Here is a 55,723-nt window from a genome sequence, read left to right on the forward strand (position 1 = left end):
CTGGGCACTTTTTTCATTAGATTGATATCAGGTTACTTTCGAAATTCGGGTTTAAGTCTTGTATCGCCTGTTCTAAGTGATAGGCTTTGGTTGAAAGTAAGACTAAATCAAAAGGCTCCGCAAACTCTCCTGATACAATGCTTTTAATCTTTAGCTCCATATCGCCATGAAGGCTGCGGACAGATAAATGATCGGACTTCCTTCGGACAAGAAAGGTTACATCGGCTCCGGCTTCTTGCAGTCGACCTCCGAAGTATCCTCCCACGGCTCCTTTTCCAACGACTAATATTCGCATGTTTATCCTCCCATATTTTGTATTATTCTTATCATAACATAGCTCACAAAAAAACGCCCTGCCATAATGGCAAGGCGTCTGATATCTAGAATACTTTTTTCTGCTGCCGCTCTGCTTTTAAGATTTCGACGGCTTCACGGAATCGCTGGGAATGGACAATCTCTCGCTCGCGAAGAAAGCTTAGGCTGTCTTTAAGATCGACGTCATCCGTCAAATCAATGAGCCATTGGTAAGTTGCGCGAGCCTTTTCCTCGGCGGCAATATCTTCATACAAGTCGGCAATCGGATCGCCCTTCGCTTGTATGTAAGTAGCTGTCCAGGGAACACCCCCGGCATTATGATAAAAAAGGGCCTTGTCATGATTCGCATAGTGTTCCCCTAATCCGGCAGCCTTCAATTGTTCGGGGGTGGCGTCTTTCGTCAATTTATAGACCATCGTTGCGATCATTTCCAGATGAGCAAACTCCTCTGTACCAATATCGTTCAATAACCCAATGACTTTATCCGGTACAGTATAGCGTTGGTTCAAATAGCGCAAGGCAGCGGCTAATTCACCATCTGCACCGCCGTATTGCTCAATGAGAAACTTAGCCATCCGCGGGTCGCACTTACTGACACGGACTGGATACTGCAACTTCTTTTCATAGATCCACATGGCTTCACCCTCCTTTGCGACTTAAACTTGCCAAGGCCATGGCGCAGAATCCCATGTCCAAGGATACGTAGAGTAGCTGTTTCCGAAATGATAAAGAGGTCCAAACATCGATTGGAATTTTGCTTTTATGGCCATGCTTTTTTGTACGCATTCATTATACTGGTTAATGGCTTTGTGATCCTGGGGATGGGTATCCAGGTAGAGCGTAAGCTCTACTAGGACAAAATCGATCGCTTGCATTTCGTAAAGAAGCTCATAATATTGTTTTTTTTGGTCTTCGGTCAGCTTTCTTTCCTCACTCATGAAGGATCCTCCTCACGTAATCCCATGTCTTTGTAAGGGTTCGTATAAGGGGCATATAGGGCAGGCCAAAGCGTCCCGTGCCGAAGTGCCTCGAATGGATTGAATTGGGGAAGGTTATAGGGCTGGAATCCCATATACAATTGCGGTGGCGTTTCATACGTTTTGACCTTTAATGGGGGGCAGGGGTCTAAAGGACTGCTATAGGGAAACCACTTTTTCCGTGTAGAATACATGGGCAATCCTCCTCGTTCTTCATTAGTAATCATCTTATTTTTAGGGACAACTTGTTTAGAACAAGAATTAGCAACACAAAAAAACACAGGGTTCTCTCCTGTGTTTGAACGTTTATTTTTTACTATACTGCAACCCTCTTAGCTCCTGTATTTGCAGATTAATAAGCCGTAATCTATGATTAATTTCCAACATTTGGGAGTAAGTGGTAGAAGGAAGCTTTTGCTTTTCGATTAATTCATCCTTTAAGGTTTGCAAATGAAAAATATGGCTGATTAGAGACATCATTTGTCCACTCCTTTCTCTCCAAACATGGATTGAATTGTAAATGTAATATTTCTTCTCTACATTATATCCGAGAGGGGGTTAAATTCTATGAATTATGTTAGATAATCTAACGCGGAAAAGCGAAGAGTGTTTTATTATGAAAAAATATAAATAATTGTAGTATGATGGAAGAGAAAAAAACAAAATGGAGAGGTGACGAAATTGAATATCCTAAGAATTAAAATGGGGAAGCTGGAATATCAGTATGAATCACTTGCGGATGAGCATCTATTGCTTGGTGGGAGAGCGCTAACGTCACAAATCGTCCATGATGAAGTACCCGGAACATGTCATCCATTAGGACCGAACAATAAGCTCGTGATTTCCAATGGAGTGCTTACAGGCTCTTTAGCATCCAGTGCGGAAAGAAGCTCTATGGGCGGGAAAAGCCCTCTGACTGGCGGCATTAAGGAGAGTAATGCAGGGGGAACCGCCGGTCTACAGATGGGAAGATTAGGACTCAGAGCGATTATTTTTGAAGGGATACGAGATGACTTTCAAGTGGTTTACATCAACAAGGACGGTGTACGTTTTGATTCGGCAAAAGAGCTATTGGGCAAGCCGTTAAGCGAAGCTGCCTCTTACCTGTATGAGAAATATGGAAAGCATATCGGATTTTATATGATCGGTGTTTCGGGTGAAATGAAAATGCTTACAGCAGCGATTGCCAATGGGGACAAGGACAAGAATCCTACGCGCTTTTATGGTCGGGGAGGATTAGGGGCCGTAGCTGGTTCGAAGGGGATCAAGGCCGTCATATTTGATGATAGCGGGATTTCTAGAAATAAGCCAAAAGATCCGGAAAAGTTTAAGCAGGCCCTACGGACTTATACGGAATGGCTTCGAGAATCTCCTGCGACCAGCAAGGTGTTTCCTGAGTTGGGAACAGCTGGGATGGTAAGAACGACAAACAAGCTGGGTGCATTGCCAACCCGTAATTTCTCGACAGGCAGCTTTGAAGGTCATGAGAATATCAGTGGAGAGAAGATGAGGGAAACCATATTAGAGAGGGGTGGAGAAGGGACGCCGACGCATGCCTGTATGCCGGGATGCGCTATTCGATGCTCGAATATCTATGTAGACACTGAAGGGAAAATGGTGACTTCCCCTATCGAATATGAAAATATCGGGCTCTTGGGTTCTAACTTAGGGATTGCGGATATGGACGCTGTAGTTGAATTGAACCGTCTGTGCAATGAATACGCCGTAGATACGATTGAAACGGGAGCGGCACTTGGTGTAGCGATGGAAGCGGGGCTGCTTTCCTTTGGCGATCACGAAGGTGCAGCTCGTTTGTTGGAGGAAGTCGGCAAAGGAACTCCGCTTGGCCGGATCATTGGCGGAGGAGCAGAATTAGTCGGTAAAGTGTATGGGGTCCGAAAGGTTCCAGTTGTTAAAGGACAAGCTATGCCAGCTTATGACCCTAGAGCGATCAAGGGACTAGGGGTTACTTATGCTACATCCCCGCAAGGAGCCGACCATACTGCTGGACAGACCATACGAGCGCAGGTTAACCATGCTGAAGCTGAAGGACAGGTGAAGGCATCGAAAGGAGCCCAGGTCGTCAATACGATCTATGATGTGTTGGGGCTGTGTTATTTTGGGGCATCGGCTGTAGCCGGACGATATGAAGTCCTTGCAGATCTAGTGACTGGATATACAGGAGTGCCTACAACAGCAGAAGATATTGTGGAGTTGGCAAAGAATACGATTCGCAAAGAGCATGCTTTTAATCGTTCAGCCGGCTTTTCCAAGGCACACGATCGACTCCCAGAACATTTCTACCTGGATGAAAACCCGGCCAGCAAGACAAAATTTGATGTGCCCGATGAAGAACTGGATACGATAGGCGTGGAAGGATATTAATGAAGGTTAAAGTAGTTTCAAACATTATAGGCAAGACGGAGTTGACGGGGGAGTATGAATTAGCCGGTCCTCAGAGAATTTCCGCCTTCATGGAAACTCTTGGCGTGGCTTGGGATCATGAAGCTCTCGTTGTCGTTAATAATCATATTATCAATGAAGATTATCTAGTGCAGGATCAGGATGAAATCCATCTGCTTATTCCTATTTTTGGTGGATAGATGGTATAATGAAGACAATTTTGAATAGAAGAGTTGAGGAGGCTTTGAGATGAGCATCGCAGAAGAAAAAGGATACTTCGGGCAATTTGGAGGTAGCTTTATTCCGCCTGAATTGCAGGAAGTGATGGACTACTTGGCTGACCAATTCAATAAGTATAAGGATGACTCGGAATTTAATGAGGAGTTCAAATATTATCTTCGGGAATATGTGGGAAGAGAAAATCCTTTGACCTTTGCCAAGCATCTCACTGAGAAGCTTGGCGGAGCGAAGATCTATTTGAAACGCGAAGATTTAAATCATACCGGCTCTCACAAAATCAACAATGTGCTGGGGCAGATTCTGCTTGCCAAGCGCATGGGTGCCAAGCGGATTATTGCTGAAACAGGTGCGGGTCAGCACGGAGTGGCCACAGCGACCGTTTGTGCCATGTTTGGTATGGACTGCGTAATTTATATGGGCGCAGAAGATACTAGAAGACAAGCCTTGAACGTATTCCGGATGGAGCTATTGGGAGCGAAAGTGGTTGCTGTCGATAAGGGACAAGGGCGTCTTAAGGACGCTGTAGACGAGGCGCTCGGCGATCTCGTCCAGAACTACAAAAATACGTTTTACTTGTTAGGTTCTGCGGTAGGCCCTCATCCATTCCCTACCATGGTAAAGCACTTCCAGTCGATTATCAGTGAAGAATCCAAACGGCAGATTTTGGAGAAGGAAGGCCGCTTGCCGGATGCGGTTATTGCTAGCGTCGGCGGGGGAAGCAATGCCATTGGATCGTTTGCCCATTACATTGAAGAGCCAAGCGTCCGGTTGATTGGCGTTGAGCCCGATCAAGCTCCAACCTTGACAGAGGGGGTTCCTGCGGTTATCCATGGCTTCAAGTGCTTGGTGTTACTGGATGAACAAGGAAATCCTAAACCAACGTATTCTATTGCAGCAGGGTTGGATTATCCCGGTATCGGGCCAGAACACAGCCACCTGAAGGAATCGGGCCGGGCGGAATACTACACGGTAAGTAACGAAGAGGTCCTTGAAGCTTTCCAGGTTCTGTCTAAAACAGAGGGAATCATTCCTGCTTTGGAAAGTGCCCATGCGGTCGCTCATGCGCTTAAGCTGGCGCCTGCCATGTCCAAGGATCAAATTATCATCGTAAATATCTCCGGTCGCGGAGACAAGGATGTTGAACAAGTCTTTCATATGTTAAATAAATAAGGGGAGTAAAACAACATGGCTTATTTCGCAGCAATTCTTTATATGCAAGATGCAGAAAAAAATCAGGAGTTTCGTCCGCAACACTTAGAGTATCTTGAAGAACTAGAGAAGCAGGGGAAGGTCAACGCAAAAGGTCCTTTTGTCGATGGAGCTGGCGGCTTAGTCATTTACTCTGCCGATTCGTTAGAAGAAGCGAAAGAGCTGGCAGAAAACGATCCATACGTAGTAAAAGGAGCTCGCCGTCTAGAGCTTCATGAATGGAAAATGACGACAGCGTAAGACTAGAAAACTTGGATGACACCATGCTTTAGTCTGCGTCTACAAGTTTTCCTCGTGCTGTCCTAATAATATTACGCAGTTATAATTCTGACAGTATGGAAAAAAGGGGCTGACCCAAGGGCACGTAAAAGTGGCCCTTAGGGCTCAGCCCCTTTTTATTGTTATTGGATGGGTTAGCGGTTCATCGTACGGGTTCTTTGGGTTATCTCTTCATCATCAAAAATCCAGTCATCGCGGTCTCCGCCAAAGATTCTACGGTCGTTATCCGTGGCTTCCCGATCATTTACGAACGGAGAATCACCGGTCCGGTTCATGTAGAAGGTTCTGTTGCGCCCTCCATCATATACGTCATCCACATCGTGGTAATTGACGTCATAGACATTACGGTTGTCGAGATTCATTGCGCGTGGGTCATTGAGATTATTAGTCCCTGCCGTACCACATGCAGTCACCATGGCACTTAAAGCCATAACGGAAAACAAAGTAGCTATCTTTTTCATATAGCACCTCTTTCCCAGTATTGGTGGATTCCCATCCAAACCTATTGTTAGACTTTGCGTGGATTTTTATTTATGGAAAAAAAGAGAAACTATCGCTTCGCTTAACACGTCTAACTAAGTAGACTAGAAATGGAAGAGGGGAAATGATGGGAATTACTCTACGCGGTTTAGTGGCCATATTGATCTTCCTTTTTGGATTTCAGCTAGATGCTAAGGCAGAAACAGAAACCAAACTGAGGCTAGGAAATGATCTGCTGTTAGAAAAATACTCTCATTTGATTGACGGGAAAAGAGTCGGCCTAATTACCAATCAAACGGGTGTAAACAGTGAGGGCAAGCGAATGATAGATGTGTTGCATGAATATCCCTCCGCTGAACTTGCAGCGATTTATGCCCCGGAACATGGCGTGGATGGTAAAGCGAAAGCCGGAGAATATGTAGAATCCTATATTGACCCGACTTTATCCTTACCCGTGTTTAGCTTGTACGGCAAGACGCGCATGCCGACGGATGACATGCTGGAAGGCATCGATGTGCTGCTCTTCGATATCCAAGACATTGGTGCGCGCACCTACACGTATATATCAACTTTGAATTATTCAATGATCGCGGCACAAAAGAAGAGAGTTCCTCTTGTTGTGCTAGATCGTCCGAATCCCTTGGGCGGGGAAATTGTAGATGGTCCGGTATTGGAGGATCCTTACAAGTCCTTTGTGGGAATTGATACGCTGCCAATGGCACATGGAATGACGGTGGGTGAGCTAGCTCAATTTTTCAATCGCTCGATAGGAACTGAACTGATCGTAGTTCCGATGGAAGGTTATTCTCGTACTATGCTGTTCCAGGATACAGGCTTGCCATGGATTCCGACTTCTCCTAATATACCCGATCTAAAATCTGTAATGGGTTATATGGCTACCGGTCTCGGAGAAGGAACGGGGATTGTCCAGAGGGATAAATTCAGCTGGATCGGCGGTAAAGGGGTACCTTCCAATCGTTATGCGGAGCTGCTTAACAGTGCAGGTCTGCCTGGTGTTCATTTTATACCAGAGGATATGGGGGACCAGGGTGGCGTAAGAATAGAAGTTACCGACCCGTATACCTTTAATCCGGCCAAGTCGGGAATCTATGCTTTGGCTTATGCCCAACAATTAACCCGATTTGAGGTGCCAACGAGTGGAAAAACAACCGTCATGTTCGATAAAATAATGGGCACAAATAAGATCGGGCAATATCTTAAGCAAGGGCTGTCTCCTCAGCAGATTGAGGCCAGTTATGCGCAAGCCCTGATAGATTTTAAAGAGGAACGCGAAAAGTACTTAATCTACCCAAGCGAACCTTCTGCTCCACAAGTACAAAAAGTCATTCTGGACGGAGGCGTGGTCAGGGACAAAAAGTCCTATGTACCTATCCAAACCGTCTTGACTCAGCTGGGCTATACCGTAGAATATGATCCAGCCAGTCGAAAGATCAGCGCCATAAAACCAGACAAAAAGGTTGTTTTTGATGAAAGCTATAACCCTATGCCTGTATGGGTGAATGGTGTCCTCATTCCTGCGGATATCGATCCTTTTATGGAAAAGGGCATTGCTTATATGCCTGCCCGTTTCGTTCCATGGCTGGAAAAAAGCAAGCAGCAAACCGTTGGAAATGTGGTTCAGATTACGACGGCGGATTTAGAAATCCAGGTTAAATTGCCGCGGCCTCCAGCCCCTCAGCCCAAGCCTAAAGCCATTAAACCGACTGCAGGCAAAGTCGCTTATCTGACCTTTGATGATGGTCCCTCGGGCTTAACTGGTCAAGTATTGGATATCCTGAAAGAGCATCAAGTCAAGGCAACTTTCTTTGTTATCGGTAAAAACATAAAAGGGCACGAACAACAATTGAAGAGGATGAATGCAGAAGGGCATGTGGTGGCAGGGCATACGTTTTCCCATAACTATAATAAAATCTACCATAATGTCGAAGGATTCTTTCAAGACCTTAATGAGGGAAACAAGACGATTGAGCGTGTGATAGGAGTGAAGCCCGCGTTCTTCCGGTTTCCTGGAGGCAGCAATAATAGTGTAAGCAAAAATGCCCAAGATCCTAATCTGTATGGGAAAAATCAATGGGTCATGAATGATATTGTTAAAGAGTCCATGAAACGAGGGCTTACTTACTTCGATTGGAATGTCAGTCTTGGAGATGCCTCACCAACGGGCTATACCCCGGAAAGTGCCCTTCAACGAGTAAAGGAAGGAGCGAAAAATAAAAAAGAAGTTGTGGTGTTGAGCCATGATACTGCAACGAAATTGAACACCGTGAAGGCATTGCCTAGCATCATCCAGCTTTTGAAGGATGAGGGCTTTACTTTTCGCACGCTCGATACCGGAGTAGAAGGATTCACCTTTTTGAAATAGATGCATTATTTTTAGAGATAAGGGAAGTTTTTCCCTTATCTTTCTTTATACCTCAAACTAACCCCTTGTGAAGAACAGTTTCTTCATCCATTTTTTCTTCCCCTGATCGGCAAGCTCTAGTTCAGCTGCCTGTGCCTCATAGGCAAGGGGTACTTTTGTGACTTTGCTCGTCATCTCGTCAAGAGCCACTAGGTCATCCTTTGTTACCTCATGAAGAGAAGTCTTGCCCAATGCGCGAATGGCAATCTCGATTTCCTCAACATAAGCGTTAAAGAAATTCTCCAAATGAGTAGCTGCTAAGTTTTCATCAAATTCCTCTGTTAAGCTGCCTGGATAAAATAACTGGACCAGGGACCTGAGCTATATTGCATAATGAGATATTTGCTTAGTTCGCGGTCTTCAGGCAAGAGGAGACCTTCCCCAGTATTTGTGGCTGTTCCAACGGCTGCGGTAGCTTTGGCTGCAGTGATTTTTAATTTTTCGGATACTCCAATCCCATATCCCCAGGCACCTAACATAATTGGAATATCTAACGTAAGAGGCTTTTTTGCTGCTGGACCAATGGTAATCTTTAGCTCCACGGGGGCTTCCTCATTTGCAGGCAGTACGGATAATTGTGCTGGAGAAAAAATAAGTCCGTCAAAGTGAAGAAATTTTCTTGGGCTGCCAAAAGGTCTCTCGATAACTTTTCCCGATGCTGCACGTAAGCTGTTTTCGACCACAGCGGTTGGGGGAGTCCTCGTAATCGCGCTGACCATTTCCCAGATGTTTTCCGGATAGCGATCAGACATGATTCGCTTCACGAATAATCCCATGAATAGCTGAATGAGCGGTCTCATAAATAAGAGTCCTACAATTCCTGTGAAAATAATAGCAAGCAAGGCGCCAGAAAAAGAACCGACAATAAAGGAAAACCAGCCTCCTTTCATGAATTATTCCCTGCCTAGTCATTATCATCCTTATTCTTCCACCCCTTCCTTAAAATTATCCTGACTAAAATCGGGATACACTAGTCTTGGAATAAATGTAAATCATTAAAAATAGGGGATGGGACGAAGAAAAGGTGGCGACGGATCGTGTTTTCTATATTGTGAATCTGCCCAATCCTCTGCGAAAGTGGTATGATAGAAAAAAAACTTCCACAAGTAAGCAGAAAGGTGCAGAAGGCAATATGAATATAGTAGAGGGATTAAGAAAGTTCTTGGCAGATGAACAAGTAACGGCCAATCCTACGGCCTTAGAACTACACAGCAAAGATGAATCGCTCCATCATCCGCACTTGCCGGACGTTGTGGCCTATCCGAAAAATGCCCAGGAGGTCAGCCAGATCCTTCAATATGCCAACGAGCATCCGATTCCTGTTGTCCCATTTGGGGTGGGCTCGAGCCTAGAAGGTGCGGTTATCCCCTATGAAGGGGGCATCTCAATGGATTTTCAACTCATGAACAGCATTATAGAGGTGCGTCCCTATGATTTTCTCGTTCGGGTGCAGCCAGGGGTTACCCGCAACCAGTTAAACAAGGAGCTTAAAAAGCACGGCTTATTTTTCACTGTCGATCCGGGTGCAGATGCGACATTAGGCGGAATGGCTGCAACTAATGCCAGTGGAACGACCTCGGTACGCTATGGCGTTATGCGGGACCAGGTTCGAGACCTGGAGGTGGTATTAGCTGACGGCAGAATTATTCATACGGGGGGAATGTCTGCTAAGTCTTCTTCCGGCTATCATCTAAATGGCTTGTTTGTAGGATCCGAGGGAACTTTGGGAGTATTTACAGAGCTTACCCTAAAGGTCTACGGAATCCCTGAAGTCATAATGGCAGCAAGAGCTGCTTTTCCTAGTGTGAAAGAAGCTGTCGATGCGGCGGTTTCGATTCTCTCGGCAGGTATTCCAGTTGCCCGTATCGAGCTCGTCGATGCGCGATCAATCCGTCAGGCAAACAAGCATAGCGGAACTGACTATCCGGAAAAGCCAACCTTATTTCTGGAGTTCCATGGAAACGATGCGGGACTTAAGCAGGATGCTGAATTTGCGGAACAGCTTGCGATGGAGCAGCGTTGTGAAGAGTTTAAGTTTGAAACGGACTCTCTAAGGAGGGCTCAGCTATGGGAGGCTCGGCATAATCTGGCCTATGCTTACATTCATGGCAATCCGGGAAAAAAGATGATGCTGACAGATGTGTGCGTCCCCTTGTCTGAGCTGACGGACGCCGTTACGCATGCCGGACAGCTGATTGATGAATCAGGGCTGGATGGCTGCGTCGTAGGGCATATCGGCGATGGGAATTTCCATACCTTGGTCATCATCGATGAAGCAGATTCTCAAGAGGTCGAACGCGCGGAAAAGGTCAATGCAGGGATCGTGGAGTTTGCCTTAAAGCGAGGAGGAACATGTACAGGGGAGCATGGTGTGGGGATTGGCAAGCGGAAATACCAACGGCAGGAGCACGGTGAGGCTGTGGACGTCATGAAGCAAATGAAGCTGGTCTTGGATCCGAATAATATCTTAAACCCCGGTAAGGTGCTGCCGGAATGAACACTCTAGCGGATTGGATCATGGTCGGCCTGAGTACAGCAGGCAATGGGGGCATGCTGTGGATTGGAGCAGGATTCATCCTTCTATTGAACAAATCCTGGAGACCAGCAGGCTGGTATTTGCTTTTAGGAATTTTCATTGCGGGGATAGCGCAGGAATTGTTGAAGAACCTATTTCAGGTTCCTCGTCCTGTATATGCTGATCCTTCGGTATTGCTGGTTGAAATGCCAACATCCTATTCTTTTCCTTCCGGACACACCTTAGTTGCTTTTAGCTCTGCAGGCATCCTTTATGCGCTAATGCCGCGAGTCGGGATATTCGCCTTGCTCTTAGCTTGTCTGATCGCTATTTCGCGAGTTTATTTAGGGGTTCATTTTGTTAGCGACGTTCTGGGAGGAATCGTATTCGGTCTAGGCATAACCGGACTGGTGCTATGGTTTCAGAGGAGGCTTTCCCAATCGAAAGCGAAATCTCTAAATCATATGTCTTAAACTTATGTTAGAATAATAAGCTAAGAAACTGGATTTTACTTTAGAAAGGGTCGAAAGACATGTGGAGTTATATTATCCCTATTCTTACACTTATTTTGGGCTTAGTAGGGGGCTTTTTCGGAGGCATCTACTATTTAAAGCACCAAATGACCAATATGCAGATGGACGAGAAGCAACTTATGGCAATGGCAAAGTCAATGGGAATGAACTTGAACCAAAAGCAAATTTCTCAGGCGTCCCGTGCGATGAAGAGCATGCAAAAAAATAAGAACTTTAAAATGAAGTAGGAAAAACAAGAAAGTGATGCTGCCTAAATAAGGGGTGTCACTTTTTGTATTTCTTCACTAGGCAGGAGGAAGGGCTATGTTTAAAATATTTATAGAGTATAAAATTAGTGAAAAGGGTATCCACGAGTACCTGAAAACAATGAAGGCCGTCCGAGAGCGAATGATAAACGAGCAAAGTGTCGTGAACTATCAGCATTTTGAGGGGACGGACCAGCCTTTGCTATTTGTCGAAATGTTCGATGTGGAGACCTTAGAGGAATATGAACGGCTTAAACACCTGCGTTGCGAGAAGGATCCCATGATTGCAGACTGGGTGCAGGGAGGCAAGGATAAAATTCATATGTGGGCATTTAAGGAGCTGGAGTAGAATGCTAGAAGGATTTAACATCACAGATTTTCAACACAACCTTCTTTATTGGTTCGAACGGAACTTAAGAGACCTTCCTTGGCGACAGGATCGGGATCCCTATAAGATTTGGGTTTCCGAAATTATGCTGCAGCAAACAAGGGTGGATACGGTGATTCCCTACTTTCAACGATTTTTGGAACGATTTCCGACTTTAGAGGACTTAGCCGAGGCTCATGAAGATGAAGTATTAAAGCTATGGGAAGGATTGGGCTACTATTCAAGGGCGAGGAATCTGCATGCTGGAGTTAGGGAAGTAAGCGCCGCTTACGGAGGAGTTGTCCCTGATTCTCCGGAAGAGATCAGTAAAATTAAAGGGGTCGGCCCGTATACCGCAGGAGCTATATTAAGCATTGCCTATGGCAAGCCTGAACCCGCCGTCGATGGCAATGTGATGCGAGTATTATCAAGATTGCTTCTAATCGAGGAAGACATTCAAAAAGTAAAGACGCGAAAGCGATTCGAAATGATTATTCGATCTTTGATTGCAAAGGAAAATCCCTCTTATTTTAACCAAGCCTTAATGGAGCTAGGGGCCCTCATCTGTACCCCAAAATCCCCCAAGTGTGATCAATGCCCAGTGAAAATGCACTGCAAGGCCCAAGTGGAAGGTTTACAAAGCCACTTGCCAGTCAAAGGTAAGGCCAAGCCTCCAAAGCCAGTTCAATTGACTGTAGCTTTTATTATGAAAGAGGATTTGTTTTTTATCCGCAAGCGTCCCGAACAAGGCTTATTAGCGGGCTTATGGGAGCTGCCTAGCCAAGAAGGGACACAGGAATTCCTAGAATACCACTTGAGAAATGAGCATGGTTTGGACGTTTCTGAAGGGGCCTATTTATTTCATCATCAGCATACCTTTTCCCACTTGCAGTGGCAGATGGAGATTTATTCCTATCGTTTTGAGAGTGATAGGGAGGGACAACAGGGGCGCTGGATTGGATGGGATGAGTTGGATCAGTATACCTTTCCTGTGTCCTACCAAAAAATATTAAATCAAATCAAAGAGTTCTCCTAATCAGTCAAGATAGAAGCTGTATAAGCCGGGTATGGGGGAGGTATGAAAAAATGCACGATGGCATTATCGGATCCGTAATGAACTTCGTATCCGACAGCATTATTATTATGGACAATAAAGGTATTTTGTCCTTCATTAATCCAGCGGCAAGAAATTTGTTTGGTTACGCAGGGGAAGGGATTATCGGCGAACATGTTTCTTTGCTGATCCCGGAGCTGTTCGGAGATTCATCCATAAATTCGAAGGCAAGTATTAGTGAAGTGGGAAAAAAATCAGTGGGCAAAAGGAAAAATGGGTCATTATTTCCGTTAACCATTACCGTTGTTGAATCCTCCGAAGGCGGAGACAGTTCTTTTATAGGGATTGTACGGGAGATCACTAAGCATGAAATCAGTGAGGTATGGCAGAAAAAGATCTTAAACGATACGATCTTTGAAATTTATATTTTCTCTTCCTTTCCATCGCAATTCTTATATATGAATCAGACAGCGATAAGGCAATTAGGATATAGTATGGAGGAAATGGCTAAGGTTTCCCCGATTGGATTATGGCCTAAGTTTTCAGAGGAAGATTTTCAATTCATGCTAGATTCAATTCTCTCTGGAGAAAAAGAGTTTGTTCGATTTGATACCAACCACAAGAGGAAGACGGGTTCTTATTACCCCGTGGATGTGAGGATCCAGCTTATTTCCGAAAAAGGGGAGGCACCTGTATTCATAGCAGTGGCTCAGGACAGCAGTCCGCGCAAGGAGGCTGAAGCCATACAGAGAAAGGCGGAAAGGGCACTGCTGTATTCTAATGTTATGATTGATTAGCAGATTTGGGAACCCTGTTGCGAGAGTAGCAGGGTTCTTTCTCCCACAACCAATCTGTACATGTACAAGCCCAATTTTTTTACTTTTTCAATGAATAAAAATACATTTTTATGTATTGACCGTTAGGTGGCATTGTTATAAGCTAGTGGGTGTGAGAATGGTTGGAGACGGAGGGAATGAAATATGGCTGATTGGATGAAACGCCTCTTTTTTATTGTCATGGGGCTTTTTTTAACTTCGTTGGGAATTAAGGTGCTTTCCGTTAGCCATTTGACATTTGGGGGAACAGCGGGAATTGCGAGTATTATTACTTTTGTTACGGAAAGCTCATGGGGGCTTTGGTTCTTTATCGTAAACTTGCCCTTCTTTATTATTTCATATCGAAAGCTAGGCAAGTGGTTCACCATTTCAAGTTTGTTATCCATCACAGGTATTTCAATTATTCGTGATGTATTGGATGTAATGGCTTTTCCAGAAGTAAATAATATGATTCTAGGATCTGCGGTGGCAGGGCTGCTAATCGGAATAGGCGTGACTTTTGTTTTAAACAATGGTTCATCGCTTGGAGGAATTCATATTCTTGCTTTGTATCTGGATGATCGAGTGAAGATTAATAGGGGAATTACTATTTTGCTTTGTGATTTGGCTATTGTTTTGTGTGCGGCAGCTTTAGTAGGATGGATCAATGCGATGATCTCTACTATTTCAATCTTTATAGCTAGTACGATTATTGGGCGTTATAAAAAGTCTCCAATTAAAGAATTGGTAGAAGAAGAAAAAGAGATATACGCGGTATCGTCTGGAACATAAAAAAGTCTTTCCGAGAAATCGGAAAGACTTTTTTTCTTTTATAAAATTAAGCGCGAGCAGCAGCGTAACGCTTGCTAACTTCATCCCAGTTTACAACGTTCCAGAAAGCTCCGATGTAATCAGGACGCTTGTTTTGATACTTTAGGTAGTATGCATGCTCCCATACATCCAAGCCAAGGATCGGAGTCTTGCCTTCCATAAGAGGGCTGTCTTGGTTAGGAGTGCTTGTAACAGCTAGGCTGCCATTGTCAACCACTAGCCATGCCCAACCGGAACCAAAGCGTGTAGTAGCAGCTTTAGCAAACTCTTCCTTGAAGCTATCGAAGCTTCCGAACGCATTGTTGATAGCGTCAGCTAATTCTCCAGCAGGTGCTCCGCCGCCATTTGGGCTGAGGATTTGCCAGAATAGAGAGTGGTTAGCATGTCCGCCGCCATTATTGCGTACGGCTGTACGAATGTTTTCAGGAATAGCATCCATGTTAGAAATCAATTCTTCGATGCTCTTGCTGGAAAGATCATCATGCCCTTCCAATGCAGCGTTTACGTTATTAACGTAAGTAGCGTGATGACGTCCATGGTGAATGTTCATTGTTTGCTCGTCGATATGTGGTTCTAGGGCATTTGCAGCATAAGGCAATGCAGGTAATTCATACTTAGCCATGTTAATTTCCTCCTCCATATGTATGGTCTTCCAAATTTTATTATAGTTAATTTCACAGACTAAATCAACAAAAAAGTATCAAAAGGGAAACCCTCTAGCTTGGCGGTAAGCCGCGCAATCCCCCTCGCCGTTCGATTTCATTAATGATCGTATGATGAAAGCTAACGCCTTCGGTATTTAAAAATCCGCCCATTTGAGCCATAACATGATGGTGGAAGGCAAGCTCATTCAGTGTCCATTCATTGATAGGAACATCCTCTAGTTGACCCATATGACGTTCTTGGTACATAAAGTCCCTCCTTTCCATTGCATCCTATAATAGGATGGTAATATTAAAGGATTTTCATTCAGAACAAATTGAAATATAATGAAAGGAAATAGTTAGCACCTAGTACTAAAAAGAGGAGTTTGGACATGTCATTTGAAGGTAAAGTAGCCCTTATAACCGGGGGATCAAGAGGTATCGGCAAAGAAATCGCCCATATGCTTGCCGATCAAGGCTGCCATCTTGTTATTAATTATTTGCGTAATCGCACTGCAGCGGCAGAAACCGCACGGGAACTAGAAGCCAAAGGGGTTAAAGTATTACTCGTAAAGGGGAACGTCGGGGATACAGAAAAAATAAAAGACATGTTTAAAGAGATTGATGAGCATTTTGGACGTTTGGACTACTTTGTGAGCAATGCAGCTTCTGGTGTGCTTCGTCCAATCATGGAGCTTGAGGAATCTCATTGGGACTGGACGATGAACATAAATAGCCGTGCGCTGCTGTTCTGCGCACAAGAAGCCGCGAAGCTAATGGAGAGGAATGGCGGAGGAAAGATCGTTAGCTTATCGAGCTTGGGTTCTATTCGAGCATTGGAAAATTATACGGCAGTCGGCGTATCAAAGGCGGCTGTGGAAGCCTTGACACGGTATTTGGCGGTTGAGCTGGCCCCTAAAAACATCGCAGTGAATGCTGTTTCCGGCGGGGCTGTGGATACGGATGCCCTAAAGCATTTCCCTAATCGTGAAGCGATCCTGAAAGAAGCAAAGGAAAAAACGCCGGCGGGACGTGTGGTCGAGCCTAGGGATCTGGCGAATACCGTAATGTTCCTTCTTTCTGATCAATCCAGTATGATTTGTGGCCAGACCATTATTGTTGATGGCGGGATTTCCCTAATCATGTAGGGGATAGGTTGAAAAAGAAGCTGAACCCTTAAGGAATCAGCTTCTTCACATCCAATTACGGCTTAACCTTAACAATCATTTCAACTTCCACAGCCGCTCCCCCAGGAAGAGACGAGACCCCTACGGCAGAGCGGGCATGGCAGCCGCGCTCACCAAATACTTCAACGAGCAAATCGGATGCTCCATTAATAACGGATGGCAAGTCATGGAAATCCCCGTCCGTATTAACAAATCCTACAATTTTTACAATACCCTCAATCCGATCAAGATCCCCAAGGGCTGTGTTTATTGTATTCAAATGATTGATTACACATTGTCTTGCTGCCAGATAACCTTCTTCTTTGCTGAATTCCTGCCCGACTTTCCCTTTGTAAAGGAGCTTGCCATTATCTTTGGGCGTCACTCCGCTTATATATAAAAAGGGCGGGGCGTAAACATAAGGCACATAGTTGCCGGAAGGTTTAGGTGCATTTGTCAGGACAATGTTTAATTCAGCCAATTTTTTGTCAATACTGTATTTTGTTAGCGATTCCATTTTAGTTCCTCCTCAAGAATATGTTTTTAATTTATACTGCCAGGATTAATAACTGCGTTATATTATCTGGCCAGCACGAGGAAAACTTGTCTAGCGTTAATTTTCCGAGATAGAATGTTAGATTTTGCATGTTTTGTAAACTTTATAGAGTTGGAAAATTCACGCAGGATAAAATAATAAAAATTTATCTTTCACCTTTTTAAGTTAATCCCATATAATAATAGAAAACATAAGAATGGTGGTGGAGTTAAATTGGATAAGCCTACTAATGTCAAGGGTGTCTGCAACAGATTTATTGGAACGTTTCGTGAAGAAGACTGGGAAACCATTGCAGAATTGGGTAAGTCGGTTAAAAAACTCCAGGTAAAGAAAATAGAAACGAAAAAGAATAAAGGCTTAGTCATTACATCGAGACACGGTGTCCTGAACCTTTATGCCCAAAAGGAGGGTTCCGGCATGGTAACCGGAAGCCTCTTCCTAATTGGGGATTCTGTTTCTGATATCGTGAAGCAGCCGATTTGGAAGGTCTTCCATACTGCAGCCCACTCTTTTAAATCTAATGCAGTGATTAACTTTTACCCAGCAGTTGAGGAAGCTATTGAATACAAGCGCGGCTTGATCAGCCGTGAGCCAGGTAGGGTAGATCCGAAGCTGGAACAAAAGATGGATGATTTCTTGGTACAGCTCAGGACCGATTACCTGCTAGCCCAACTGTATGAAGCTTTACGCAGTAAAAATGAGAATCGAATTGGCTGGATTAAGCAAGAATTGAGCTATCTTAACAGCACCCAAGGTGCAAGCTAATTTTTTATAGCCCTATCATCAAATTAGTGGATAAGTTTTTGAGCACTTTCGCGATACTCATAGCTACAATGTACCCTGTCTTTGGATTATTTGGAGACGGGGTATTTTGTATTTGCAAACGGATCTCTCCAAATTTTCCAGAAGCAGAAATCTCATGCACATTACGGTTGATCGTAGGATCTACATATACCTTTACTTTGGTTTGATCTAAGCCTAAGCCAGCCAAACTAAGAGCCGCAGAAACATTCACACTTTCCGGGAAGCGTCGGGAGGATTCTCTCGCGTTTCCTTCGAACACACAAATCGGTTCGGTTAATTCAGCCAGGTTCACCTGTTCCTCAACGGCAGTTCCATACCAGGCCTTAGGAGGCTTGCTTGTTTTTAGTGTAATTTCATCCAAGGGTCCTACTGCCCCCGCAGCAATCCGATCTAAACCGCCAACAGCAGCTGAAGGAACGATTAATTTTTTTCCTGATTCTTCGGCAGCTTTTAGAGTAGCATCCATTAAGCTTTGATCGTTAAATGCCCCTACGCTTGAAACGATGAAATCACTGCCGCTCCGTAAAGCCTTTTCTGCATAGAGCTGAACAGCGTGATGGCCAGCTCCCTCTACAACAATGTCTAAATCTTTCTTGAAAAATTCCTCCGCTTGATCGCAGAACAGCGAGGCAGGCAAATCTGACTCAACACGGCTGCAATCCCTAACCAGGATAGCAACTAATTCTACATTTCCTGCTTTTTTTTCTAAGATATATTGAGCGGTATCTTTTCCGATTGTTCCATAGCCAATAAGTCCAACCCGAAGCATAGTGACCTCCTTGTATTTGGTATACCATATCAGTTTGGAAATTGTATCAACTTCAAGCGATTTCGTCAATAGCTCTATGTCATCAGTAACGCTAAGGTGATCATCAGGAGAAATACAACCGTATAGCCCAAATTCCAACTGACGATTCGAAAGGGGGTAACCTTAACGATGGAGGCCATAATTCCTGATGTTGCATTAAATGGACCCATCAAAAAGGTGGATACGGCCCCTCCCAATAAAGCTAAAGCTAACTGTTCTGCCGTAATTCCCAGGGCCACAGGGTCCAGCGATTCGGCCAAGAGTCCGATAGCCAAGGCTGGATGGAATCCTAGGAAAGCCAGCAGCAACGGAATAAGGGGCAAAATGATCAGAAAGGCATTTGACCCTATCAGATGGTCCAGGCTTGTAACCGCCTGATTGATTGATTCATCAGAACCTGTGATTTGTAATGCAGCTACAAAAAAACCGGCAGTCAGGAAGATCGCAAACTGATCGCCCATTTTAGGCAAGTGGGTTTTAAAGTGAATCTTTGCTTCTTTAAAATAAGCATTCCCTTGTTTTACCATTACAGACCAAAAAAAAGAAAATGGGATGGTCAGAACGATAACTGTGGTAATAAGGCCGATTGGAAACAGATATTCCATGGCGCCGATCAAGATAATAAATAGCAAAACAGCAAGACTCATCTGTTTTAATTTATATTTTGGAATAGAATCATCCGAACTAAACGAAGCGGCGGCAATTTCCTCGTTTACGGGATAAAATTCATCTGTTTTCGCATGTTCAAACTTCTTATGAGATAACTTGTATAATCCCCAATTTAAAAGCAGACCCACTATACTAAGCGTTAATAATACAGGAAGCATAGAAATCCAGCTTACATGGGTCAAATCAAAAACAACACCAACGATGGGAGCGATGGGGGTCCATAAAATCGGTATGGAAAAACCCTGGGTAATCCCCATAGATACGAAGCGATTCGCATTTTTGATTGGGAATTGCTCTACCGCTTTTTTCACGCTGTAGTACATCATCGGGAGTGTGGCAAGGTTCATAAAACAGCTGAGAAAGAAAGAATAGAAGGAAATGGTTCGGTATAGCTGTGATGGACTTTTTATCTTGCTTTCCAGGGTGTGCCGGATCGTTTCACTATAGCCCCCAATCCGAATGGGTACTGCAATAAGCGGAATAATAGCGAATAAGGCTAAAAGATTGAACATCCCTCCAAAGGAAGTGACATAGGTGGAAGGCGAAACCTTTCCCTGCCAAAGCACATAAAGGCCGATACCTAAAAATATAGCCGATAAAGTGCTGGCAATTTTCCCTGAACGCGGAAGCGAGATCATAATACTTATGATTGCAGCAATAGAAAGTAATGTGGAAAGCTGTTCGATGCCCAATACAGTCGATAATATAAAGACGCCGATAGATATCGAATAGATAATAGTCCGAATAAGACTAAGAGTATCTTTCCCGGTTTTAGGATCCATAGAAGCACCTCCTTTTAAGGAATATAGTATTTTGTATACCAAATTTCCTCTATAGTAGCATGGGATTGCAAGTTAGACAACATAAAGACAGAAGATTTATTCGCAGGTATCCAAATAAGTAGGGTTTACATTATCTTCTATTAATAATTTTCCAAAAAAAGATATGTGCATTTTCAACTTGTTTATGTTAGATTATATGGTATACAATATTCAATAAATCAAAAGGGGGGTGTAATAGTGAAATCTTATCGTTTAACTGAAATGACCTGGCCAGAGGTTCAAGAGGCGCTAAAAACAGTAAAGCTTGCCATCATTCCTGTTGGAGCTCATGAACAGCATGGACCTCATATGAATGAAAGCTGCGACGCTGTTCTGGCAACGGAGATTTCCAATCGCTTAGCAGAAAGGCTTTATCCGCATGTACTCGTAACACCGACGGTTAATATGGGGGTCTCGATCCACCACATTAATTTTCCTGGGACGATTACATTAAAGCCCGAGACATTAATCAGTATCCTCAGAGACATGGTTTGGTCTCTAAAAAAACACGGAATCGAGAAGTTCCTCTTCCTAAACTCACACGGCGGGAATCAATCCACATTAAGCGTGGCCTGTACAACCTTGACCCATGAATTAGAGGTTGGAATCTTCTACGCAAAATCTACTGCATCTGCGAAAAACGCATTAAAAGAACATGTGACGTCTACTCTTTTTGGACACAGCTGCGAACGTGAAGTTTCAGAAGCCCTTTACTTAGCTCCACAACTTGTCCGCAACGATAAGCTGGAAAAGGGAGATATAGTAGAAGGAAAATGGAGAAACCTGCGTCCGGGGAACCCATTGCAAGGTACTTATCAGTATGAGGAAATGACAGCTAATGGATGTATCGGAGACGCAACAAAAGCGAGCTATGAAATTGGACAAAAAGTAGTAGAAGAAGCTCTGGATGGCTTGGAAACATCGATCCGCAAAATGCTTGAACTATAAGAGTGTTAGTAATTACCACTAGCTACAAGTGTTATTAGAAAGTAGAATAAAGAAATGGAAAAGCGCTTTCATCCTTTTATTTTTTCATCTGTATTATCTGACGATTTGTAAGGTTGTTTATCTCTCGTATTTACTATAATTATGGAAGAAGGTGCTATGATGACATTAACATTGGCTCATTGGATGTATGCGCTTGTAACCTTGGTAGTCATTGGAACCATGCTTTTGAGGCGCGGGGTTGTACTACCCACGTTAGTAGGGACTTTATTGGTTGCATGGATCTATAAAGGAAGCTTCATTGGTGGCTTGCAAGCCATTTTCAATGCGAACTTAGTAGCAGCAAAAGAATTGTTCAGCATCTTTTTGATTATTACCTTCATGGTAGCCCTTCTTCATTCCTTAAAGGATCTAGGATCTGACAGAAGGATGATCGAACCTATTCAAAAAGTAATGGTAAATGGCCACATGGCGTTTTGGGTTCTTGTTGGAGTTACCTTTGTAATCTCTTTATTCTTCTGGCCAACTCCTGCAGTGCCGCTCATTGGTGCTTTGTTGATTCCCGCTGCGGTTCGCGCTGGATTGCCGGCGATGGGGGCAGCAGTTGCCATCTCTCTAGCAGGACAAGGTATGGCTCTTTCTTCTGACTACGTGATGCAAGTTGCTCCAATGCTTAGTGCAAAAGCAGCAGGTGTGGAAACAGCATTGGTAGCTAATAAGGCATGGATTCTTTCATTGATTACTGGTGCAACCGCAATAGGTATAGCTTATGTCAGCCTGATTAAGCAAATGAGAAAATCAAACGATGCTCATATTGAAAACGATTTAAAGTCTCTGGCAACCCATAGCTCCAATGAAGAAGTAGCGGCAGCCAGTGAGGTAATGAATGCAGAAGATCAATCTGTTCTTGATCGTTGGGGCAAGCTTTTTGCAGTATTAGTCCCGTTGAGTATGCTGGGTGTTATGATTGTCATGGTGTTATCCAAGAATGAAACTTCTGGTCTGGGAAGCTTTGAGGGTGGAGACGGTGCAGCCTTCATTGGTGGAGTAGCCGCTGTACTCCTAGTTTTGGCGTCGATGGCCTTTGGACGAGCCCATGCGCTTGATCGCATTGGGGATCACATTACAGATGGTTTTGTATTCGCATTCAAGGCAATGGGTCCCGTGGTTCCGATTGCAGGTTTCTTCTTCCTTGGAAGCGGTGACTTTTCCGGCAGCATTCTTTCTCTTGGAGAAGAAGCGGCTAAACCAGCATTCCTTTTTGACATCGTTAGTGCTGCACAGACACTAGTACCTCAAAGTGCATTTCTTACTGCATTTGGTATCATGATTATTGGTATAATCACAGGACTGGATGGTTCTGGATTCTCAGGTCTGCCACTGACTGGCGGTCTTTCAGGAGCATTAGCGCCAGGGGTAGGATTAGATCCTTCCACACTAGCGGCTATTGGACAGATGAGTTCTATTTGGACTGGTGGAGGAACCATTATTGCTTGGTCTTCTCTAGTGGCAGTAGCAGGTTTTGCGGGAGTTTCCGCCATCGATCTGGCTCGCAAGAACTTTTTGCCGGTTATTATCGGTTTGGTAGTGTCTACTATAATTGCACTATTGATATGGTAAAAAAGCTTTTAAACTTTCAAAAAATGTTATTGACAGCTTTGTGAACATCTTGTAGTATAAAGACAAGAGCTTCGGTATACCAAATACCAAAGCTCTTCTAAAAAGGGCTCGTTGGTATACCAAATGCCGTATACAAAAAGCCTTTGAAAGAGTTTTCCCCTCTTGGTCATACTATAAGAAGTGGCCAAGCTCCAAAAAATAAAACCCACATTCAAGGAGGAATTTACAATGGCAGAATTATTAAACCGCGAAGATTTCCGAGCAGAACTAGAAAAGGCAATTAAATCTCAACACTCTTCTGTATCTCCGTTTTCTGTAGCATGGGCAGAAGGTCGTTTGGATCGCAAGCACTTTGCTAGATGGGCTGAAAATCACTATGCATACGTTGGACCATTCGCTGACTACTTAGCTTACATCTATGCTAGCACTCCGGATGCTTACACAGATGCCAAAGACTTCACCCTTCAAAATATGTGGGAAGAAGAGCTTGGCGGAGACAGACATACTGACTTGTTGATCCGTTTTGCTGAAGCTTGTGGAACAACTGCTGAGCGCGTAGTTGATCAAAGCAACATCCTTCCTACTACCCTTGGTTTGCAAAGCTGGTGCTACGCAGTAGCAATGAGAGAAAACTTCGTAGTAGCTACAGCAGCTCTTGTAGTTGGATTGGAATCTCAAGTTCCTGCGATCTACCGTAAGCAACTTCCTCCTTTGAAGGAAAAGTACGGTTTCACTGATGAAGAAGTAGAATTCTTCGATCTTCACATCGTATCTGACGAAATCCATGGTGAGCGCGGATACCAAATCGTTCTTGACTATGCTAATACTCCAGAATTGCAGCAACAATGTTTAGAAATCGTTCGCACTGGTGCGAAAATGCGTTGGATGTACATGGAAGGTTTGTACAACTCCATGAAGGATGAAATCGACGCTGCGCTTAAGGCTTAATAAAGAAGGAATTATCCATACGGCAGTTCCTGGTTTGGGAACTGCCGTTCCAATAAGATAGATTGGAGCGGTGAGAAGACATGATCGAAACAACAGTGAAAACTTATAATAATCTCATTAATGGAGAGTGGGTTCCATCCCAATCTAATAAAACTTTTCAAAGTGTTAACCCTGCCAATACAAATGACGTTGTAGCGGAGTTTCAAGCTTCTACTGAAGAGGATGCAAGAAACGCTGTTCGTGCAGCGGAACAAGCCTTTGCTGATTGGGCAAAGCTAACTCCATCCAAGAGAGCGCAAATCCTTAATAAAGCAGCTGAGATTCTTGAAAGCAGAGCAGATCAGTATGCAGAGGAATTGACTCGCGAAGAGGGTAAAATTATTGGAGCTAGTCGCATGGAAATCATGAGATCAGCAGCTACATTTCGCTTCTATGCAGTTGAGGCAACAACATTTACAGGAGAAACGTACCCATCTGATGATCCAACTGCCCAAATCTATACGGTTCGTGAACCGTTAGGGGTTATTACGGTCATTACCCCTTGGAATTTCCCGATTTCAATTGCCGCTCGAAAAATCGCCCCCGCTTTAATGACGGGCAATACCGTTGTATTTAAGCCGTCATCTGATACTCCTCTCATCGGGCTGCGCCTGGTTGAGGCTTTGGCTGAAGCAGGTATTCCAAAAGGAGTTATCAACTTTGTAACAGGCTCTGCTTCACAAGTAGTTGGACCGCTATTGACTGATCCTGCGGTTAAAGCAGTAACGTTCACAGGGTCTACGGGTGCAGGTGAATCCATTCAAAAGGCTGTTGCCCTTACTACCCGCACACAAATGGAGCTCGGCGGTAAAAACCCATTAATCGTCATGGATGATGCCGATGTGGATAAGGCTGTTGAATTGACCATCAAGGGTGGATTTGAATTAACAGGTCAAGCTTGCACAGGAACAAGCCGTGTGATAGTTATGAGAAGCGTGCACGATCAATATGTAAGTAAATTGGTTGAGAAAACAAAAGAGCTAAAGATTGGCAACGGCATGGAGAAAGGTGTGGAAATTGGACCTTTAGCCAATGCAAAGCAAATGAAAAACGTACTTCACTATGTTGAAGTAGGTCAAAAAGAAGGAGCTACCCTTGTTTATGGCGGAGAACGTCTAACAGGCGGAGAATTTGATAATGGTTACTATGTAAGACCGGCTGTTTTCACTGGGGTAACTCCGAAGATGACCATTGCTCAAGAGGAAATTTTCGGACCTGTTGTAGCGGTCATTGCTGTAGATAGCTTTGAAGAAGCTCTGGCGATTGCCAATGATGTAGAATACGGATTGGCAGCAGCAATTGTTACCCAAAGTATTGCAACGGCACAGAAGTTTGCAGCCGGTATCCATTCCGGAACAGTGAAAGTGAATAGAACGACAACTGGTAACTTAATTAATGCACCATTCGGCGGATTAAAGAGATCCAGTACTTCTACTTTTAGAGAATCTGGTCGAGTTGGTTTAGAATTCTTTACCCAAACTAAAACTGTTTATTTTGGCTACTAATCCCTAGATCCTGGAGGCTACGAATATGAAAAAAGCGATTAAATTAGAACGTGCAGAAGCAAAAGTAATGATCGAAGCAGCAATTAAAAAGTCCGAAGAAATCGGCGTGTTAGAAACCGTTTGTATCGTAGATGACGGAGGATATGTCATTGCACTAGAAAGAATGGATGGAGCGCGCATTACAGGTCCTGAAATTGCAATTGCTAAAGCATTCACAGCTGCAGGACATAAGCGTTCTACACACTTGTTTAATACAGAACCAAACGGACCTGCGTTACCAGGAAACGAAGCGTTTGGAATCCAGCATATGCTTGGCGGGAAATTTGCTATCTTCGTTGGAGGCTTTCCTATTGTTGTAAATGGTGAAGTGGTTGGCGGAGTAGGCTTAAGCGGTGGAAACGGTGAACAAGATACAGCGGCAGGAGTCGCAGCACTTCAAGCTTTAAAAGAGCTATTAGCTAAAGATGGATATGAAGTAGTAGCTGAACCTAATTTAAAGTATTAATTATAAGGTGAAAGAAGGAGTCGGAAATGTCCTACAAAGAATTAATCTTTGGCTTTGGCCGCTCCGGATTGCTAGGGTATGGCGGAGGTCCTTCCGTCATCCCTCTCATTAGGCATGAGGCGGTAGTAAAGTATAAGTGGATGACAGATGAAGAGTTCGGGGATGTGCTTGCTCTGGCAAACGCACTTCCTGGCCCAATCGCTACAAAAATGGCAACCTATATAGGGTATCGGGTAAAAGGAAACCTAGGGGCTGCTGTAGCGGTATTATCTCATATTATCCCTACTGTCGTTGCAATGATCGCTTTATTGGGATCTCTTTATGCGATGGGACAGTCTAAGATTATCAGCGGAATGATTATGGCTGTTGGTCCGGTCATCGGTATGATGCTTGCAGTTATGACTTATCAGTTTCTTCAGAAGACTTGGAAAGGAATGGGCAAGGCAGGAAGTATAGCCGCCATTGCCGTATCCATTATAGCTCTGCAATTCATAGGAATACACCCTGCTATCATTATTGCTATTTTTATTATTTTTGCCTTCACTAAAACGTATTTCAAAACCAAAGCAAATTCGAGCCAACAAGGTCGCGTGATGAATCGGAGTGTTGAAAAATGATTTATTTGCAACTCTTTTGGGCGTTTTTTATCTCAAATATTTTAGGCTACGGAGGAGGCCCTCCATCAATTCCCCTCATTCAGGCAGAAGTGGTGGATCACTATAACTGGCTTACATTGAAAGAATTTGGAGATATATTAGCCATTGGTAATGCCTTGCCGGGACCGATTGCTACAAAGATGGCAGCGTTTGTCGGTTTCCAAGTGGCAGGAATTGCAGGGGCAGCGATAGCCCTGATTGCAACCGTGGTTCCATCAGCAATTGCCATGGTCATCTTGTTCAAGTTCGTTTCCCTGTTTAAAGATTCACCGTATGTAAAGGAAATGACCAAGTCAGTTCAACCGGTTGTTGCGGTTTTGCTAGGGGTTCTAGCTTATCAATTTATCATCCAAGCTTGGCATGACAGTGGAATGATTCATACGGCTATCCTGGCTATAGGAAGCTTCCTGGCCATGGAGGTTATAAAGATTCATCCATCATTCGTGATCGCGGGTTCTCTAGCTTACGGTGCCATTTTACTAAGTTAATAGACTACTAGATAAAGAAGGGGGGTGGGGAGATGCTTTCACAAAAAGATGATTGGGTCGTGGAAGAGCTGGTTCCTATCCGAGAAAAAGTTTATCAATATCTAAAGAGTGAAATCTTGAGAGGGGAACTCAAGACGGGGGAAAGACTTGTCGAACGGGAGTTAGCTGATAAATTGAAAATAAGTCGGACACCCATCCGCGAAGCATTGCTTCGTCTAGAATCTCAGGGTCTTGTCACAACTGTTCCGCGGAAGGGAGTTATTGTTTCCCAGATCTCCATTGAACAAGTTCTAGAAGTATTCTCCATCTTATCCTCATTGGAAGTTCTGGCTGTTCAACTAGCAACAGAGAGACTAGATGACGTTACCCTTCAAGAACTAGATCAATTAGTGAAAGAAACGGTTCAGTTAATAGAAGGAAATGATGAAGATGCTAAGATCTCTCAATTTCATATTCGCATTAATAACTTTTTATACAAAGCAGCGAAAAGTCCTCGATTGCATGAAATGCTAATCGATTTGGTTGAATATATTCGAGCCTTCGCTCATATTGGCTACGAAGTGCCCGGACGTATGAAAGAAGCCCTTATCGAGCATAAGGATATCTTACTTGCTATTAGAAATCGTGAAGCCGACAAAGCAATGGAATTAACTCGCAATCATATTGAGAACTCAAGAAAAGCTTATGTCTTAACTATAGAATCGATAAAGAAAAATAAATAAGGTTGTGCGAGTGGAGAGAACGATGCCTGAGCAGGCAATTGATACAATAAATAAAACTCACAAATATAAGGGAGGGGCCATTATGGCAAAGATCGAATTCCAAACATCCGGGAAAGTAGTACAGTTTGAAGATGGTGTAGAAACGAACCTATTGGCTAGTGCAATCCGCAATAATGCGGAGCTTCCTTACAAGTGTGGTGGAGGACTGTGCGGAACTTGCAAGATCCACGTAGAAGAAGGGGCAGAAAACCTGACCAAGGTTCGCAAGCATGAAGTGCAGCGTTTAGGTGAAGATCAGCTGGAACAAGGCTTCCGTTTGGCTTGCATGAGCTTTGCTAAAGGGGACGTTAAGGTAACTTGGGATGGCAGCAAGAAAGTAGCTGTAAATAGCAAGCTTAAGTCTTATTGGGAATCGAAATAAAAAAAAGGAAGATGGATCTGAGTAATCAGGGACATCTTCCTTTTTTTGTATTCACACATTTGACACAAAGTATTAATAAAAACTTAAGATAGATGAGTTATAATCAGGAACGTGTTGTATACCAAACACCATATAAATAAAAATGAGGGAATGAAATGGATTTACAGATAAAGAAAGATACTTTATTTATAGCTGCGACAGTGATTTTAACGTATATATTGCTTGGTCAACCGGAAATGCTCGCTTTATGGCTTCCGATGGGTCTGATGATTTTAGTCTCTTTTCATAAGACAAGAGCAATGATTACTTCTTGGATGGAATCACGTCGTGATAAAAGGAAATTCAAACCATTATCAGCAAAATTTTAGCTTTCTCTTCTATTGTATATAAAGTACAATCTTATTTAAGATATTTTTTGAAATGACTTGAAAATAGGAAAAAGAAGGTGATAACCATTGAATGGGTTGGGTGAAAACGGATGGAATGGGGAAATTAGTCCCATTCGCGATAAAGTATTTGAATATATAAAAAATGCGATCCTCGCAGGTGATTTCAAATCAGGTGATCGAATCGTCGAGAGAGAGCTAGCTGAAAAGCTCAACATTAGCCGCACTCCCATCCGAGAAGCATTATTCCGACTGGAATCCGTTGGCTTTGTCAAAACGATTCCGCGCAAGGGTGTAGTCGTTTCTAAGATGACGACTGAAGAAATTATTGAAGTGTTTACCATCCTTTCAACACTAGAAAGCTTGGCTGTTCGTTTGGCGGCTGAGAAACTTAACCCGGAGCATGAACAGAACCTGGCAAATCTGATTAACAGAATCGACCAAGCGCTTGCAGGAGATCTACAAGACAATGATTACTCCCAGTTTCATCTGGAGATGAGAGAAGTGATCCATCATGCGGCACAGAGCCCAAGACTTTATGAGATTCTCAAAAGCCAAAGCGAGTATATTCGAGCGTTCGCCCTTGTATCTCACGATACTGTAGAACGAAGAAGGCGTGCTTTTGAAGAGCATCGAGACATTGCCATGGCTATAAAAAACCGTGATGCGGCTGTAGCGGAAAGGCTGGCTCAACTGCACATTGAAAACTCCAAAGAATCTTATTTGGATTCACTAGAAAAGTTTATAGGCACTTCCAAAGGATCGTGAGAATAAAAATCACGATTCTTTTTTTTTTCGACAAAAGAACTTAAGGTTTGGACGGGCTCGAATCGTGTATAATGGTGATAATATCCGAAAATTCTAACAAGGAGGCTGCGGACATGCTTGATTTTGAGAACTGGTTATCGTGGCAGGCTGAGGTTACAGATGCTATTGATAGGGAACAAATGGAATTAAGAACTTATCAGGCCATGGAAAAAGTACTGCTTGTCCGCCGTGAAGAGGCTGTAAAGTTGGATAGGGAGCTAGAGCTGAGGGAAATAGAAAGTCAGCTATTACAGGTAAAGCTATTGCAAAGAATGAAAACGCTCTTAATTGAGAAGTGGGAAATGCAATTTCGCTTAACCGCTAAGTCTATATTTAATTAGCTTGTTCTAAGCCGAGGACCAAACCATATTCATATTTTTGAATTGTTGGCTAAGTCTATCGGCTAAAATTTCCAAAAGCTGCTTATATTTGTGCCCGAATAGGCAGACAATAGGTGATCAATAGTGTAAAATAAGAAAAGATCATACGGATAGGGAGGCCCACAGCTGTGAGGATCAGATCTTTTCGGTTAGGAGATTATGTAGCGATCACAACCATATGGAGAGAAACCGGCTTGGAGAAGAAAGAAGCCGAGTCTATGGATGACTTAGCCAAGCAGTTAGCTTGGGACAGCGAGCTTGTGTTAGTGGCTGAAGCGGAAGAGCGCGTAGTAGGAGTAATCGTTGGTACTTTGGATGGGACGCGAGGCTACTTTTACCGCTTAGCAGTCGATCCTAATTACCAAGGACATGGTGTGGGTAAGGAATTGGTAAAAGCATTAGAGAAGCGCCTTAAGCAAAGAGGAGCGACTCGTGTCATTATTATGGTCAATCAAAATAATAAGACTGTCATTCCGTTTTACCATAGTCTAGGATATGAGGTGCAGGAGTACATTACCTTGTCCAAGAGCCTTTCATCCGGCCAATAATCGCGAAAGGAGAGAACAATGGCTTCCCCAGGAACTTATATCAGAGTAGAAAGCTATAAACATGACAAGTCATTCCATCGAGCATGGGACAAGACCATGGTTCTTCACATTAGCGATTCGGTACTGATCGGGGCGAATGATAATGTAAGAGTGACCGAAGCTGACGGGAGGGAGTGGCGGACAAGAGAACCGGCCATTTGCACTTTTGGACGCGGACAGTGGTTTAACACGATTGCTATGATCCGTGATGACGGGATTTATTATTACTGTAATATTGGGTCACCTTTCACCTTCAAGCACGAGGTCTTATCCTACATTGATTACGATTTGGATGTGAAGGTATATCCGGATATGTCTTATGTGATTTTGGATAAGGAAGAATTCTCTGTTCATAGCAAGCTGATGCATTATCCGCCAGAGGTGATCTCTCAAGTTAACCGTGCCGCGGATGAAGTAGTGGCGTGGCTTCGGGAGAAAAGGGGAGCCTTTCATCCTGGGTTTGTAGAACGATGGTATGAACGTTTTTTAACTTTACAGAATAAGTGACCTCAAACTTGAGCTTGGCGTGAGCCAAGCTTTCTTTCTGGACCCTTCAAACGTAAAGATAGATGCATAGACAATGATTGGTGAAGGGAGGCAAGCTAGCGTGGACAGCATCAAACGTTATTTTAAGTTCGTAAAGCCCTATTGGAAGCTCATTATTGCAACAATACTTATTGGATTGATTAAATTTGGACTCCCCTTGGTGTTGCCTCTAATTATAATGTATGTGATCGACGATTTGCTTATGGCAGACTTGCCGGGAGAGGTGAAGCTTGAACGACTGTATTGGATAATGGGATTGGCGTTTATTGTATTTACGCTCGTTCGCTATCCGATTGAGTACTATCGGCAGTACTATGCCCAATTGTCTTCGAATCAGATCCTTTATGACATCCGGGATCATCTTTTTTCCCACCTTCAGCGGTTGTCACTCAGATATTATCAAAACACCAAAGTCGGAGAAGTAATTTCACGGGTTATCAATGATGTAGAACAAACGAAAAATTTTATTATGACCGGACTCATGAACCTATGGCTGGATTTGGCCACATTGCTTATTGCAATAGGGATCATGCTTAGCATGGACGTCGGATTAACTCTTGTTGCCATCGCTGTATTTCCTTTGTATGGCTTTTCTATCAAGTACTTTTATCAGAAACTAAGACAGTTAACCAAAACCCGCTCACAAGCCCTTGCAGAGCTCCAGGGACATCTTCACGAGAGGATACAAGGAATTGCTGTAGTCAAAGGGTTTGCGCTTGAAGCTGAGGAACAGAAGCAGTTTGAGCGGAGAAACCGGAAGTTCTTAGATAAAGCAGTCGATCACACGGTATGGAATGCCAAGACCTTTGCTGTAACCAATACAATTACCGATATAGCTCCTTTGCTCGTTATTACCTATGCAGGATATCAGGTTATCCACGGCAATCTGACCATTGGGGCAATGGCTGCTTTTTATGCGTATTTGGAGCGTTTGTATAGTCCGCTAAGACGGCTTGTCAATTCATCCACCACCCTTACGCAATCCATTGCTTCTATGGATCGGATGTTTGAGCTTTTTGATGAGACTTACGACATTCAAGATAAGGAAAATGCCGTTGAATTAAAGCAAGTGAGAGGGAGAGTCGTATTCGACCAGGTATCCTTCCGATACCGGGAAACAGGAGATGAGGTGCTCCACGATATCAATCTTGTTGTTGAAGAAGGGCAAACGGTGGCTCTAGTTGGGATGAGCGGGGGAGGAAAGTCTTCTCTGATCAGCCTGATTCCTCGCTTTTATGATGTCACAGGGGGAGCCGTATATATTGATGGCCATGATCTGCGGGATGTGACGATGAAGAGCTTGCGTGATCAGATCGGAATGGTTTTGCAGGATAATATTTTGTTTAGTGACTCTATAAAGGAAAACATTCTCATGGGTAAGCCAGAGGCTTCTGAAGAAGAAATGATTCAAGCGGCCAAAGCAGCCAATGCTCATGAATTCATTATGGAATTGCCCGATGGCTACGATACAGAAATCGGAGAGCGGGGAGTGAAGCTTTCCGGGGGACAGAAGCAGCGGATTGCCATTGCTAGGGTGTTTCTTAAAGATCCTAGAATCCTTATTCTTGATGAAGCTACCTCAGCCCTAGATTTAGAATCCGAGCAGCTTATCCAGCAATCTTTAGAGAGGCTGGCTAAGCATCGTACCACCTTCATTGTCGCTCATCGGCTGTCCACCATTACCCATGCGGATAAGATCGTACTCATTTCGGACGGACAGATACGAGAAATGGGGACACACCAGGAACTGATGAATGCCCAGGGAGCCTACCATAAGTTGTTTACGGTTCAGCATCTGGATGTCCCAGCCATAGAATAGAAAAAAGACCTTGAGCAGCATAGAAGATTAATGCTGAACACAAGGTCTTTTTCACTTCTGAACTTTATTGGGCGAACTCAGGATCGTTGTAAGGTTGGGCGATCCAGCCTGCTGGTTCAATAAACAATCTGACTGCGACGACTTGGCGATCTTCCATTAAGGTGAAAAAGTGCGGGACATTTTCCGGTACGGAGATCACATCTCCGGCTTCTAGTTCGACGTCAAAATAACCAGTGTCGCCTTGTCCTTTAATAATGAAGATTCCATGACCAGCTGTTATCGCACGAACTTCATCTTCCGTGTGAGTGTGGACTTGTTCAAACTTCTTCAGGAGCTCCTCAATGTTTGGCGTAGATTCGGTAAGGGCAACGACATCCCAGTTGACGTATCCTCGGCGCTCGGCTAAAGATTTGATATCTACTTCAAAGACTTGGAGAGTACGTTCTTTTTCTTCATCAGTTAGATTGCAGCGACCTGCAAGTTCAGCAGGCAATTTCTCCGTGTTCCAATGTTCGAAAAGAACGCCTTGTTCGTTTAGGAAGGCTCCCACTTTTTCGTTTCCTTCAATGCGTTCCCCGGTTTTTCTCAATACGACAGATGCCATGCTATTTCCTCCTCAAAATTTGGATTTATTTATTATACCAGAGCTTTGCTGGGGACCAATGATTTGACTTGCAGAAGCTGCAGGTGATATTCGAATAAAAATTCAAAGGCTTCGATATGGCGCTTGGCTTCAAACGCATTCCTGCCCCAGGCATATATACCATGGTTTCTGATCAGGACGCCCGGAATCTGAGGGTTGAGCACCTTCTCAATTTCCTTTGCGAGTCGAGGGATATCCGCATAATTTTCAACGATAGGAATTTGGATGACCGCTCCTTCTTCCCAAATGTTTAATCCCTTAATTAACTCTTGATTTCCAATTTCAAAGTAGCCTTGATCTCCATAGAGCTCAGAAACTACATTGTTTGGTACCGTATGAACATGGAAGACAGCCCCAGCTTCGGAGATATTCCGATAGATCACAGAATGTACCAAGGTTTCTGCAGAAGGCTTTAGGTTGGTTTGTTCAACAGGTTCGGCGTCAAGATTTACAAACAAGTAATCCTGTGGCGTCATCTTTGTTTTATCTTTTCCACTTGCGGTTACGGCAAAAACAACAGGGGAATCCTCCACTTTTATGGAAAGGTTGCCGCTTGTTCCCGGAAACCATCTGCGATCTGCAAAGTATTGTTTCACCTCATTGAGGCTGCAAATGGTTTCTTGCCTTTTTTCCGCATGAATCACGTAGTTCATTGTTTTTTGCTCCTTTCGATTATGTCGTAGACAGCGATTCGATCTCCAACTTTAGCTTCTTTAAAGTGTTTATGACATCATAGAAGGTTTCAAATGATGAATGGGGAAGATGAAGTTCTTCACATTTTTGTTTTAGAAAGGATCTGGCAATGGTATAATCAGCAATTTTCGCTCCCGCTAAATCGGTAATGCTGTCGCCGATGACCACTTTGTAATATTGGTCAGCCGGGAAAGAGCGGATGATCGTTGTTTTGCACATTCCACAGTCCACATCGCAATGCTCATCACAAGAGTTAGGCCAAGTAATTTGGATAGTCGGCTCATTGAACCGAGCACTGTTGCAATAAATCCGCTCCTTTAGTCCAAAGGGCTCTAGCATAGGGTGAACGAAGAAATCAATGCCGCCGCTCGTAATCAAGAGATGGATTCCTTGTTCTTCTGTAAAGGCAACAAATTCCTTGAAGCCTTCCCGAATCCGTGCCTGCTCCAGGACAAAACGAGTGATTTCTTCTTTTTGGCTGCTTGGAATCAGGGCAAAAAGCTCTCCTACGCCAGTGCGAATGGTTTTCTCCTGGGATAATATGGATTGCACAATTTCTTCCCAGCCTTGGGGGGCGAACTGCCTCATGATATCTACGATGTTATCTTTTTCGGTAATGGTCCCATCAAAGTCGCAAAATAATATGATGTTTTTACTCATTTAACAATTCCCCACTTTTCAATGGCTGCCAGCAAATGGGGGTTCTCCGTTTGATCTAGCGCATTTCCCTGCAAAGTTTCCTGAATGGCGGCAATGAAAGCTTGTCCCCCTCCTACAGGGCCAGCGGGATGTCCGTGAATCCCTCCACCAGCATTAACCATGTGGTCTAGGCCGAAGTCTTTATAGAGCAGTGGAACCATTCCAGGATGGATACCAGCAGAAGGTACAGGGAATGCAGGACGGATGCCTGGCAGTTCTTCTGCTAAATGCTGGGCAATGTCTAAAGCCTCTTGCTTAGGCAATGCTACCGAGCCATAGGGAGATGGGAAAAGGACGATATCCGCACCTGCGAGCCTCATTAGCTTTCCTAATAAAAGAGGAGCAGATATACCGTAATGAGATGATTGGTATAGGGCACCAGCCATAGCTGGGTGGGCCATAATGGGCACCTGAATATCCGGATCACGGCTCAGTTGGGTTAAGATATCCAATCCATAAGGCAAAACATTAAGCAGCAAGCAGTTCGCACCGTTATCCACGGCCCTTTTTGCCCGTTCGATCAGACCGGTAACAGGACCTGTTAGATTGGCTGCATAGAGCACTTGGCGGCCAGACGCTTCAATTACTTCCTTGCAGGCACGGATACGCTCCAGGAAAGGGGCATGTTCGTCGGCAAAGAAGATTTCATCATCTTTTACTAAGTCTACGCCACCCTCTACTTGAAGCCGGAATTGCTCCACTAATTCTTCTAGGGGAAGGCCGATGCATGATTTGAAAATGCTCATAAACAATGGGCGATCGCAGACATTAAGCCGTTCGCGTACACCTGCAATTCCAAACTTGGGTCCCGAAAATTCTTTTGTAAATTCTTCGGGGAAATCGATATCCAGCAATTTGATTTTGCCATCCATGGATAGCTTGCCGAATACGTTGGTTAAGAGGGAAGGGAGGTCATACGTGAAATTGACCACAGGATATTGGACTTTAATAACTCCTCTTTCAAGCCCTTCTTCAGTCTTTTCGAGAACAGTGGCTCCGGCAGAACGGCCTAGATGCTTTTGCAGTTTTTCCTGCTTTGCCGCCGGGAGGTCCGTCCAGCTTCCGACAGTCATGCCGACTGCGATGGCTTCTGCTTTTTTTTCTAGGCTTTTCGCCTCAGTGAGATAGGAGACCGTAATGTATGACAAAGGACAAAACTCCTTCCAAATAATATTAATCCGTTAGAGGGATTGGCTGACGTCAAGATAGTACTTCGACAACAAGTTTTCCTCGTGCTTTCCAAATGGTGTAGCGAAGCTATAAATTCTGACAGTATGAAAAAAAGTACCTCTTAGATAAGGGGTACTTGAAGAGCGAATCAAATACAACTTATCTCTCCGAATGATGAGTTCATTCTGCAGGAAGTAGCACCGTGTTTTTATTTTGCACAATTGGAGAAAAATAAAAATCGGTTGCCGGGCGTCATTGGGCCAGTCCCTCAGCCATCTCTCGATAAGATGAAATATCAAATTGTAAAAGTTTCATATAGAAGTGCAATACATACATTGAAATCTTAGCTTTTTTATAAAATAAAGTCAATAGAAGAAAAATTAGTGCATTGTAAAATCCTAATAGATTGACAATATTACAGAACTCTAGATAGTATATAGCTAGTTAAAATCCGCAATCTTTTTTTGTAACGTATTCTGAATGTTCTTATCCTCACCAAAAGGCTGGGGAATTTGGCAAGAATATAGGAAAATAGTCGTTTGGAGGGGTGGAGTATGGAGTATCGCGCATTTAGCGAACAGGAAGCAGTCGAATATGCTCGTCATTTACCAGGGATTTTCCCAGAAGGTGCACAGTTGGAGAGCCGAGAAATCGGAGACGGAAATTTGAACTTGGTTTTTCACATTCAAGATGAAATTTCAGGAAAAAGCATTATATTTAAACAAGCCTTACCGTATGCCAGAGTTGTCGGAGAATCCTGGCCGCTTACACTAGACCGTGCACGGATCGAGAGTGAAGCCCTCATTATCCAAGATCAAATATGTCCGGGCTTAGTCCCTAAAGTATATCACTACGATAAAGATCTAGCTCTCACGGTCATGGAAGATTTATCGAGCCATGTTATTATGCGAAAGGGGTTAATTGAAGGAAATCGTTATCCTGCTTTTGCTCAACATATTGGTTTGTTTCTAGCGAAGACGTTGTTCTACACTTCAGACCTGGCGTTGGACTTTAAGGAGAAAAAAGAAAAGGTAGCGCAGTTCATTAATCCGGAGCTTTGTAAAATTACAGAAGATCTAGTATTTACCGACCCTTATTATGATGCAGATACGAATAACTTCAATCCTTTAATCCGTGAAACGGTGGAAGGGATCTGGAAGAATGCGGAGCTTCGAAGAGAAATCGCCAAGCTTAAATATTCCTTCATGACAGACGCCCAAGCTCTTCTGCATGGGGATCTCCATACGGGGAGTATTATGGTCACAAAAGAGAGCACCAAGGTGATTGATCCGGAGTTTGCTTACTACGGGCCTATGGGCTTTGATATCGGTGCGGTCATAGCCAACCTGCTGCTCAATTATGCTGCTCAGGAAGGATTAAAGGCTTCTGAACAGGAGTGCCAATCGTTTCGGGAATACCTGCTTGAGACTGTAAAGGATGTATGGAACACGTTTGAAGGCGAATTCCGCAGATTATGGGATGTACATGTAAAAGACGTCATGTACTCCGCAGAAGGGTATCAAGATGACACAGCAAGTCGCCTTCTGAAGGATTCCATTGGATTTGCCGGCTGCAAAATGATGAGAAGGGTAATTGGATTAGCTGGAGTTGCCGACCTGAATTCTATTGAAAACGAAGAGACGCGGGCTAAAGCAGAAAGATTAGCTCTGGCGGTTGGACAAAGTTTAGTTTTGGAAAGACATTCGATTAGCAGTATCGAGGATCTATTGCGTTTGGTGAAGAATATAGAAGAGTAGGTGTCAATTATTGTGGAAAATCATGTCCATTCCATTCGCTGGGAAGAGGATCGAGTCCTGTTGCTGGACCAGACGAAGCTTCCCTTAGAAGTCGTTTTTGAGGACGTCCGTACTATTGAACAAATGTGGAATGCCATTCGCGCATTGAAGGTGAGAGGGGCACCCGCTATCGGAATTGCTGCCGCCTATGGGATGTATTTGGGGGCTAGGGAACTGCAGGCTGCGAACGCTTCTGAGTTTCTTAGCCAGCTGCGTGAGAAAAGAGATTACTTAGCAACTTCTCGCCCAACGGCAGTCAATTTATTCTGGGCAATAGACCGAATGATGAACAAGGCAGAAGCGTTGGGAGACGCAGAAGTTCCTGTGTTAAAACAAGAGCTTCTAGAGGAAGCCAAACGCATGCACGAAGAAGATGTGGAGATTTGCCGGAGTATTGGGGAACACGCGATTACTTTGATGCATGATGGGATAGGATTGCTTACACACTGCAACGCAGGAGGTATTGCCACAGCGAAGTATGGGACAGCTCTTGCACCGATGTTTCTTGCGAAGGAAAGGGGATGGGATATCAAGGTCTTTGCTGACGAAACCCGCCCAGTCTTGCAGGGGGCTCGTTTGACGGCGTGGGAGCTCCAGCAGGCAGGTATAGATGTTACCCTCATCTGCGATAATATGGCGGCCATGGTGATGTCTAAAGGATGGGTACAAGCTGTGATCGTGGGTACAGACCGAATTGCAGCGAACGGTGATGTAGCGAATAAGATAGGAACCTATGGCTTGGCTGTCTTGGCCAAGGCTCAAGGAATCCCGTTCTACGTTGCTTCTCCTCTGTCCACCATTGATTTGAACACCTTAACAGGAACAGAGATCCCGATAGAGGAACGTCCTGACGAAGAAATTACAGAGATCGGCGGTAGCCGAGTTGCACCGCATAATATCAAGGTGTTCAATCCTGCCTTTGATGTCACACCGAACGAGTATGTGACAGCAATTATTACAGAAAAGGGAATTGTGCGAGCTCCTTTTGACGTGAATTTAAAGAAATTGTTTGAATAGGGGAGAAGGTCAGCCAGGGATGTGGCTGGCCTTCTTTTTTAGCATGGAAAGATAGAGGAAGAAAGTTCTCTTATTTCAAGAAAAGATGGATAAAGGGTACTAATAAAAAAGGTCGGTACCTCTTGAGGTACCGACCTAATTGTATGATTACTCTGTCGCAACAGACTGATCTGCTTGCAATTTCACAGGAGCTAGCATCATAAAGTGCTGGTCTGCGTTATCACGTAAAGTTTCAATGCGTGCTGCGGTTTCATGTTGATCTGTAGCTTTTAATTCTTCAATATATTTGTTTAGTAGCTCAACGACGTCACTGTTTCCTTTTTCATCTAGAGGAAGTAGAGTAACTTTCGCTCCTTTTGCGATACGACGGTTGATGGCAGCTTCGTCTAGACCCATTTCAGGCTGAAGGTGTACGTAAACCACACCACCGGTCATACCTGCACAAATCCATGGACCTGGATCTCCCATAACAAGCGCTCTTCCGTTTGTCATGTATTCAAACGCGAATCCTTTCAAATTCGCACGGCCGCCAATGCCACCGAATTGATCATTAATCGGCTGAGTAAGCTCTCCACCGAAGACGATATCAGCTCCGGATAGACGGATACAAGCACGAGCATCAGCATTTCCTTGTACAATGAATGTTCCTTTTTGTGCACCGTAGGCAAAGCTCTTTCCTACAGATCCGTTGATAAATAGGCCATTCTTGTTACGAGCTTTCATTACGCTGATCTTACCGCCAAAGCTAGTTTTACCTACGCCGTCCTGTGCTCCACCTTGTACGCGGATGTTAACCCCTTGAGCGTTAAATGCACCCAAGCCGTTACCAGGTACACAGCCAGATTCAAAGTTCAAGTGAACTTCAGGAAGGGAAACATAGCTTCCATCCAAGTGAGATTTTACGCGCTCGCCAGAGTAGCGGCTTCCCAATACGCGCTGGTCTCCTAATACATTAGTGAATTGACGAACTAATGGTCTGTCTGTTGCTGTATAGACTGGCTCTGCACTTTGACCTTCAGCTCCTGCAGCAACAAGAACTTTCGCCAATTCTTCTTCGTTTTGTGCAGGAAGAGTAGAAGGTACCCAATCCACACGCTCAAGCATAGCTGATAAATCAATTTTCTCGATTTCACGAACTTGTTGAAGCAAGTCAGAGCGTCCAACCAAGTCTTGCGTTTGGGCAAAGCCAAGCTCAGCGGTAATTCGTCTCACTTCTTCACCAAATGAGGTGAACAGACGCTTTAGGTTTTCTACAGCTTCTTCATATACACGAGGAACGAAACGGCGCAATCCGTGCTCCTTAGCTTCCTCGACGGACTCGATTTGCGTTGCAATACCAACGTGACAGGTATCTAAATGACAGCCGCGGCAAGTCGTACATCCAACGGCAAGCATCGCTAATGTACCGAAGCCAGCGCGGTTTGCACCAAGCATCATCATTTTTACAACATCGGTAGCGCTCTTTAGACCACCGTCAGACCAAAGTTCAACGTTGTTTCGAAGACCAGCTTCAATCAATGCTTTATGTGCAGCTACAACACCAATCTCTGTAGGTAATCCTACGTGCTGTAGAGCATGAATCCGTGCAGCACCTGTACCACCGTCAAAACCAGAAAGCGTGATGATATCAGCACCGGCTTTTGCTACCCCAACGGCAATAGTACCGATATTTGGAACCACAGGAACTTTAACGATAACTTTAGCTTGATGATTCGCTGTTTTAAACTCATCAATGATTTGTGCTAAATCCTCAATGGAGTAAATATCATGGTTATTGGATGGCGAAATCAAGTCTGAACCAATGGTTGCGTTACGTGCAGCTGCTACCTTAGCTGTTACTTTTTTACCTGGTAAGTGTCCACCTTCACCAGGCTTCGCTCCTTGACCGATCTTCAGCTCAAGCAAGTTACTTGAATTCGCTAATTCTACGTTTACTCCGAAACGACCGGATGCAATTTGCTGACCGCGTGTTTTCGGATATTTTCCGATCATATCTTTAATCTCTCCGCCTTCACCATTCAAGCTGATCATGTTCAGTTGGTCAGCCGCTTCCGCATAAGCACGGAAAGCAATCTCATTCTGAGAACCGAAAGACATGGAAGAGATGACAAATGGCAAGCTGTGATCTCCAACCCCAATATTAACAGACGAAGGATCGATTTTGCCTTCTGCCTTATCAAAGTTTATATCAGCCACATGGCGAATGGATAGAGGAGTTTCTCTTTCGATCTCCACCAATTTGTCAGCGAACTCTTGATAGCTTAAAGTTCCAGCTGCTAATTGGCCAATCGATTTCCATACGCGCGGCCATAAATGGAACAATTTCGCAGGCTTTCCTTCCTCGGATTGGAAGTCTTCATAACGCTTCTTACTGTCTTGCTCCAAGTTCTCCCATGATGTTCCCGCTTGATCTGAACCACAGAAGTTCACGATGTGAAGAACCTCTGCCACAGAGTCGGTTAATCCGATGGAGGAGAAGATGCGGAAGTATCCGCGGGTTTCATGAATCCCGATTGTGGAAGTTACTTTTTCTAAACCTTTGCACAAGGCCTCGTAAAGGTTAATAACAGAGTCTGCTCCATCTTTACCGTATACGGTAGCAAACAACAAATATGGGTCAATGGCATCAGCACCGATTCCAAAGGCTACGGCAATGTCATGAAGGCTGCGAATGGCGGCCGAACGAATGATAATGCTAGCCTTTCTTCTTAAGCTAATTCCATCGCTGTTTTTGGCAGCCTTTAAAGCTTGATCTACCTTGGAAATAGCGAGAAGCGGGTCAATCCAGTACTTGCCGTCCGTGTGGGTTAAAGCGTCATCAAGCAAGATGATCTTAGCGCCGCCTTCAACAGCTTTTACTGCTTGATCAGCTAGGGCATCTAAAGCTTCTGTGATCTTTTGTCCTTCAGCAAAGTGAGTGGAAAGTGTGGCTAATCCACCATTTGCTCCAAAGTATTCAAGAATTTGCTCTAAGCTGGAAGAACCAATCTGCTTAGCAGCTTCTTGAAGGCCAGCACCTTCTAGAATGATCGGAGCCGGAATCTCAATTCCTGGCTGATCAAATTCGCGGTAAATACCAGGGCGTGCCCCAAGAACCACGCGTGTGGAGAAATGCTCCACTTCACGATCGCGGTCGATCGCCGGGTTGGTTACGACAGCTACACTTTCTTTAATGAAATCAGCTAAGTTCTGACGATCTTGCGCCAGTGCAGCCAAAGGTGCATCGTGTCCTAAGGATCGAATTGGCTCTGCTCCGTTGGTCGCCATTTGTTCAGCAAGCTGGATCTGTTCTCTTTCCCAACCGAAAGCCGAGTACATTTGGTTCGTAATTTCTTTTACGTCTACATAAGGAGCTTGTGCTTTTGCAAGCTTAGCAAAAGTGAGCTGCTCACCGAAACCAGAGAAGGCACCTTGAGCTTGAGCTCTTTCATAAACGATTTCTTGAAGCTGTCCGTGGAAAATTACTTCCACATGTGCATCTTTATGCAGTTTTAAGCCGACTTTTTCACCTGGAGCTAAGGACTTAGGCTCACTAACCATTTCGGTTACTGGTATCACACCTTGCTCGGAGGAGAAGAAGAGGGAAGTTGTATCTTCAACCATCCATACAGGACGTAAGCCAAGAGCATCTACGCTAAACACGCATTCGTCCTTATAGCGCGAAATGACCCCAGCAGGCCCTTGAGCAAAATGTCCCCATGCCTGACGGAAATACATATATAATTCTTGAAGCTCCGGACGCAGATGTTTAATCTCATTATGAATAGGAGGGAATACCATCTCTAACGCTTCAAACAAGCTTAGTCCAAAGCGATGGATCAAGGTTTCAATGGTTCTATTCATGTTTTGAGAGTCACTTCCGCCTTTAACTAAAGGAACTCCAAGCATGCTTGCTTCATCTTCAAGTTTGTTAATGGTGTTGATTTCCCCATTGTGGCCTAATAAAGAGAATGGCTGAACGCGGAAAAAGCTGGACTTCGTATTGGTAGAATAACGATTGTGACCTAGTGTTACGGATGAAGCGAACTCAGGCTTCATAATATCTTGATAGTAACGAGGGATAATACTTGCAGCCCCCATCACTTTATAAGCAGCGGTATGGTTGCTTAGGGAAGCGACATGAACATCGAAAAGCTCCTCGATCTCAATATGCAAGTCAAAAAGGTTGCTTTCCGTATTAACGCCTTCCTTTTCGGATAAGCTCGCAATTTGCCAGAAGATCGGCTCATCAGCACGGCCATTTTTCCCTAAAACTTCACTGTTAACTGCATTTTCTTGCTCAAGTAGAATGCTAACGCCATACTTCGCAAAAAGATTGCGAATTTCAGCCATAACTTCTTGAGGGTTGTGCCCTTTACGAGGGACAAAAATGTGTGCAACAGAGAATCTCTCATCAAAGGCAAGACTTGAGGAAAGGTTTGCTGCAGTTAGTTTCTGGGCCCACAGATTTCTAGGGATATCGGTGAGGATCCCACATCCGTCCCCTTCGCCATCAATAAAACCGGAACGATGTTCCATCTTGATCAGCGCATCAATAATGCGAAGAACATTATCACGGGTTGGTCTTCCGTCCTTTTCTACAATAGCAACAATACCGCAGCTATCATGCTCTTCTGCAAGGTGATTCTTAAATTTTCCAAAATTAGGAACTGTCTTCATAAACGCTGGTCAGCTGGGCTGACCTTCACCTCCTATCCCAGTATAAAACTTTTCTTTTTTTCTGTGTGTTCAAGCTCCAATAAACAATTCTTAAGCATTTTAGCTAAGAAACAAGCTTACATATCCAGCCCATAATAAAGAACGTTCTCATATCCTGTCGATTAGAAAGCAAACCGAGTGGTAATGTGTTCCATAAAAAAGGGGAATATTCAGTAAACAGACGCAAAAACAATTATTTATAGAATACCATGGTTTCCGATTGAACACAACAATTAATTGATTAAATATGCAATATGTAAGCGGTTAATGACTAAAGACTATTAATTTAGAATAATGAAGAAACTTAATATACCGCGAATGAACATGTGGTAATTGATCTAAAAGCGCGTTTGAAAAAGGTGGGAAATTTTTGCTGGGTTAAATTTCAATAGAAATATTAGCCATTTTGGACGGTTTAGATCGGTTTTGGAGGGTGTTTTAGGATTTGTTTTCAAAGAAGCAATGCAATGCGATTGCTTCTTTGAAATGCATAAACATAAATTTTTTTGAATAAAATTACATCCTTGAAAAGCTTTTTTCAACGGCGGAAATGGTCTGCTGTATGTCCTCTTCACTATGGGCTGTAGTAATGAACCATGCCTCATATTTAGACGGTGCAAGAACAATACCTTCTTCTAGCATGTAACGGAAAAATTGTGCGAACATTTCTCCGTCAGATGCTTGAGCGTCATCATAGTTGGTTACGGGTTGGTCTGTAAAATGAGTGCTAAGCGCTCCTTTCAAGCGGTTCACCTGTAAAGGGATACGATGCTGGGCTGCGGCAGCCAGAATACCCTTTTCAAGAAGGGCTCCTAGTCGATCAAGCTCCTCATACACACCGGGCTGCTTCAAGACTTCTAGACAAGCGATACCTGCGGAAATGGAAGCGGGGTTACCTGCCATAGTTCCTGCTTGGTATGCAGGGCCTAATGGCGCTACTTGCTCCATAATTTCTTTTTTTCCTCCATATGCCCCAATCGGTAATCCTCCGCCGATGATTTTTCCCATGGCCGTCAAATCGGGTGTTACATTCAAGAGATTTTGAGCCCCTCCATACATAAAGCGGAAGGCGGTAATGACTTCATCATAGATAACCAAAGCACCGTATTGGTGGGTTAGATCATTAACTTGTTCAAGGAAGCCTGAGTGAGGCGGAACGATCCCGAAGTTTCCGACGATCGGTTCGACGAGAACCGCAGCTATTTGATCTCCCCACTTTTCTAAAGCTTCTTTATAAGATTCTATATCATTAAATGGAACAGTGATGACTTCGCTGGCAATCGACTGCGGGATGCCGGCGCTGTCGGGAATTCCAAGAGTAGAAGGTCCGGATCCGGCGGCTACGAGAACGAGATCGGAGTGGCCATGATAGCACCCGGCAAACTTCATAATTTTATTGCGGCCGGTATAGGCTCTTGCTACACGAATCGTGGTCATCACAGCCTCTGTCCCGGAGTTGACAAAGCGTACTTTATCTAATGAAGGAATGGCTTCCTTAAGCATCCGGGCAAACTGTATCTCAAGGGTAGTTGGCGTACCATATAAGGTCCCGTTTTCTGCAGCCCGACAGATCGCTGCCGTAATGTGAGGATGGGCGTGTCCTGTAATAATAGGGCCGTAGGCGGCCAGGTAATCAATATAGCGATTACCGTCTATATCCCAAAAATAAGCGCCTTGCGCTTTTTCCATAAATACAGGGGCTCCGCCTCCAACGGCTTTAAAAGATCTGGAAGGGCTGTTGACGCCCCCGACAATGCATTCTAAAGATTGCTGGTATAACTCTTCTGATCTGCTGCGCTTCATATCATCCCTCCAAAAACATGTTATACTAATGTATAATAGCGAGTTGAAAATAAGAAAGCTACTTGTTTAATATACTTGACTAACAAAGTGTTAAAAAGGAAGGGCGAAATATGCTACGAATTGATGTTAAGCAGTTAACCAAGCAATTTAAGTCCTACCACAGCCGAGAAGGCTTAGCTGGTGCATTCCGCGACTTGTTCTCTAGGGAATATCATACGGTTAACGCCGTTAATGGCATATCTTTTGAAGTGCAAGCAGGGGAAATGGTTGGCTATATCGGGGAAAATGGGGCAGGGAAATCGACCACGATCAAGATGCTTACGGGAATTCTTCAGCCCACTTCCGGTTATCTTCAGGTCAATGGGATGGATCCGCACAAGCAGCGCGAGGAATTTGTTCGCACCATTGGGGTTGTCTTTGGGCAGCGCAGCCAGCTTTGGTGGGACATTGCCGTGCAGGAATCTTTCCGCCTGCTCCAGAAGGTCTATAAAGTGTCGGAGGAAAATTACAAGAGGCACATGGGAGATGTCATTGAAATTTTGGAAATTGGGGATTTGCTAAACCGGCCCGTCCGAAAGTTGAGTTTAGGGCAGCGCATGCGATGTGAGTTAGCTGCCGCTTTAATTCACAATCCGCCTTTGCTGTTTCTGGATGAGCCAACGATCGGACTGGATGTGCTGGTAAAGCTCAAGATTCGAGATTTCCTTCGCGAGCTGAATCGAACATATGGAACCACCGTCCTCCTTACGACTCATGACCTAGCGGATATTGAAGCTCTCTGCTCCCGAGTGGTTATGTTAGATGAAGGGAACATCATATATGATGGAAGTCTTCAGGAATTGCGGGAGAACTGGGGGGGAGGGAAAAGCGCCGTTATCGAATTCACGCAAAAAATTGATAAAGTGGAATTGGAGGCTCTTACAGAAGGACTTCCCATCGCCTGGACGCAGGAAAACCCGATCAAGTATCGAGCGGAATTTCAAAGTCCGGATCTTACGGTCTCAGATCTCCTCTCTCGAGTTGCACCGTTTCTTTCTGTGAAGGATATTCGGATCGAAGAGACGAGTACGGAAGAGATTGTACAAAAGATCTATAAAGAAGGAATTTCCTATGTTTAGCATGTATTTGGAAATGATACGAATTCGATTCCTTATGATGCTGGCCTATCGGGTCAACTACTATTCAGGGATTTTAGTGTATAGCATTAATATCGGCGCTTACTATTTTCTATGGAATGCGATCTATGGCAATCAGTCCTCGATGGGCGGGATGACTGCCCTGCAGATGACAAGCTATGTAGCGGTTTCCTGGATGGCCCGTGCGTTTTACTTCAATAATATAGATCGAGAAATGGCGTTGGAAATTAAAGATGGCAAAGTCGCCATCGAAATGATCAGGCCGTATAATTACCTAGCTGTAAAAACTATGCAAGCACTGGGTGAAGGGTTATTTCGCTTGTTTTTCTTCTCTGTTCCAGGGATGCTCATCGTTTCCTTGCTGTTTCCTATTGTTTTTCCGGGAGATGCTGCGACGTGGATGCTATACGGGGTAAGCTTATTGTTCAGTTTTATCATCAACACTGAATTGAACTTGATAACGGGTGTTTTAGCCTTTTTCCTCCTAAATAATGAAGGAATTATGAGGGCGAAGCGAGTAATCGTTGATTTGTTTTCAGGATTAATTCTGCCAATAAGCTTTTATCCGGATTGGGCGCGTTCCGTTCTGGAATATCTTCCGTTCCAGGCCATCAGTTATTTGCCGGGATTGATTTTTACGGGGGCAGCTGAAGGGGAAGCGGTAAGGCAGGCCCTGCTCGTCCAAACCTCATGGGTGCTAGTTTTATTAGTGCCTTTGTATTTCTTATGGCTTCGCGCAAAAAAGACCCTTGTGGTGCAGGGGGGATAAGGATGTTTTATTTAGGGTTATTCTTTGATTATCTAAAGCAGTACTTAAAGACTAAGATGACGTATCGCCTGGATCTTCTTAATGAGCTTATCTCTGACTTTATATTTCAGGTTGTGAACCTTGTTTTCATTCTCGTTGTCTTTCAGCATACGAGTTTTATCAATGGGTGGAGCAGGGAGGAAATTATTTTCATTTATGGCTTTTTCCTTATCCCGTATGCGATTTTCACCACTTTCTTTAACTTGTGGGAGTTTCAGGAGAAGTATATTATCAAGGGAGAGATGGACCGGATCCTAACCCGTCCTGCACATAATTTGTTCCAAGTCATGCTCGAAACGATGGAGCCAGAAGCCTTATCAGGGGCTTTTACCGGGATCGTCATCATGGGCTACGCTTCCTATAGCATGGGATTGACGTTCACCTGGTATGACCCCTTTGTATTTATTTTGCTCGTTCTGTCAGGCGTACTCATATATGGCGGGATTTATACGGCCATTTCGGCCATAGGATTTTTTTCCGATTCCAAGACAGGGATTTCCCCAATGATATGGAATATTCAAAACTATGGCAGATATCCTGTAGACATTTACAATAACGTCATTCGGTTTCTTTTGACATGGATCCTGCCTTTCGCCTTTGTCGGAGTGTATCCTTCAGCTTATTTTCTAGGCAGAGAAGAGCTTTATACTTATGTATGGCTCACACCTGTCATGGGCATTGTCTTCTTTGGGATGGGGCTTTTTGTTTGGAACCTTGGGGTGAAAAATTATCGTGGAGCTGGCTCCTAGCATGAGTGGAATTTGCTAATAGATAGAAAATTTGAACATCTCTCTGCATAACATGTATCAGAGGGAGGGTATGCAGATGTGGGTCGTTGAGAATTTTCGACCCTTTGAACCCACATACGGTCGCGGTAAACGCTTTAAGACGGGGACCAAATTTGTCTGGGAGGTTGCAGAAATCCTCCATGGCGGGAGAATTCTGTTTCGCTTCACGACAATTGATGGACAAAACAATTGCCTGGTAACCATGAAGGAGCTGGACTATTTTGTCGAAGTTTCTGATGAAGTGCTGCAGAAGCTTTTAGATGAATACCGAAGAAAAAAGAAGAAAAAGGACGATGACCCGGGTAACGAAGAACCTCCTAAAGCGAACTGACCTATGGGGGAGGGGGGAGCAGGCATGTCAGAATGGGATTTTGCTTTTTGGTCCGTATTGATTTTAGTCAGTTCCTTTTCTTCAGGCTATGCCTTGTATAAATTTGCCAATAGAAGCAATAACGAAAAGAAGAAGGATGAATAACAAAAGCTGCAGCAGAGGAGAGGGATGAAAGGTGAAGATTTATACTAAATCAGGAGATAAAGGCGAGACCAGTCTGGTTTACGGCCAGAGAGTTTCTAAGCATTCTCCAAGAGTGGAGGCTTACGGAACCTGTGATGAGGCGAATTCAATGATTGGAGCAGCCTTATCTTTCTTGCCTGCCAGTGAGAAATGGACAGAGCTCCTTCAAACCTTTCACGTCGTTCAGACTAAGCTCTTTCACGTGGGTGCGGAATTGGCTACACCTGCTGGCAAGAAAGTAGGGTGGCCCATTCAAGAAGAAGATGTTGTCTTCCTTGAACAACAAATTGACCAGATGGACGCCAAGCTGCCTGCTTTGACAAACTTTGTTCTACCTGGCGGCAGTCAGGCGGGGGCGTCACTGCATGTTGCCAGAACGATTGCACGTAGGGCTGAGCGGAACGCGATAGGCATTCAGGCAGAAGAGGAAGTTAATCCTATGGTTATCAAGTATTTAAACAGACTATCAGATTTCCTGTTCGTCGCCGCAAGGTTCATAAACCAGGAGCTAGGAAAAGCAGAGCCCACGCTGCATGAGGGAAGATAACGGGCTAGCGGTTGACAATGACATGGCCGAGTAAGTACACTTATAAGGAGAGGGAATTTTAATTAGGGTAATGTTAGAGAGGTGCACGTGATGTCTGCTGATCGACTAGAGATGGCGGTTCAAAAATTAAAAGATACAGGGATCCGAATGACACCACAGCGTTATGCGATATTATCCTTCCTTATGGAAACCTTAAGTCATCCGACAGCGGATGAAATATATAAGGAGCTGGAAATGCAGTTTCCTAATATGAGTGTGGCCACTGTCTATAATAACTTGAAGGTATTTAAGGAGGCTGGGCTTGTTCGGGAATTAACCTACGGTGATTCCTCCAGCCGATTTGATGGAAATACAAGCGACCACTACCATTGCATTTGTACATCCTGCGGGAGGATTGTCGACTTTGATTATGATCCTCTTGTAGAGCTAGAGAAGAAAGCCCAGTCATCGACGGGATTTTCCATCTCGTCCCATCGACTTGAATTCTATGGAACGTGCGAGCGATGCAATGGTCAGTTAATGCAGTAAGTAGTAAAGACAACTTAAAGGAATAAATTAAAATGACCGGAAATTTCCAGCTGTAATGAGGATGAAAGCTTAGCTATAGGCGGCGGTTCATCGCTATTAGACGGACTTTTTCCGGTTCATTTATTTTTCAAGCAGTGGTTCTATTGGTCTACCATTTAGTATGGAGCCGATAACGGTAGATTTTCCGGTTATTTAAGAAATTCAATATAAAAAGGGCGAAATAAGAGGACTTTCTCCTGTTAAATTTCGTAAAACACGATTTTTCCTTATCATTTACGCGAATAGCAGGAGATTCTCCTGTTATTTTCCCGTTTTTTTGCTCCTTTTTTGAAATAACTGGACTTTCTCCCGTTAACAGAAAAAAAGAGGCCAACAAGGGGGAGAGTGGAATGGAATTACAAACCAACTATAGGACGAATAGACGAATAAGAGGCGGGCCTGCCCGCTGGGCCCTGTTTTTGCTTGCGGCTATTTTTGTTCTCGGCGTGGGGATAGCAGGTGTTATTTGGTATCAAGAGCAATGGGCCAATCAAACCCAGGTCGAGCCGTTCGAGGGGAAAGATCCTCCCGTTACCTACCGGGGGGAACTGCTCTCGGCTGACTCAGCTTACGTAAAGAATGATGAGCATTATCTTTCCATGACTTACATTAGGAAGCATATTGATTCGAATATCTACTGGGACGAGCCAACAAGCGCATTGGTTATCACAACGAAAGATAAAGTATTGCAGTTTCCCGAAGGTCAGGTCGAGGCCTTTGTCAATGGACAGGCTTTTTCGATACGTGTTCCCGTTGAGGATGTTAACGGAGAGAAGTTTATTCCGGTTAGTCCTTTAGAGAACATATATGGCATAAGAATAAGGGTGGTTTCAGAAACGGGTGTGGCTATTCTGGAGAAATCCGGCGACGCGGTACAAGAAGGAAAAACGATCATTCAACCGGAGCAAACAGATGTCATCTACGCGGTTAGAGAAGAACCCTCCCGCCATGCTCCCTATATAAACAAGCTGGAGCAAGGTGTGAAGGTCCATATTTTCGGAGAACAACAAGGGTGGTATCTTGTTCAGACTCTCCAGGGATATATAGGGTATTTGGATAAGCAGGAAGTCGAGCTAGGGGAAATTGCCAAGATTGATTGGGACATGGAAACAAAGAAGCGAATTCCGTGGAGCCCGATAGGCGGGAAAATTAATTTAACATGGGAGCATGTCGTCAATCGCAACCCTGACCACACTAAAATCTCCCCCATGCCTGGATTGAATGTGGTTTCTCCTACCTGGTTTGACTTGTCAAATGGGGAAGGGGATATCTCGTCAAAGGCAAGTCTTCCGTATGTTGAATGGGCGCATCAGCGGGGCTATCAAGTATGGGGATTGTTTACAAATAATTTCGATCCGGATATTACGACGCAAGCTTTAGCTTCCTATGAAAAGAGAAGCAAAATGATTAGGCAGCTTGTTCAATATGCTTCCATGTACAAGCTTGATGGAATTAATATTGATTTTGAGAATGTCTATCTGAAGGATAAAAATAACCTGGTTCAATTTGTTCGTGAACTTACGCCTTATCTGCATGAGCAGAACTTAGTTGTCTCGATGGATATTACAATCAAGTCGACAAGCGAGCAATGGTCGCTATTCTATGATAGGACTAGGCTTGCTGAGACGGTAGATTATATGATTGTGATGACTTATGATGAACACTGGGCTTCTAGTCCTGTTGCCGGATCGGTCGCTTCCTTGCCATGGATGGAAAAAGGATTGCAAGGAGTCCTTGAAGAAGTGCCGGCATCTAAGCTTCTCTTAGGGGTGCCTTACTATACAAGACTTTGGAAAGAGGAAAAAGACCCTTCTACCGGCAAAGTCAAGGTTACATCCAAGGCGATCACTATGGAAACTACGGAAAATTGGATTAAAGAGCGGAAACTAACCCCTGCATATGATGAAGCTTCCGGGCAAATGTATGTCCAATATGCAGATCCTACGGATGGGGCAACTTATAAAATTTGGATCGAAGATTCAATATCTATGAAGAAACGGGCTGAGCTTGTAAAAGAATATAACTTGGCGGGTATTGCTTCCTGGAGGCGCGGATTTGAACAGCCGGGGATTTGGAAGGCAATTGTGGAAACGCTAGAGAAAAGACAGTAAAGAAAAAGGAGCTAGTCCACTCGGATTGGCTCCTTTCCTTTGCTCTATACCGTTGTTTCTTGATTCTTCGGCGCATACTGCGGATCGATAGAAAGCGTTTGGCGACAATACATGCAATCATCGGTTTGTCCTACGAGTTTCGTGACCCGCTTGCACTTCGGGCACTCCACCTGAAGAGCCTTAGAGGAAAGCATACCGATATACATATAGAAAATGGCGCTGCCCATAATGCACAGGATACCTAGAAGAAGGAATATGGACATGAAGATGTAGGACTGAAAAAAGGATCCTAAAAAGCCGGCAAAACCAGCATAACCAATATACATGACTCCTATTCCAGCAAAACAGGTGAGCATCGCGTAGTTTCTCATTCTATTCAGCTTACCAGAAAACAGCATGATTGATACCTCCATGTGGATGTGAAAGCGAGGGACTAGCCCCTTCCTGATATCCCTAAGTATATCATAGATCTCATTTTAAAATAAAAGAAGAGTATTTGTTGATTATTGGGAGGTTACGGCAAGAGCCTCTGTCAGATACCGTTCAACCCAGGTCGTAAGCAAATGGATAGCTACTTCGTTTTTTCCGCCTTCCGGAATAATGACATTAGCATATTTTTTCGAAGGCTCAACGTAAGCTTCATGCATGGGCTTCACCGTTGACAGATATTGCCGGTCAATCGATTCCAGCGTTCGCCCTCGTTCGGCTGTGTCTCGGATCGCCCTTCTTAAAATGCGGACATCAGGATCGGTATCCACAAAAATTTTAGCATCCATAAGATCTCTTAATTCGGAATCGGCAAGAATGAGAATGCCTTCAAGGATAATGACGGGCTTGGGCGTAACATGGACTGTCGCTTCCGAGCGCGTATGCAGGGAAAAGTCATAAACAGGGATATGGACGGCTTGTCCTTTTTTTAGCTCATTCAAATGCTGGACAAGAAGTTCGTTCTCAAACGAATCCGGGTGATCGTAATTGATCTTCTCTCTTTGTTCCATCGTCAATTCGGCGTGATCGCGGTAATAAGAATCCTGGGAAATGAGCTGGACTCTCTCGGAGCCCAATCTATGTTGAATAGCCTGAGCGATTGTTGTCTTGCCTGATCCTGAACCGCCGGCAATACCGATGATAAGCATGTTTTGGTGCCTCCTTAATTAAGGGATGCTTTATGTCATTATTATGGGAGTTAGTATAGGGAACCATGCGAAAAGTACAAACAAGACTAGTATACCGTACTTTTTTAGTCCTACAAGGAGGAAATTGCCCGTTTGTGAAGAATTTGTTATCTAACTCAAAAATAACATGATGTCACATTGAGGATTTCTAAAAGGCAAGGGGGTGTTTCCATGAGCCTCAGTAACTTGATGCCGGAGAAGGATAAGACGATACAGTCTCACCGCAAACATATTTACGTAGAGTTTGCCCGGTTTTTCATGGCTTATATGGAAGCGAAGGAATTTTTGAAAAACGGGCACCTTCTCGACTCTTATAACAGCGTTCATCAGTCCTTGCATCACTGGGCAAGGTTAGCGGTCATCGAGGTAGGAGAGAGACCAGAATTAACCGTGTGGGAACAATTAAAGGCAATCGATCCTTCCGTCTATAAACTGTATGAAGAATTGGCAACCTCTCAGGAGCCGCTTGATAAGCGAATAGAGCTATTGCTGTTGGCACTGGATTTTTCCGTTCTTTCCCGGATGGAAAGCTGCGTTCAGTTCCTCCTTGATATCCTGCGGAGCCGCAAGGAACCATGGACAGTTGAAGAAATAATAGAGCAATCGGATTTAGCAGATCAAAAGATAAATGTACATTTGCTTCTCGAAAAAATGCTGAAGCGCTCCCTCATCAAAGAAGAATCATTAGAGAAGGAAGGCTTGCTTGAGAAGCTATACACCATTTGAGCAAGAAACTTGGCTCGCGTAAAGCTAAAAGTTTTCCTCGTGCTGTCCCACAGCATGAAAAAAATGTCGAATTTTGTTTGACAAGTTCTCAAATAATTAATATAATTTAATATGTAAAGCAACGCGGTCTTTCGTTCAATAAGGAACGAAGGGCCGCGTTTTTTGTTTGGGAAGATTCTGTTATAATGGTGGCGACCCTAGTGAAATGGGAGGAAAATAAATGAAAGAGGTCATTATCTACACAGATGGAGCCTGTTCGGGGAACCCCGGTCCGGGAGGTTGGGGCGCCATTTTAATGTTTGGAGACCATAAAAGAGAATTGTCTGGCGGAGAGAAGGAAACAACCAATAACCGGATGGAACTGAAGGCGGCCATTGAAGCTTTAAAGGCTCTAAAGGAACCTTGTAAAGTGAAACTGCATAGCGATAGCGCCTATCTGGTCAACTGCTTCCATCAGGGCTGGTATAAGGGCTGGATGAGAAACGGCTGGAAGAACAGCAAGAAGCAGCCGGTCGAAAACCAAGATCTTTGGAAAGAGATATTAGACTTGATGAAGATTCACCAGGTAGAATACATTAAAGTCAAGGGCCATGCGGATAATGAATACAATAACCGCTGTGATGAATTGGCTGTGGCAGCGGTACCCAGATAGGTGATAAGCTTATGGCCGATATTGAGAAATTAAAGCAGCAGCTGATCGAATATGCCCATTCGGTTGGCATTGATAAAATCGGTTTTGCCTCAGCTGACCCGTTCTTGGAATTAAAGGATCGATTATATCGCCATCGGGAGCTAGGCTTTGAATCCGGGTTTGAGGAAGGGGATATCGAAAAACGAGCCCATCCTGAACTTACGCTTCAGGAAGCCAGATCGATCATTGCGATCGCCATTGCCTATCCATCCAGGATGGAGCAGTCTCCTAAATCCGAGCCGGAAAATTATCGGGGGATGGTTTCCCGTGCAGCATGGGGCAAGGATTATCATCATGTCCTAAGGGACAAGCTTCGATTGCTGGAAGCCTTCATTACGGAGCGCCTTCCTCAGGCTCGATGTGAATCGATGGTCGATACCGGTGTGCTTTCTGATCGGGCGGTGGCTGAAAGAGCAGGATTAGGGTGGATCGGCAAAAATACCAATTTAATCACGCCAGAGTTCGGATCCTGGGTATATCTAGGAGAAATGATTACGGATATCCCTTTTCCGCCTGACCAACCGATTGAAGAAGGCTGCGGAGACTGCACGCTTTGTTTGGATCACTGTCCGACGGGAGCTTTTGAGCAGCCTTGGCAGTTGAACGCTCAAAAATGTGTCGCTTTCCTTACGCAGGTGAAGGATTTTATTCCGGAAGAATACCGGGAGCCAATGGGTAACAGGATCTATGGCTGTGATACATGCCAACAAGTTTGCCCGAAGAACCGCAAAATAAATTTCACGCATCAGCAAGAGTGCTTGCCTGATCCTGAGTTGGCTAAGCCGCTTCTCAAGCCGCTTTTAAATATCGGAAAAAAGGAATTCCAAACCAAGTTCGGACCCACCTCTGCGGCTTGGCGAGGCAAAAAGCCGATTCAGCGCAACGCCATTCTGGCGCTTGCTCATTTTAAGGACCGTTCAGCCGTTCCTGAGCTAATTGAACTTATGAAGAAGGATGAAAGGCCCGTCATCCGCGGGACCGCAGCATGGGCCTTAGGGAAAATAGGCGGGGAAGAAGCCAAAGCTGCTTTAGATTCAGCATTAAGCACGGAAAAGCACCATCAGGTTCAGGAAGAGATAGAAAAAGCACGCATGAAATTATAAACGGCCACTCCGCGCGAAAACTTCAAGGAAACAGGAAAACATCAAAAGTTCCTACATATGCTGTTTATAAAAAAGCATGCAAGGGAGCGCAACGATGATGGCCAAAAGCTGGATGAACACACTTAAGGGATACTTCTCGATGTTAAACCAGCTCGAAATCGAAGGGGACGTACGGGAGTTGGAATGCTTCTATGGCGGAAACCTTGAAGGCGAAAAGGAAATGGAGCGGATCCAACGTGGCAGGGATAATCTGAACTATCGAAATGCCAAACCGATCAAGTGCAAAACGGTCATCAAAAATATTAAGATTCTCTCTGAAAATAAAGAGCAGATTGATGTGATCCTTCATAATTATTTTTGGAAGCTGTACCGGATTGACCATCACTTCATGGAACAAGAAGATGAAATAACCCATCACATTTCTTTAAAGGAACAAAGCGGGAACTGGTACATTGCCTCTGACTCTGTTCTTGGCAAGGATCAAACGTCTTCCGCGAATCGATTGCCTGAA

At 44.1% G+C, this 55,723-nt stretch carries 61 protein-coding genes, 1 pseudogene and 1 riboswitch (1 of these 63 cut by a window edge); of the genes and pseudogenes, 42 read left to right on the top strand and 20 right to left on the bottom strand.

Translation table 11 applies throughout. From position 1 onward, the window contains the following. Positions 1-16: 16 nt before the first annotated feature. From ABLT31_RS17675 to ABLT31_RS17690, 4 genes are all read right to left on the bottom strand, one after another. Positions 17-295, bottom strand: coding sequence for a 2-dehydropantoate 2-reductase N-terminal domain-containing protein (locus ABLT31_RS17675; protein WP_367753979.1), 279 nt, complete (start codon positions 293-295; stop codon positions 17-19). An 85-nt stretch (positions 296-380) separates the two neighbouring features. Further along, complete coding sequence (locus tag ABLT31_RS17680; RefSeq protein ID WP_367753981.1) at positions 381-950, bottom strand: manganese catalase family protein; 570 nt, start codon at positions 948-950, stop codon at positions 381-383. 21 nt (positions 951-971) lie between these two features. Next, the gene (locus ABLT31_RS17685) at positions 972-1,253 is read right to left on the bottom strand and encodes a spore coat protein CotJB (protein WP_367753983.1); all 282 of its coding nucleotides are present in this window, start codon (positions 1,251-1,253) and stop codon (positions 972-974) included. After that, positions 1,250-1,486 (bottom strand): spore coat associated protein CotJA, encoded by a 237-nt coding sequence (locus tag ABLT31_RS17690; RefSeq protein ID WP_367753985.1) that lies wholly within the window; start codon positions 1,484-1,486, stop codon positions 1,250-1,252. The genes ABLT31_RS17685 and ABLT31_RS17690 overlap by 4 nt, the downstream gene beginning before the upstream one ends. Before the next feature lie 478 nt (positions 1,487-1,964). Between ABLT31_RS17690 and ABLT31_RS17695 the strand changes: the two genes are divergently transcribed. Genes ABLT31_RS17695 through ABLT31_RS17710 form a run of 4 tightly spaced genes read left to right on the top strand, consistent with a single transcriptional unit; the run spans position 1,965 to position 5,384 of the window. Continuing rightward, positions 1,965-3,677, top strand: coding sequence for an aldehyde ferredoxin oxidoreductase C-terminal domain-containing protein (locus tag ABLT31_RS17695; RefSeq protein WP_367753987.1), 1,713 nt, complete (start codon positions 1,965-1,967; stop codon positions 3,675-3,677). Further along, positions 3,677-3,895: a MoaD/ThiS family protein gene (locus ABLT31_RS17700; RefSeq protein ID WP_367753989.1), complete on the top strand. Its 219-nt coding sequence runs from the start codon at positions 3,677-3,679 to the stop codon at positions 3,893-3,895. Before ABLT31_RS17695 ends, ABLT31_RS17700 begins: the two co-directional genes overlap by 1 nt. Before the next feature lie 49 nt (positions 3,896-3,944). After that, positions 3,945-5,105, top strand: coding sequence for a tryptophan synthase subunit beta (gene trpB, locus ABLT31_RS17705; RefSeq protein WP_367753991.1), 1,161 nt, complete (start codon positions 3,945-3,947; stop codon positions 5,103-5,105). 15 nt (positions 5,106-5,120) lie between these two features. Continuing rightward, on the top strand, positions 5,121-5,384 hold the full coding sequence (locus ABLT31_RS17710) for a YciI family protein (RefSeq protein ID WP_367753993.1): 264 nt from the start codon (positions 5,121-5,123) through the stop codon (positions 5,382-5,384). A gap of 173 nt (positions 5,385-5,557) precedes the next feature. Here the strand turns inward: ABLT31_RS17710 and ABLT31_RS17715 are convergent, their stop codons facing one another. Beyond that, positions 5,558-5,785 (bottom strand): hypothetical protein, encoded by a 228-nt coding sequence (locus tag ABLT31_RS17715; RefSeq protein ID WP_367753995.1) that lies wholly within the window; start codon positions 5,783-5,785, stop codon positions 5,558-5,560. Positions 5,786-6,030: 245 nt separating this feature from the next. On the opposite strand from ABLT31_RS17715, the gene ABLT31_RS17720 reads away from it, so the two are divergent. Continuing rightward, complete coding sequence (locus ABLT31_RS17720) at positions 6,031-8,286, top strand: exo-beta-N-acetylmuramidase NamZ domain-containing protein (RefSeq protein ID WP_367753997.1); 2,256 nt, start codon at positions 6,031-6,033, stop codon at positions 8,284-8,286. A 57-nt stretch (positions 8,287-8,343) separates the two neighbouring features. Here the strand turns inward: ABLT31_RS17720 and ABLT31_RS39025 are convergent, their stop codons facing one another. Both ABLT31_RS39025 and ABLT31_RS17725 read right to left on the bottom strand, forming a co-directional pair. Beyond that, the gene (locus ABLT31_RS39025; protein WP_462976511.1) at positions 8,344-8,571 is read right to left on the bottom strand and encodes a hypothetical protein; all 228 of its coding nucleotides are present in this window, start codon (positions 8,569-8,571) and stop codon (positions 8,344-8,346) included. A gap of 59 nt (positions 8,572-8,630) precedes the next feature. Then, a pseudogene (locus tag ABLT31_RS17725) lies at positions 8,631-9,215 on the bottom strand (glutamate synthase-related protein); the annotation flags it as partial. A gap of 242 nt (positions 9,216-9,457) precedes the next feature. Here ABLT31_RS17725 and ABLT31_RS17730 point away from each other — a divergent pair. The 7 genes from ABLT31_RS17730 to ABLT31_RS17760 all read left to right on the top strand — a co-directional run bounded on the left by ABLT31_RS17730 (position 9,458) and on the right by ABLT31_RS17760 (position 14,646). After that, positions 9,458-10,822 carry an FAD-binding oxidoreductase gene (locus ABLT31_RS17730; RefSeq protein ID WP_367754461.1) on the top strand — a complete coding sequence of 455 codons (1,365 nt, stop codon included), beginning with the start codon at positions 9,458-9,460 and terminating at the stop codon, positions 10,820-10,822. Continuing rightward, a complete protein-coding gene (locus ABLT31_RS17735) occupies positions 10,819-11,313 on the top strand; it encodes a phosphatase PAP2 family protein (protein WP_367753999.1) in 495 nt (164 codons plus the stop codon). Before ABLT31_RS17730 ends, ABLT31_RS17735 begins: the two co-directional genes overlap by 4 nt. Before the next feature lie 59 nt (positions 11,314-11,372). Further along, entirely contained in the window at positions 11,373-11,600 is a 228-nt protein-coding gene (locus ABLT31_RS17740) for a YneF family protein (RefSeq protein WP_367754001.1), read from the top strand. A 76-nt stretch (positions 11,601-11,676) separates the two neighbouring features. Beyond that, the gene (locus tag ABLT31_RS17745) at positions 11,677-11,967 is read left to right on the top strand and encodes a hypothetical protein (protein WP_367754003.1); all 291 of its coding nucleotides are present in this window, start codon (positions 11,677-11,679) and stop codon (positions 11,965-11,967) included. A 1-nt stretch (position 11,968) separates the two neighbouring features. Further along, a complete protein-coding gene (gene mutY, locus ABLT31_RS17750) occupies positions 11,969-13,021 on the top strand; it encodes an A/G-specific adenine glycosylase (RefSeq protein WP_367754005.1) in 1,053 nt (350 codons plus the stop codon). 50 nt (positions 13,022-13,071) lie between these two features. Further along, positions 13,072-13,836 carry a PAS domain-containing protein gene (locus tag ABLT31_RS17755; RefSeq protein ID WP_367754007.1) on the top strand — a complete coding sequence of 255 codons (765 nt, stop codon included), beginning with the start codon at positions 13,072-13,074 and terminating at the stop codon, positions 13,834-13,836. Between the two features lie 183 nt (positions 13,837-14,019). Further along, entirely contained in the window at positions 14,020-14,646 is a 627-nt protein-coding gene (locus ABLT31_RS17760) for a YitT family protein (protein WP_367754009.1), read from the top strand. Between the two features lie 46 nt (positions 14,647-14,692). Here ABLT31_RS17760 and ABLT31_RS17765 read toward each other — a convergent pair whose 3' ends face one another. After that, complete coding sequence (locus ABLT31_RS17765; protein WP_367754011.1) at positions 14,693-15,307, bottom strand: superoxide dismutase; 615 nt, start codon at positions 15,305-15,307, stop codon at positions 14,693-14,695. A 94-nt stretch (positions 15,308-15,401) separates the two neighbouring features. Further along, positions 15,402-15,596, bottom strand: coding sequence for a hypothetical protein (locus ABLT31_RS17770; protein ID WP_367754013.1), 195 nt, complete (start codon positions 15,594-15,596; stop codon positions 15,402-15,404). Between the two features lie 125 nt (positions 15,597-15,721). Between ABLT31_RS17770 and fabL the strand changes: the two genes are divergently transcribed. Further along, positions 15,722-16,477, top strand: coding sequence for an enoyl-[acyl-carrier-protein] reductase FabL (gene fabL, locus ABLT31_RS17775; RefSeq protein WP_367754015.1), 756 nt, complete (start codon positions 15,722-15,724; stop codon positions 16,475-16,477). A gap of 55 nt (positions 16,478-16,532) precedes the next feature. On the opposite strand, the gene ABLT31_RS17780 is transcribed toward fabL, so the two are convergent. After that, on the bottom strand, positions 16,533-17,012 hold the full coding sequence (locus tag ABLT31_RS17780; RefSeq protein ID WP_367754017.1) for a RidA family protein: 480 nt from the start codon (positions 17,010-17,012) through the stop codon (positions 16,533-16,535). Between the two features lie 252 nt (positions 17,013-17,264). On the opposite strand from ABLT31_RS17780, the gene ABLT31_RS17785 reads away from it, so the two are divergent. Further along, the gene (locus ABLT31_RS17785; protein WP_367754019.1) at positions 17,265-17,816 is read left to right on the top strand and encodes a hypothetical protein; all 552 of its coding nucleotides are present in this window, start codon (positions 17,265-17,267) and stop codon (positions 17,814-17,816) included. A 4-nt stretch (positions 17,817-17,820) separates the two neighbouring features. Here the strand turns inward: ABLT31_RS17785 and nadX are convergent, their stop codons facing one another. Both nadX and ABLT31_RS17795 read right to left on the bottom strand, forming a co-directional pair. Then, the gene (gene nadX, locus ABLT31_RS17790; protein WP_367754021.1) at positions 17,821-18,624 is read right to left on the bottom strand and encodes an aspartate dehydrogenase; all 804 of its coding nucleotides are present in this window, start codon (positions 18,622-18,624) and stop codon (positions 17,821-17,823) included. Positions 18,625-18,698: 74 nt separating this feature from the next. After that, complete coding sequence (locus tag ABLT31_RS17795; protein ID WP_367754023.1) at positions 18,699-20,114, bottom strand: hypothetical protein; 1,416 nt, start codon at positions 20,112-20,114, stop codon at positions 18,699-18,701. A 237-nt stretch (positions 20,115-20,351) separates the two neighbouring features. Between ABLT31_RS17795 and ABLT31_RS17800 the strand changes: the two genes are divergently transcribed. The 15 genes from ABLT31_RS17800 to ABLT31_RS17870 all read left to right on the top strand — a co-directional run bounded on the left by ABLT31_RS17800 (position 20,352) and on the right by ABLT31_RS17870 (position 32,527). Continuing rightward, positions 20,352-21,101, top strand: a complete 750-nt coding sequence (locus ABLT31_RS17800) for a creatininase family protein (RefSeq protein WP_367754025.1) — start codon at positions 20,352-20,354, stop codon at positions 21,099-21,101. Positions 21,102-21,260: 159 nt separating this feature from the next. Then, positions 21,261-22,718, top strand: coding sequence for a hypothetical protein (locus tag ABLT31_RS17805; protein ID WP_367754463.1), 1,458 nt, complete (start codon positions 21,261-21,263; stop codon positions 22,716-22,718). A 228-nt stretch (positions 22,719-22,946) separates the two neighbouring features. Beyond that, positions 22,947-23,666, top strand: coding sequence for a TenA family transcriptional regulator (locus tag ABLT31_RS17810; RefSeq protein WP_367754027.1), 720 nt, complete (start codon positions 22,947-22,949; stop codon positions 23,664-23,666). Between the two features lie 80 nt (positions 23,667-23,746). Next, complete coding sequence (locus ABLT31_RS17815; protein ID WP_367754029.1) at positions 23,747-25,210, top strand: aldehyde dehydrogenase family protein; 1,464 nt, start codon at positions 23,747-23,749, stop codon at positions 25,208-25,210. 25 nt (positions 25,211-25,235) lie between these two features. Beyond that, on the top strand, positions 25,236-25,715 hold the full coding sequence (locus ABLT31_RS17820) for a GlcG/HbpS family heme-binding protein (RefSeq protein ID WP_367754031.1): 480 nt from the start codon (positions 25,236-25,238) through the stop codon (positions 25,713-25,715). A 26-nt stretch (positions 25,716-25,741) separates the two neighbouring features. Continuing rightward, positions 25,742-26,332 carry a chromate transporter gene (locus ABLT31_RS17825; RefSeq protein WP_367754033.1) on the top strand — a complete coding sequence of 197 codons (591 nt, stop codon included), beginning with the start codon at positions 25,742-25,744 and terminating at the stop codon, positions 26,330-26,332. Then, the gene (locus tag ABLT31_RS17830) at positions 26,329-26,859 is read left to right on the top strand and encodes a chromate transporter (protein WP_367754036.1); all 531 of its coding nucleotides are present in this window, start codon (positions 26,329-26,331) and stop codon (positions 26,857-26,859) included. The genes ABLT31_RS17825 and ABLT31_RS17830 overlap by 4 nt, the downstream gene beginning before the upstream one ends. Positions 26,860-26,891: 32 nt before the next feature. Beyond that, positions 26,892-27,581 carry a GntR family transcriptional regulator gene (locus ABLT31_RS17835; protein ID WP_367754038.1) on the top strand — a complete coding sequence of 230 codons (690 nt, stop codon included), beginning with the start codon at positions 26,892-26,894 and terminating at the stop codon, positions 27,579-27,581. Between the two features lie 82 nt (positions 27,582-27,663). Further along, on the top strand, positions 27,664-28,002 hold the full coding sequence (locus ABLT31_RS17840; protein ID WP_367754040.1) for a 2Fe-2S iron-sulfur cluster-binding protein: 339 nt from the start codon (positions 27,664-27,666) through the stop codon (positions 28,000-28,002). A gap of 155 nt (positions 28,003-28,157) precedes the next feature. Continuing rightward, positions 28,158-28,370 (top strand): hypothetical protein, encoded by a 213-nt coding sequence (locus ABLT31_RS17845; protein ID WP_367754043.1) that lies wholly within the window; start codon positions 28,158-28,160, stop codon positions 28,368-28,370. Positions 28,371-28,457: 87 nt separating this feature from the next. Beyond that, the gene (locus ABLT31_RS17850; RefSeq protein ID WP_367754045.1) at positions 28,458-29,156 is read left to right on the top strand and encodes a GntR family transcriptional regulator; all 699 of its coding nucleotides are present in this window, start codon (positions 28,458-28,460) and stop codon (positions 29,154-29,156) included. A gap of 113 nt (positions 29,157-29,269) precedes the next feature. After that, positions 29,270-29,536 (top strand): hypothetical protein, encoded by a 267-nt coding sequence (locus ABLT31_RS17855; protein ID WP_367754047.1) that lies wholly within the window; start codon positions 29,270-29,272, stop codon positions 29,534-29,536. A gap of 167 nt (positions 29,537-29,703) precedes the next feature. Beyond that, on the top strand, positions 29,704-30,123 hold the full coding sequence (locus ABLT31_RS17860) for a GNAT family acetyltransferase (protein WP_367754049.1): 420 nt from the start codon (positions 29,704-29,706) through the stop codon (positions 30,121-30,123). An 18-nt stretch (positions 30,124-30,141) separates the two neighbouring features. Then, positions 30,142-30,669, top strand: a complete 528-nt coding sequence (locus ABLT31_RS17865; RefSeq protein WP_367754051.1) for a DUF402 domain-containing protein — start codon at positions 30,142-30,144, stop codon at positions 30,667-30,669. A 100-nt stretch (positions 30,670-30,769) separates the two neighbouring features. Continuing rightward, positions 30,770-32,527 carry an ABC transporter ATP-binding protein gene (locus tag ABLT31_RS17870; RefSeq protein WP_367754053.1) on the top strand — a complete coding sequence of 586 codons (1,758 nt, stop codon included), beginning with the start codon at positions 30,770-30,772 and terminating at the stop codon, positions 32,525-32,527. A gap of 64 nt (positions 32,528-32,591) precedes the next feature. Here ABLT31_RS17870 and ABLT31_RS17875 read toward each other — a convergent pair whose 3' ends face one another. Genes ABLT31_RS17875 through ABLT31_RS17890 form a run of 4 tightly spaced genes read right to left on the bottom strand, consistent with a single transcriptional unit; the run spans position 32,592 to position 35,710 of the window. Then, positions 32,592-33,131: a cupin domain-containing protein gene (locus tag ABLT31_RS17875; RefSeq protein ID WP_367754055.1), complete on the bottom strand. Its 540-nt coding sequence runs from the start codon at positions 33,129-33,131 to the stop codon at positions 32,592-32,594. 32 nt (positions 33,132-33,163) lie between these two features. Continuing rightward, positions 33,164-33,823: a methylthioribulose 1-phosphate dehydratase gene (locus ABLT31_RS17880; RefSeq protein WP_367754057.1), complete on the bottom strand. Its 660-nt coding sequence runs from the start codon at positions 33,821-33,823 to the stop codon at positions 33,164-33,166. A 19-nt stretch (positions 33,824-33,842) separates the two neighbouring features. Further along, positions 33,843-34,523 carry a 2-hydroxy-3-keto-5-methylthiopentenyl-1-phosphate phosphatase gene (locus tag ABLT31_RS17885; RefSeq protein ID WP_367754059.1) on the bottom strand — a complete coding sequence of 227 codons (681 nt, stop codon included), beginning with the start codon at positions 34,521-34,523 and terminating at the stop codon, positions 33,843-33,845. Next, on the bottom strand, positions 34,520-35,710 hold the full coding sequence (locus ABLT31_RS17890; RefSeq protein WP_367754061.1) for a 2,3-diketo-5-methylthiopentyl-1-phosphate enolase: 1,191 nt from the start codon (positions 35,708-35,710) through the stop codon (positions 34,520-34,522). Before ABLT31_RS17890 ends, ABLT31_RS17885 begins: the two co-directional genes overlap by 4 nt. A gap of 178 nt (positions 35,711-35,888) precedes the next feature. Beyond that, a riboswitch (SAM riboswitch) is annotated at positions 35,889-36,021 on the bottom strand. A gap of 265 nt (positions 36,022-36,286) precedes the next feature. Here ABLT31_RS17890 and mtnK point away from each other — a divergent pair. Continuing rightward, positions 36,287-37,489, top strand: a complete 1,203-nt coding sequence (gene mtnK, locus ABLT31_RS17895; protein ID WP_367754063.1) for an S-methyl-5-thioribose kinase — start codon at positions 36,287-36,289, stop codon at positions 37,487-37,489. A gap of 6 nt (positions 37,490-37,495) precedes the next feature. Further along, on the top strand, positions 37,496-38,545 hold the full coding sequence (gene mtnA, locus ABLT31_RS17900; protein WP_367754465.1) for an S-methyl-5-thioribose-1-phosphate isomerase: 1,050 nt from the start codon (positions 37,496-37,498) through the stop codon (positions 38,543-38,545). Positions 38,546-38,692: 147 nt separating this feature from the next. Here the strand turns inward: mtnA and ABLT31_RS17905 are convergent, their stop codons facing one another. Further along, the gene (locus ABLT31_RS17905) at positions 38,693-43,204 is read right to left on the bottom strand and encodes a glutamate synthase-related protein (protein ID WP_367754065.1); all 4,512 of its coding nucleotides are present in this window, start codon (positions 43,202-43,204) and stop codon (positions 38,693-38,695) included. A 555-nt stretch (positions 43,205-43,759) separates the two neighbouring features. Beyond that, positions 43,760-45,046 carry a glutamate-1-semialdehyde 2,1-aminomutase gene (locus tag ABLT31_RS17910; protein WP_367754067.1) on the bottom strand — a complete coding sequence of 429 codons (1,287 nt, stop codon included), beginning with the start codon at positions 45,044-45,046 and terminating at the stop codon, positions 43,760-43,762. 110 nt (positions 45,047-45,156) lie between these two features. Between ABLT31_RS17910 and ABLT31_RS17915 the strand changes: the two genes are divergently transcribed. From ABLT31_RS17915 to ABLT31_RS17945, 7 genes are all read left to right on the top strand, one after another. Further along, positions 45,157-46,164 (top strand): ABC transporter ATP-binding protein, encoded by a 1,008-nt coding sequence (locus ABLT31_RS17915; RefSeq protein ID WP_367754069.1) that lies wholly within the window; start codon positions 45,157-45,159, stop codon positions 46,162-46,164. Next, positions 46,157-46,951 (top strand): ABC transporter permease, encoded by a 795-nt coding sequence (locus ABLT31_RS17920; RefSeq protein ID WP_367754071.1) that lies wholly within the window; start codon positions 46,157-46,159, stop codon positions 46,949-46,951. The genes ABLT31_RS17915 and ABLT31_RS17920 overlap by 8 nt, the downstream gene beginning before the upstream one ends. A 2-nt stretch (positions 46,952-46,953) precedes the next feature. After that, positions 46,954-47,739: an ABC transporter permease gene (locus ABLT31_RS17925; protein WP_367754073.1), complete on the top strand. Its 786-nt coding sequence runs from the start codon at positions 46,954-46,956 to the stop codon at positions 47,737-47,739. 76 nt (positions 47,740-47,815) lie between these two features. Next, the gene (locus ABLT31_RS17930) at positions 47,816-48,109 is read left to right on the top strand and encodes a hypothetical protein (protein WP_367754075.1); all 294 of its coding nucleotides are present in this window, start codon (positions 47,816-47,818) and stop codon (positions 48,107-48,109) included. 175 nt (positions 48,110-48,284) lie between these two features. After that, entirely contained in the window at positions 48,285-48,839 is a 555-nt protein-coding gene (locus ABLT31_RS17935; protein WP_367754077.1) for a cob(I)yrinic acid a,c-diamide adenosyltransferase, read from the top strand. Between the two features lie 90 nt (positions 48,840-48,929). After that, positions 48,930-49,367 carry a Fur family transcriptional regulator gene (locus ABLT31_RS17940; protein WP_367754080.1) on the top strand — a complete coding sequence of 146 codons (438 nt, stop codon included), beginning with the start codon at positions 48,930-48,932 and terminating at the stop codon, positions 49,365-49,367. A 389-nt stretch (positions 49,368-49,756) separates the two neighbouring features. Continuing rightward, positions 49,757-51,517 (top strand): glycosyl hydrolase family 18 protein, encoded by a 1,761-nt coding sequence (locus ABLT31_RS17945; protein WP_367754082.1) that lies wholly within the window; start codon positions 49,757-49,759, stop codon positions 51,515-51,517. A 44-nt stretch (positions 51,518-51,561) separates the two neighbouring features. Here ABLT31_RS17945 and ABLT31_RS17950 read toward each other — a convergent pair whose 3' ends face one another. Beyond that, positions 51,562-51,915: a DUF2614 family zinc ribbon-containing protein gene (locus tag ABLT31_RS17950; protein WP_367754084.1), complete on the bottom strand. Its 354-nt coding sequence runs from the start codon at positions 51,913-51,915 to the stop codon at positions 51,562-51,564. Positions 51,916-52,020: 105 nt separating this feature from the next. After that, positions 52,021-52,653 carry a uridine kinase gene (gene udk, locus ABLT31_RS17955; protein WP_367754086.1) on the bottom strand — a complete coding sequence of 211 codons (633 nt, stop codon included), beginning with the start codon at positions 52,651-52,653 and terminating at the stop codon, positions 52,021-52,023. A 210-nt stretch (positions 52,654-52,863) separates the two neighbouring features. On the opposite strand from udk, the gene ABLT31_RS17960 reads away from it, so the two are divergent. The 4 genes from ABLT31_RS17960 to ABLT31_RS17975 all read left to right on the top strand — a co-directional run. Next, a complete protein-coding gene (locus ABLT31_RS17960; RefSeq protein ID WP_367754088.1) occupies positions 52,864-53,418 on the top strand; it encodes a hypothetical protein in 555 nt (184 codons plus the stop codon). A 220-nt stretch (positions 53,419-53,638) separates the two neighbouring features. Next, entirely contained in the window at positions 53,639-54,070 is a 432-nt protein-coding gene (rnhA, locus tag ABLT31_RS17965) for a ribonuclease HI (RefSeq protein WP_367754090.1), read from the top strand. An 11-nt stretch (positions 54,071-54,081) separates the two neighbouring features. Continuing rightward, positions 54,082-55,212, top strand: coding sequence for a tRNA epoxyqueuosine(34) reductase QueG (queG, locus tag ABLT31_RS17970; RefSeq protein ID WP_367754092.1), 1,131 nt, complete (start codon positions 54,082-54,084; stop codon positions 55,210-55,212). A 94-nt stretch (positions 55,213-55,306) separates the two neighbouring features. Beyond that, positions 55,307-55,723, top strand: the 5' portion of a protein-coding gene (locus ABLT31_RS17975; RefSeq protein WP_367754094.1) for an amidase domain-containing protein. Its footprint extends 555 nt past the window's final position; the window shows 417 of its 972 coding nt (coding positions 1-417); the start codon lies at positions 55,307-55,309; its stop codon lies off the right edge, out of view.

The sequence above is a fragment of the Ammoniphilus soli genome (genome assembly GCF_040813775.1).

What these genes read in the sequence shown, in the direction of transcription:
- ABLT31_RS17675 (WP_367753979.1), bottom strand. Translation starts at nt 295, where the DNA reads ATGCGAATATTAGTCGTTGGAAAAGGAGCCGTGGGAGGATACTTCGGA.
- ABLT31_RS17680 (WP_367753981.1), bottom strand. Translation starts at nt 950, where the DNA reads ATGTGGATCTATGAAAAGAAGTTGCAGTATCCAGTCCGTGTCAGTAAG.
- ABLT31_RS17685 (WP_367753983.1), bottom strand. Translation starts at nt 1,253, where the DNA reads ATGAGTGAGGAAAGAAAGCTGACCGAAGACCAAAAAAAACAATATTAT.
- ABLT31_RS17690 (WP_367753985.1), bottom strand. Translation starts at nt 1,486, where the DNA reads ATGTATTCTACACGGAAAAAGTGGTTTCCCTATAGCAGTCCTTTAGAC.
- ABLT31_RS17700 (WP_367753989.1), top strand. Translation starts at nt 3,677, where the DNA reads ATGAAGGTTAAAGTAGTTTCAAACATTATAGGCAAGACGGAGTTGACG.
- trpB (WP_367753991.1), top strand. Translation starts at nt 3,945, where the DNA reads ATGAGCATCGCAGAAGAAAAAGGATACTTCGGGCAATTTGGAGGTAGC.
- ABLT31_RS17710 (WP_367753993.1), top strand. Translation starts at nt 5,121, where the DNA reads ATGGCTTATTTCGCAGCAATTCTTTATATGCAAGATGCAGAAAAAAAT.
- ABLT31_RS17715 (WP_367753995.1), bottom strand. Translation starts at nt 5,785, where the DNA reads ATGAATCTCGACAACCGTAATGTCTATGACGTCAATTACCACGATGTG.
- ABLT31_RS17720 (WP_367753997.1), top strand. Translation starts at nt 6,031, where the DNA reads ATGGGAATTACTCTACGCGGTTTAGTGGCCATATTGATCTTCCTTTTT.
- ABLT31_RS17730 (WP_367754461.1), top strand. Translation starts at nt 9,458, where the DNA reads ATGAATATAGTAGAGGGATTAAGAAAGTTCTTGGCAGATGAACAAGTA.
- ABLT31_RS17735 (WP_367753999.1), top strand. Translation starts at nt 10,819, where the DNA reads ATGAACACTCTAGCGGATTGGATCATGGTCGGCCTGAGTACAGCAGGC.
- ABLT31_RS17740 (WP_367754001.1), top strand. Translation starts at nt 11,373, where the DNA reads ATGTGGAGTTATATTATCCCTATTCTTACACTTATTTTGGGCTTAGTA.
- ABLT31_RS17745 (WP_367754003.1), top strand. Translation starts at nt 11,677, where the DNA reads ATGTTTAAAATATTTATAGAGTATAAAATTAGTGAAAAGGGTATCCAC.
- mutY (WP_367754005.1), top strand. Translation starts at nt 11,969, where the DNA reads ATGCTAGAAGGATTTAACATCACAGATTTTCAACACAACCTTCTTTAT.
- ABLT31_RS17755 (WP_367754007.1), top strand. Translation starts at nt 13,072, where the DNA reads ATGCACGATGGCATTATCGGATCCGTAATGAACTTCGTATCCGACAGC.
- ABLT31_RS17760 (WP_367754009.1), top strand. Translation starts at nt 14,020, where the DNA reads ATGGCTGATTGGATGAAACGCCTCTTTTTTATTGTCATGGGGCTTTTT.
- ABLT31_RS17765 (WP_367754011.1), bottom strand. Translation starts at nt 15,307, where the DNA reads ATGGCTAAGTATGAATTACCTGCATTGCCTTATGCTGCAAATGCCCTA.
- ABLT31_RS17770 (WP_367754013.1), bottom strand. Translation starts at nt 15,596, where the DNA reads ATGTACCAAGAACGTCATATGGGTCAACTAGAGGATGTTCCTATCAAT.
- fabL (WP_367754015.1), top strand. Translation starts at nt 15,722, where the DNA reads ATGTCATTTGAAGGTAAAGTAGCCCTTATAACCGGGGGATCAAGAGGT.
- ABLT31_RS17780 (WP_367754017.1), bottom strand. Translation starts at nt 17,012, where the DNA reads ATGGAATCGCTAACAAAATACAGTATTGACAAAAAATTGGCTGAATTA.
- nadX (WP_367754021.1), bottom strand. Translation starts at nt 18,624, where the DNA reads ATGCTTCGGGTTGGACTTATTGGCTATGGAACAATCGGAAAAGATACC.
- ABLT31_RS17795 (WP_367754023.1), bottom strand. Translation starts at nt 20,114, where the DNA reads ATGGATCCTAAAACCGGGAAAGATACTCTTAGTCTTATTCGGACTATT.
- ABLT31_RS17805 (WP_367754463.1), top strand. Translation starts at nt 21,261, where the DNA reads ATGACATTAACATTGGCTCATTGGATGTATGCGCTTGTAACCTTGGTA.
- ABLT31_RS17810 (WP_367754027.1), top strand. Translation starts at nt 22,947, where the DNA reads ATGGCAGAATTATTAAACCGCGAAGATTTCCGAGCAGAACTAGAAAAG.
- ABLT31_RS17815 (WP_367754029.1), top strand. Translation starts at nt 23,747, where the DNA reads ATGATCGAAACAACAGTGAAAACTTATAATAATCTCATTAATGGAGAG.
- ABLT31_RS17820 (WP_367754031.1), top strand. Translation starts at nt 25,236, where the DNA reads ATGAAAAAAGCGATTAAATTAGAACGTGCAGAAGCAAAAGTAATGATC.
- ABLT31_RS17825 (WP_367754033.1), top strand. Translation starts at nt 25,742, where the DNA reads ATGTCCTACAAAGAATTAATCTTTGGCTTTGGCCGCTCCGGATTGCTA.
- ABLT31_RS17830 (WP_367754036.1), top strand. Translation starts at nt 26,329, where the DNA reads ATGATTTATTTGCAACTCTTTTGGGCGTTTTTTATCTCAAATATTTTA.
- ABLT31_RS17835 (WP_367754038.1), top strand. Translation starts at nt 26,892, where the DNA reads ATGCTTTCACAAAAAGATGATTGGGTCGTGGAAGAGCTGGTTCCTATC.
- ABLT31_RS17840 (WP_367754040.1), top strand. Translation starts at nt 27,664, where the DNA reads ATGGCAAAGATCGAATTCCAAACATCCGGGAAAGTAGTACAGTTTGAA.
- ABLT31_RS17845 (WP_367754043.1), top strand. Translation starts at nt 28,158, where the DNA reads ATGGATTTACAGATAAAGAAAGATACTTTATTTATAGCTGCGACAGTG.
- ABLT31_RS17855 (WP_367754047.1), top strand. Translation starts at nt 29,270, where the DNA reads ATGCTTGATTTTGAGAACTGGTTATCGTGGCAGGCTGAGGTTACAGAT.
- ABLT31_RS17865 (WP_367754051.1), top strand. Translation starts at nt 30,142, where the DNA reads ATGGCTTCCCCAGGAACTTATATCAGAGTAGAAAGCTATAAACATGAC.
- ABLT31_RS17875 (WP_367754055.1), bottom strand. Translation starts at nt 33,131, where the DNA reads ATGGCATCTGTCGTATTGAGAAAAACCGGGGAACGCATTGAAGGAAAC.
- ABLT31_RS17880 (WP_367754057.1), bottom strand. Translation starts at nt 33,823, where the DNA reads ATGAACTACGTGATTCATGCGGAAAAAAGGCAAGAAACCATTTGCAGC.
- ABLT31_RS17885 (WP_367754059.1), bottom strand. Translation starts at nt 34,523, where the DNA reads ATGAGTAAAAACATCATATTATTTTGCGACTTTGATGGGACCATTACC.
- mtnK (WP_367754063.1), top strand. Translation starts at nt 36,287, where the DNA reads ATGGAGTATCGCGCATTTAGCGAACAGGAAGCAGTCGAATATGCTCGT.
- ABLT31_RS17905 (WP_367754065.1), bottom strand. Translation starts at nt 43,204, where the DNA reads ATGAAGACAGTTCCTAATTTTGGAAAATTTAAGAATCACCTTGCAGAA.
- ABLT31_RS17910 (WP_367754067.1), bottom strand. Translation starts at nt 45,046, where the DNA reads ATGAAGCGCAGCAGATCAGAAGAGTTATACCAGCAATCTTTAGAATGC.
- ABLT31_RS17915 (WP_367754069.1), top strand. Translation starts at nt 45,157, where the DNA reads ATGCTACGAATTGATGTTAAGCAGTTAACCAAGCAATTTAAGTCCTAC.
- ABLT31_RS17920 (WP_367754071.1), top strand. Translation starts at nt 46,157, where the DNA reads ATGTTTAGCATGTATTTGGAAATGATACGAATTCGATTCCTTATGATG.
- ABLT31_RS17925 (WP_367754073.1), top strand. Translation starts at nt 46,954, where the DNA reads ATGTTTTATTTAGGGTTATTCTTTGATTATCTAAAGCAGTACTTAAAG.
- ABLT31_RS17930 (WP_367754075.1), top strand. Translation starts at nt 47,816, where the DNA reads ATGTGGGTCGTTGAGAATTTTCGACCCTTTGAACCCACATACGGTCGC.
- ABLT31_RS17940 (WP_367754080.1), top strand. Translation starts at nt 48,930, where the DNA reads ATGTCTGCTGATCGACTAGAGATGGCGGTTCAAAAATTAAAAGATACA.
- ABLT31_RS17945 (WP_367754082.1), top strand. Translation starts at nt 49,757, where the DNA reads ATGGAATTACAAACCAACTATAGGACGAATAGACGAATAAGAGGCGGG.
- ABLT31_RS17950 (WP_367754084.1), bottom strand. Translation starts at nt 51,915, where the DNA reads ATGCTGTTTTCTGGTAAGCTGAATAGAATGAGAAACTACGCGATGCTC.
- udk (WP_367754086.1), bottom strand. Translation starts at nt 52,653, where the DNA reads ATGCTTATCATCGGTATTGCCGGCGGTTCAGGATCAGGCAAGACAACA.
- ABLT31_RS17960 (WP_367754088.1), top strand. Translation starts at nt 52,864, where the DNA reads ATGAGCCTCAGTAACTTGATGCCGGAGAAGGATAAGACGATACAGTCT.
- rnhA (WP_367754090.1), top strand. Translation starts at nt 53,639, where the DNA reads ATGAAAGAGGTCATTATCTACACAGATGGAGCCTGTTCGGGGAACCCC.
- queG (WP_367754092.1), top strand. Translation starts at nt 54,082, where the DNA reads ATGGCCGATATTGAGAAATTAAAGCAGCAGCTGATCGAATATGCCCAT.